Genomic DNA, 41,968 nt, shown 5'->3' on the forward strand with positions numbered 1-41,968 from the left:
AAAAAAGAAAATCTTTTATGCAAGAAAATTCCATCTCTTATCCTTGTGGGAATAAAGTGTTTATATTTAAAGATGTGGGAGATAAATTTGAATTAGAGATAAAAGATTAAAACCTTAAAGGTTTTAATCAAGCTTTGCTAAATCGATTAAATCACTCACTTTTTGACAATTTTTCAAATCTTCGGCTGTGATTTTTAAAGCAAAAAGATTTTTATAAAGCACCATTACAGATACAAAAGCCAAACTATCCCACTCATCTATATCATCAAGTAGCATATCCTCGTTTAAGTCTTCATCTCTATGCATAGCTTCTTTAAGCTCTTCTAAAAATTCAGTTTTTGTCATTATTTCTCCTTTGTGTAAATTAAAATATCTTTTGTGTATAAATCCTTGAAATTTAGCACCGCACTTCCCCAGCTAAGCCCTGCACCAAAAGCACTTAAACTCGCTTTAAATTCTTTTGGAGTATCTAGTTCGCAAAGTAGGGCAGGTAGTGAACAAGCGCTTAAATTAGCGTATTTTTCCATGATGAAATTAGGAACTTTATCATCATTAAGTTTTAATTCTTCTTTGATGCAATCAACCAAATACGCATTAGATTGATGAAAAAGATGAAAAGCAATGTCTTTTTCTTCTACCTTGGAAAATTTTAAAATTTCTTTAAAGCTTTTAGGTTCGCATTCTAAAGCCATATTAAAAATATTTGCTCCGTCCATGTAAAGATTTTCTAATTGTCTAAACTCCTCAGTTTGCATGAGCGAATCGTCGTTAAAAATATCTACTTTAGGTATTCTCATCGCACCTTTTGGAATGATGAGTTTATCAAAATGTCTTCCATCGCTTCCAAGTTCAAAAAAGGCTTCATTAAAATCCGTTTTTTCAATCAAAGTTGCGCTTACTCCATCGCCAAAAATAGGGGCTAAATTCATATTTTTAGGATGGATGAATTTGCTTAAAGTATCCCCACAAATGAGTAAAATTTTACCTAAGCCACTTTGTATTAAAGAATGAGCGACAAATAAGCCGTATAAATACCCTGCACAAGCTTGTCCTAAATCAAAAGCTATGGTTTTAGAGCTTAAATTTAAAAGTTGGTGTAAATAACAAGCCGTAGAAGGCATGAAAAAATCAGGACTTTGAGTTACTACGATGAGTGCATCAAGGCTATTTTTATCTATATTTAAACCTTGTAAAAGTGTATTGGCTGCGTGTTTTCCAAGATCGCTTACACAAGTGTTTTCATCGCAAATATAACGCGTGTTTAAACCTATGACTTTTTTCATTCTTTTAAGGATTTTAATATCATTTGAAAAAACGCTTTCTAACTCATCATCAATGCAAATTTTATGTTCAGGTACGCTTACGCAAATGCCTGAAATTTTGGCTTTATCAAATCTAGTTTTCATGGATTATAAGTCCTTTAAAATTTAAATTTTGAAATGAAACAAGGGCTGAGTTTTTTTCAATTTCTTTAGAAATTTGTTCTAAAAAGCTTAAAAATGGCATATTTCTTTCGCCTTTTTGATAGTAAAGCCTTGCATTATTGTTTTTAAGATTGAAGAATTTTAAAGCTAGTTCAAAGGCTTTAAAAAACATTCTAGTTTCAAGTTTTCTACCTAAAGCCCTACAAGAAATGCAAAGATCATCGATAAATAAATTTCCTTCTTTGCAAGAAAAAACAAAAATAGCGATAATCCCACTATCGCTTAATTTATCACTCATGCTCACACTTACAATGAGTTCTTTTTGCATGTGTTGTGCGACTTTTTCTTGATTTAAGCGTGTGTAATTAGCGATAAATTGATTGGTTTTACCTAAAAGTTCGCTAATGCGAGGGATATTTTGCAGATCATTTTGTCTAAAATCTAAGCTGATTTGAAGATTTTGAAAATATTCTTCATCGCTTAAACTTTTAAGCTCTTCTCTTAAAGCATTGGCTGCTATATCTTTGGCACGAATTTGATCTTCTTTGGTATTTGAAAGTTTTAAAAGATTAGGAAAAAGCTTGATTTTATAAAGTATATTTTCATCGCATAAAAGTGTTTTAACACCTGTAAATTTGGTATTTTCAAGCTCGGCAATATTATCATCTATAAAAAGCATAGCGTTAGTATTTATATTAAATTTTTTAGCAATTTTTAAGATATTTTCACCCTTTGGCTCCCAATTGATCATTCTAGCATCAAAATCATCCCATTGCAAGATGAAATCTTTTCTTGTTTCAAAAAGTTTTTTTGCGTCTTTTTCTTCATTTTTTGAAGCTAGGGCAAGTAAAAATCCTTGTTTTTTAAAAGTTTTAATTTTTTCTTGTAAGGCTTTGTGCAAAGGACTTAAATTAATATTATCTATGCCCTCTTCACCTAAAATTCCTTGATACAAGGTGTTATCAAGATCAAGCACAAGAGCTTTAAGAACAGGTTTTATGAGTGCAGGGATGAGGCTAAGTCCTAAAATTTGTGCTAAGAAAATCAAGGCTTTATTATTAAGCTTAGAGCCTGTAAGTTCTTCTTTAGCTAAGTCTAAAATATCTTCTTCATCAAAATACTCTTTTATGAGTTTTTCTATGTTAAAAATTTCGCAATTTAAAATTTTTTTATCTGTTTTAAATTCTCCTAAACTAAGGACTAAAATAGGGTTTTGTGAAATTTTTCTTAATTCTAGAAGTTTTTCTTCTAGAAAATTTTGCACATTATTTTTATAGCGGGTTAAATCCAGCCATAAAAGTTCTAAATTAGCTTCTTTAAAATTATCAAAACTCAAGCTATCATCATAAGAGCTGAAATTAAACTCAGCTCTTAAATTGGCAAAATGTAAAAAAGGAGCAATGATACTTTGCACTCCTTCAAAAGCATGATTTCTATGGATATTGATAAGAAGATCTTGACTTTTACTAAAGTCTAATTCTTTGGCAAATTTTATAAGCTCATTGCGTTTTAAATGAGGCGAGAAAAGATTCATTTTAGCTCCACAAGTTCGATTAAAAGCCTATTTGGCATCATGATAAAACAAAGTTTAGCAAAATAGCTTGCTTGCATAATAGGAACAATACAAATGCCTTCTTGTTGTTCCAAAAGAATTAAATCTTGGGCGATATTTTTACTTTCATAGGCTAAATGATACATTTTGGTATTATTTTTCAAATAGCTATCTAGTGGGCCTTTATCGTTTAAATTTTGCAAAAGTTCAAATCTATACTGTGGAAATGCTTCATTGCAAGGAATGATAAATTCGCCTCTTACTCCTTGTTTTTCATCTATAAATTCTGCTTCTTTGTAAAAACCTAGTTTAAAAAAACATTCCCTTTCTTTTTCTAAATTTTTACAAGCCACACCTATATGATGAAGGGGTAAATTGAGTGTTTTATCAAGCATTTAAAACTACTGCCATAGTGATAGCATTTTTAAATTTCAATGCTTTTTCTAAACTATAATCATTTGCCATAAAATATTCATAAGTCTTAAGCTTTAAGTCCGATTTTTCTATCAAATCTTTAACTTCATCAGGATGGGAAAATAAATAAATATGATCAATAGCAGGAGCATTGATAGGAATAGTTGTAAAAATTTCTCCTCCATCACTAAGAAGCTCTTTGGATCTTTTAAGAAATTCAAGAGGTTTTTCTACGTGTTCTAGTACTTCTCCAATTACTATCAAATCAGCTTTTTTATCAAAATCATAAGTAAAAAAATCTTGACATAAAAAATCACATTTTGAGATCAATTCTCCTACTTGTTGCTTTACCATGTTTTGAGTAAGTTCGCAACTCGTTGGAGAGATATCAAGTCCATAAAAGGCGGAAAATTTACCACTTTTAACTGCTCTTGCAAAATATTCTCCATGACCAGGGCCTATTTCAAAATAAGTTGTTTTTGGAGTGAAATTTTGCAAATATTGTGAAAAATACTTTCTTACTTTAATATGAGCTATCCAAACAAAAGAAGAAAGAGCTAAACCTATCATGTATTGTTTCATATAGCTTTCATTAAAATAAACCTTATCCTTAACTTCATCAAAACTAGAATAACGATAAGTCCCATTTTCTATGAAAAATTTTGTTTCTTCTAAAGTATCGTTAAGGATCAATAAATAACAATCGCATTGTTCTTCTATACTGATGCCATCTTGAATATAATAAGAAATTAATTTATCAAATTCTTCTTCGTCTTCTTGTGAAAATTCAATTTTTTTAAGATATTTAGAATGGATAGGATTTTTTTGAGCGATGGCTTGAAATAATTTTTCAATATTTTCTTTCATTTTTCAGCCTTTAGGGTTTGAATTTTTTCTAGCAAAGCGTTTTGGGATTTTAAGAGACTTAAATCTTCTTTGTTGAATTTGATTTCAAATTCTTCTTCTAAACTCATGATGATATCAATATGGGCTAAAGAAGTCCAGTTCTTGCAATTTTCCATGCTTAAATTTGTATTTTCATCTACTTTGATTTCAAGGATATTTTCTAAAATTTCATAAAATTGTTTTTCCATTGTATAGCACTTTCTTAAGAATGTTGAAAATTAATATATTGTATCATAATTTTCTATTAGAATTGTTTGGTTTATATCTAATTTTTCCCATAAAATTTCTATATATTCTTTAGCGTTGTAAATGTTTATATGATCTCCTGCAAAATTATTTTTTTTAAAATTTTTAGTACTATTAACAATATTAATAATGTTAATTAAATTGGGCTCAGAAGATATGTCAAGTTTTCTAACATAATAACTAATGGTTTTATTGTATGATATATTGTTTTCATCAATTAAAATTCCAGAGAAAATTTTATGATATCTGTAAAATACATCAAATTGTTCTTCTGCATAATGTGTTAGTGTATGTCCTTGGCCTCCAAATGTCATATATTTTCCATTCTCTTTAGTTAGAATCTCATAAACACAATTTTCCCCAAAACAACTTGTTGTATCTTTTAAAAATAATTCTTCTTTTGCTCCTTTTATAGCAAAAGAAAATATAGGATCATTTGTGCGTTTTACTCCTGTTTGTTTGCGAAAATATTCATTTAATGTTCCTATTTTTGTTTTGGAATTTATTTTGTCATAAACTTCATTTTTGCAAAAACTATAAGTAAAGGTTGGCATGATCAAAGTGCCTTCTTTGCCTATAACTTCAAAAAAGCAATTGAGTATAGTCTGTAAAAATTCATTTCTAGAAAGCAAAGGCATGCCAAAGTTAAAAAGTTCTGTATGTACACATAAAATATCGCCTCTTTTTATACCTAGTTGATAAAAAGCATCTATTAAATCTTTATCGGAGTATTTTTTGCCATTGTGTTCTAAAAAATATTTCATTTTACTAGTCCATAAAATTTTATTTTTTCCAAAAGTTCTTTAAATTCATAAGCTTGCATATTTAAGATATTAGCTATATCGATGATATCATTTTCTCCATCGCAGTAAGCTAGAAAATTACAAGCCAAAGGAATGTCATTGGCAGTGCTAAGGGTATGATATAATCCTCTTTTGCCAAGATTGGGTTCGCATACTATGGTGTTTTCATATACAGCGTTGATTTCTAGATTTAAAATCATTTCTTGTATGCTTTTAAGTCCACCCATTAAACCTTTTTCAGAGATAAAATTGAGATCATCTTTGCTGGTGTGGTATTGTTCGTATTCTAGGTATCTTGTGCGACATACTCCTACAATGCCAAGATTTACAAGCGGAGCATTGTATTGTCTTTCATCGCTTCCACGATCTAAAAAACTAAAAGCTTTGAAATTTTTTTTATTTTTAAGCGTATGCAAGGCAACTTTATCACTTAGAGTGTTTTTTTTGGGTGTGTGTATGAGTGAGTAAGCATGATCATCGCCTAAGCAAGAAAGCACAAAGCCTGCTTTAACATGTTTTTTTAAATGCTCTAAATGTTTGCTAAGATAGACTATAGAGCCTATGGTTTCAGGAATGATGACAAAGCGGTAATTATACTTTCTTTCTTTTAAACTCAAAAGCCATTTTGCTAGGAAAATAGCCACCACAGGACCACTAAGCTCATTATTTGCCATGGAAGGATGACAAAGATAGGTTGAAATTAAAATTTCATCTTTTGAATTTTGCGTACTAGGTAGGATAAAATCAGCATAATCCAAAACCCCATTTTCATCATGTTTTGCATCGATATAAACTTTGTATTTGCCTTTTTTGAGTTTTTTTCTTTCGTTGTGTGTAAGGCAAAATCCCCAACGTCTTTTGTAATAACTCGTTACATAAGGAATAGCATCAGGCATTTCTTCTATGGAGTAAAGATGATCTTGAAGTTCTTCTAGTTCGATTTCTTTGTCGATAGCCTCGCTATAGTTTAGAAGGTGTAAATTATGCTTTTTAAAATCACAAATTTTTTCTCCTTCTGGAGTGATGATATAGGCTTCTTTAACATTCCATTCATCAGGGACTATCCAGTCAAAAACCTTTGCACCACTTTTTATAGAGTGAAATTTGAGTATACCCCCCCCCCAGAGTTTTATTTAAAATTTCTAAGCTAGCTCTAAAACTTTGCCCTGTGATACTCCTAGGGATAGGAAAAAGTTTACAAGCTAGTTCATACATAGCCTTTCCAGTTTGGCTAAAATCTTGACTTCTAAAGTCTAGCTTATCCACAATATCCTCCTTTAACTTTTTCAAGAATGCTAAATAAAGTATCTTTTACAAATTTTGCATCTTTTAAACTCATTTCTTGATGACAAGGTATGCTAAGCTCGGCTTTGTAAAAATTATCCGCATTTTGGAGTCTGATTTCTCCTAAGAGTTTTTTATAAAAACTAAACTCATAAGTTGGTTTATAATGCACCTGTACGCCAATTCCTGCATGAAGTAAGCTTTCAAAAAGTTCTTCTTTTTGACAATAAAATTCAGGAAAAAGCAAAATAGGATATAAATGTCTCGAGCTTTTTTTATAGCCTTTGATTTTTATCGTGGAGAAATACGGATTTTTTTCAAATTCCTTATCGTAAAAACTTGCGATTTCTTCTCTTTTTTCAAGATTGCGATCGAGTTTTTTAAGCTGGTTTATCCCTAAAGCACAAGCAACGTCACTTAAGCGGTAATTATAGCCAAGTTCTACCATATCACTATCCCAAAGCCTTTTTTTAATTATACCATGGCTTCTTAAAAGCTTGATTTTGGTGATAAGCTCTTCATTATCACTCACCACGGCTCCACCTTCAAAAGTGGTAATAGGCTTAACAGGGTGAAAAGAAAAGATAGAAAGATTGGCTTTTTTCCCTACTTTTTCACTTTTATACAAAGCACCTAAGGCATGGCTTGCATCATCGATTAAAGAAATATTATATTTTTTAGCAAGGCTTGAAATTTCATCCATTTCAACGCTATTGCCCGCAAAATCCACTACGCTAATAGCTCCTATATTTTCGCTATCTTTTAAAAGTCTTGCTTCTAGTTTTTTTTCATCGATATTGCCATCGTTTTTAATGTCGATAAACTCTACCTTAGCTCCAGCCATTAAGGCCGCATTAGTCGTAGCAGCGAAGGTTAAAGGGGTGGTTAAAACGATTTTTTCTTTGACGTCTAGTGCTGTGTAGGCAAGATGAAGGGCTGAAGTAGCTGAATTTAATACACAAGCATGTTTTACGCCCACATATTCGCAAAGGGCTTCTTCAAATTCATCTACCTTTTTACCCCCTGTTAAAATTTCATCTTTTAAAGCTTTTGTAAGCGTATCTATATCGCTTTGATCGATGTTTTGATGAGAATAAGTAAGCATTTTAAAAACCTTCAGTGTGATTGATGATTTCTAAAAGTTCTTTTTCGCTTGCCCATAAAGGATTATTATCCGAACTATAAGAAAAACCATCTTTTACTTTTTGCCCTTTTTCACCTAGGGCATTGATACTAAAGTCATTATCTTTATCCACAAGTTTAATACTCGGACTTATAGCATAGTAGTTTTTAAATTCGTAGGTTAAATGACTATCATCGCTTGAAATCATGATTTCATGTAGTTTTTCTCCTGCTCTTATACCTATGATTTTATGGCTTAAATTAGGAGCTAAAGCATGAGCTAGATCGGTGATTTTCATTGAAGGAATTTTAGGGATGAAAATTTCTCCTCCGTGCATTCTTTCAAAATTACTCAGTACAAATTTTACTCCATCTTCAAGGCTGATCCAAAAACGAGTCATTCTTATATCAGTGATAGGAAGTTCTTTAGCTCCTTCACTGATGAGTTTTTTAAAAAAAGGCACCACTGATCCTCTTGAACCTACAACATTGCCATATCTTGTAACGCTAAAGCGTGTTTGTTTATTGCCTGCTATGTTGTTTGCAGCGACAAAAAGCTTGTCGCTTGCAAGTTTGGTTGCACCGTATAAATTTACAGGATTGCAAGCCTTATCTGTGCTAAGAGCGATACATTTTTTAACCCCATTTTCAAAACAAGCATCGATGACATTTTGCGCACCGTGTATGTTTGTTTTTATACATTCCATAGGGTTATATTCAGCAATAGGCACATGCTTCATTGCAGCAGCATGTATAACAAAATCCACATCACGCATAGCAGCACTTAAACGCTCTTTATCTTTTACATCTCCTATAAAATAACGCATACAAGTAGCATTAAAAACGCTTGCCATTTCAAATTGTTTGAGCTCATCACGAGAATAAATGATGATTTTATTAGGTTTATAATTTTCTAGTAAAACCTTAGTATAGGTTTTTCCAAAAGAGCCTGTTCCGCCTGTGATTAAGATATTTTTTTTGTTAAACATTTTGCCTTCCTTTGCTTAAGTTTTTTAAAATTAAAGCAACAAGTGTTCCTATTTTAAAATTCTTGGCAAGGTTATGCCAGTTTGGGCTTGATACTTGCCTTTTTTGTCTTTGTAAGTGGTGTCACATTGTTCATCACCTTGTAAAAACAACACTTGTGCTATGCCTTCATTGGCATAAATTTTTGCAGGCAAAGGCGTAGTGTTTGAAATTTCTATAGTGATATGTCCCTCAAAACCTGGTTCAAAAGGAGTAACATTGACGATGATACCACATCTTGCATAGGTGCTTTTGCCAAGACAAATAGCTAAAACATCATCAGGCATTTTAAAATACTCTATGGTTCTAGCTAGAGCAAAAGAATTTGCAGGAACTATACATACATTGCCTTCAAAATCTACCACATTTTCTTCTACGAAATTTTTTGGATCTATTACGGTTGAATTGACATTGGTAAAAATTTTAAACTCACGCCCTACGCGTATATCATAGCCATAACTTGAAAGTCCATAGCTTACCACACCTTTTCCTATATTTGCTTCGCAAAATGGTTCGATCATCTTGTGTTCTAATGCCATTTTTCTTATCCAGTTATCTGCTTTTAAGCCCATTTTTAACCTTTTAATATTTGTAATTTTTTATAAGGATTATAACCTAAAAAATCTATATTTTTTATGATTTTTTTCTTTTTTAAAGTTAAATTTTTAAGTTTTTTTATATAATACAAGATTAAGTTCTTAAATTTTAGGAGAATTTTATGACAAAAGAAGAAATTAAAGAGTTAGTAAACCTTTTTGCTGAAGCAAATATTAGTAAAATTAAGATCAAAGAACAAGATGGTTTTGAAATAGAACTTGAAAGAGATATGTGCTGCGATGTTCCAGCCCCTGTTTGTCCTCCAGTTCCAGCTCCACAACCTATCAATGTAAGCGTTGTAAACGAAGCTCAACCTAGTCAAAGTGCAAAATCAAACAAACCAAGTATAAACAGCCCTATGGTAGGAACTTTCTATCAGGCTCCAAGTCCAGGTGCAGCACCTTTTGTAAAAGTAGGCAGTACGGTTAAAAAAGGCGATACTATAGCTATTATCGAAGCGATGAAAATCATGAATGAAATTGAAGCGGAATTTGATTGTAGGATCGCTGAAATTTTAGTTGCTGATGGTCAGCCTGTAGAATTTGGAATGCCTTTATTTGCGGTGGAGAAATTATAAAATGGAAATTAAAAGCATATTAATTGCTAATCGTGGAGAAATAGCACTGCGTGCTTTAAGAACAATTAAAGAAATGGGTAAAAAAGCAATTTGTGTGTATTCTGAAGCAGATAAAGATGCTTTGTATTTAAAATACGCTGATGCAAGCATTTGTATAGGAAAAGCAAGAAGTTCTGAAAGTTATTTAAATATCCCAGCTATTATCACAGCAGCTGAAATTGCTGAAGCAGATGCGATTTTTCCAGGATATGGATTTTTAAGTGAAAATCAAAATTTTGTTGAAATTTGTGCTAAACATAACATCAAATTTATAGGTCCTTCTGTAGAAGCTATGAATTTAATGAGTAATAAATCAAAAGCTAAACAAGTAATGCAAAGAGCAGGCGTGCCTGTAATCCCAGGAAGCGATGGGGCTTTAGCAGGAGCTGAAGCAGCTAAAAAACTTGCTAAAGAAATAGGCTATCCTGTGATTTTAAAAGCAGCTGCTGGCGGTGGCGGCCGTGGCATGCGTGTGGTGGAAAATGAAAAAGATCTTGAAAAAGCGTATTGGTCAGCTGAAAGCGAGGCTATGACAGCTTTTGGTGATGGAACTATGTATATGGAAAAATACATTCAAAATCCACGCCATATAGAAGTGCAGGTTATAGGAGATAGTTTTGGTAATGTGATTCATGTGGGTGAAAGAGATTGTTCTATGCAAAGACGCCATCAAAAACTTATCGAAGAATCTCCCGCGATTTTGCTTGATGAAAAAACACGTACTAGGCTTCATGAAACTGCTATTAGGGCAGCCAAAGCTATAGGATATGAAGGTGCGGGAACTTTTGAGTTTTTAGTTGATAAAAATTTAGACTTTTATTTTATAGAAATGAATACACGTTTGCAAGTTGAACACTGTGTAAGTGAAATGGTAAGTGGGATTGATATCATAGAACAAATGATTAAGGTAGCAGAAGGTTATGCCTTACCATCTCAAAAAAGTATTAAATTAAATGGGCATTCTATAGAATGTAGAATCACGGCAGAAGATTCTAAAACTTTCTTGCCAAGTCCAGGCAAGATTACCAAATACATTCCACCCGCAGGACGCAATGTTAGAATGGAAAGTCATTGTTATCAAGACTATAGCGTGCCTCCTTATTATGATTCTATGATAGGTAAGCTTGTAGTTTGGGCAGAAGATCGTAATAAAGCTATTGCAAAAATGAAAGTAGCTTTAGATGAGTTACTTATAAGTGGGATAAAAACAACCAAAGATTTTCATCTTTCTATGATGGAAAATCCTGATTTTATTAACAATAACTACGATACAAATTATCTTGCAAGACATTAAAATTTCCCTATTAAAGGGAAATTTTAATTGTAATTTTTATCTTAAATATTCTATATTGATTTTAGAGCGGAGTTTATCAAAATAATCCTGTATGAAATTTTGTCTTTGTTCGCTTACATAAGCGTTTAAAACTTCATTTTTAACTTGCTCATATTCAGGAGTTTGTGCTCCATCTTTGCTTTTAACTTCATAAAGTTCATAGCCATTTTTTCCATTTAAAACAGGGGAAAAGCCTCCAACAGGAATTTGCGATAAAAGCCCTAAAAGTCTTGGATCGGCATTGCTTGTGTTTAAAGATGCATTTTGTGGTTTAAGGATTGTTTTTTTTGTATTTTTGATATTTTCTAAAGTTTGAGGATTGTTTGATAAATAAATATTTGCATTAATTTGTGTATAAAAAGTGAATTTATCTTTATTTTGTTCGAAAAATTTTTTTGCTCCATCATCACTAAAATCAGTTTTTGCCATACTTGCGATTTTTTCATAAAGCTTTCTTTTTTCTAAATCTTTTTTAAAATTTGCACGAAATTGTTCATAGCTTTGATTTTTGGAATTTAAATTTGCTTTGAAAGCATTTAAAGTAGTTTTGTTTTGAGCAAGCATTTTATTTATAGCATCATCAAGCTCTAGATCATTGACTACAATACCCAGTTGTTTCATTTGTGAAATTTCCATTTTTTCATTGATGAGTACGCCTAAAGCTTTATTTCTATCAATTTTAAGTGCTTTCATAGTTTGATCTATATCATAAGTCGTGATAGGCTCTTTGTCTACAACTACAGCTATAGCATTAATGGTATTTGCACTAGCTAAACTTGCAAAAAATGCAAAACTTAATAAAATTTTTTTCATTTCAAACCTTTATTTAAGTATAAATATCGCATTATATCAATAAAAATTTAAGAAAAGGCAAAAAATGCACGAAAAACTTACAACGCGTTTTGCTCCAAGCCCAACAGGGTATTTGCACATAGGTGGACTTAGAACAGCTCTTTATAATTATTTATACGCTAGAAAAAATGGTGGAAATTTTTTACTTCGTATTGAAGATACGGATTTAAAAAGAAATTCCAAAGAAGCTACTAAAGCAATTATCGAAGCTTTTAAATGGTGCGGTTTAGAACATGATGGAGAAGTAACTTACCAATCAGAGCGTTTTGATCTTTATAAAGAATATGTCAAAAAGCTTTTAGATGAAGGCAAGGCGTATTATTGTTATATGAGCAAAGAAGAATTAGAAGAATTGCGCGCCAAGCAAGAAGCCGCCAAAGAACGCCCAAGATATGATGGAAGATATAGAGAATTTACAGGCACGCCACCTCAGGGTATAGAACCTGTTGTGCGTATTAAAGCACCTCAAAGCGGTGAGATTGTTTTTGAAGATGGGGTTAAAGGCGAGGTAAGATTTAAAGCAGAGGATATAATGGATGATTTTATCATTGCAAGAAGTGATGGAACCCCAACTTATAATTTTACTGTTGTTATTGATGATGCTTTAATGGGGGTAAGCGATGTGATTCGCGGAGATGATCATCTTTCAAACACTCCTAAACAAATTGTACTTTATGAAGCATTAGGTTTTAAAATTCCTAAATTTTTTCATGTGGCTATGATACATGGAGAAGATGGTAAAAAGCTTTCAAAAAGACATGGGGCAACTGATGTTATGGAATACAAAGAAATGGGAATTTTACCTCAAGCTTTGCTTAATTTTCTTGTGCGTTTAGGTTGGAGTCACGGTGATGATGAGGTTTTTTCACTAGAAGATTTGAAAAAACTTTTTGATCCTTATCATATCAATAAAAGCGCATCTTGTTATAATGCTAAAAAGCTTGAATGGCTTAATACTCATTATATTAAAACTTTACCTTTTGAAGAGATTAACCGTCAGCTTAAAGATCTTGGCTTTGATTTATCTGTTTATGAAAAGGCAGGATTTTTACTTGATTTATTAAGAGAGCGTGCAAAAACCTTGCATGATATTATCAATGGTGCAAAAAGCATAGTTAATACGCCGCAAAATTATGATGAAAATGCAGTGCAAAAATTTGTTAACGAAAATAATTTAGAATTGCTCCAAGTATTTGCTAATACGCTTAAAGATCAAAAAACAGGTAAAGATTTTGAAGATTTTACAAATGATTTTTTAGAAAAAAAAGAAGCAAAGTTAAAAGATTTGGCTCAGCCTATACGCATAGCTTTAACAGGGAGTGCGGTAAGTCCTAGTATTTTTGAAGTATTAGAATTTTTAGGGGTTGATGAGTGTAAAAAAAGAATAGAAAATTTTTTAAAAGTTAGAGGAAAATAAAATGAATTTAAAAGAAGAAGCTTTAAAATACCATTTAGGTGGGAAAATTGATATTGTGCCAAGTAAGCCAATGGCTACAAGTTATGATCTATCTTTGGCGTATAGCCCAGGAGTTGCAGAACCTTGCCTTGAAATCGCTAAAGATAATGAGCTTGCTTATACTTATACAAACAAGGCTAATTTGGTAGCTATAGTTAGCGATGGTTCTGCTGTTTTAGGACTTGGAAACATAGGAGCACAGGCTTCAAAACCTGTTATGGAAGGTAAGGCTTGTTTGTTTAAAAAATTTGCAAATGTAAATGCTTATGATATAGAAATTAATGTTCATAGTGTGGAAGAGATTGTAAATTTTTGCAAGGCTTTGGCTCCGACTGTGGGTGGGATAAATTTAGAAGATATAGCTGCTCCAAAATGTTTTGAAATTGAAGCGGCTTTGCAAGATTTAGGAATTCCTGTAATGCATGATGATCAGCATGGAACGGCTATTATTTCAACTGCGGGACTTATGAATGCTATGGAGATAAGCGGTAAAAAATTTAAAGACATTAAGGTGGTTGTAAGTGGCGCAGGTGCCGCAGGTATAGCAAGTGCTAAGATGTATAGAAATTTAGGGGTTGAAAATATTATTTTAGTAGATAGCAAAGGTGTTGTTTCTAAGGATAGAAATGATTTAACTCCTCAAAAGCTTGAATTTGCTGTTGATTCTAAGGAAAAGACTTTAAAAGAAGTTTTAAAAGGAGCTGATGTTTTCCTAGGACTTAGTGCGCCAAAAATTCTTGATGATGAAATGGTTTTAAGTATGGCAAAAGATCCTGTAATTTTTGCTTTGGCAAATCCTATCCCTGAAGTGATGCCTGAAGATGTGGCTAGACTTAGAAAAGATGCGATTGTAGGAACAGGAAGAAGTGATTATCCAAATCAAATCAATAATGTTTTAGGTTTTCCTTTTATTTTTCGCGGGGCTTTAGATGTGCGTGCAAGTAAAATCACTGAAAATATGAAAGTAGCTGCTGCTAAAGCATTAGCAGATCTTGCAAAACTTCCTGTAAGTGATGCGGTTAAAAAGGCTTACAATCTAAGTACTTTAGAATTTGGAAGAGATTATGTCATACCAAAACCTTTTGATGAAAGAGTAAAAGCTGCAGTAAGTACAGCTGTAGCAGCAGCTGCGGTAAAAGATGGTGTGGCTAAGGTAAAAAATTTTAACGAGAAAGCTTATTTTGAAAGCTTAAAATGAAAAATATTCATTGTATCAATCATCCATTGATCGAACATAAATTAGGAATTTTAAGGGCTAAAGAGACAAAGCCCTTTCAATTTCGCATGTTAATCGATGAAATTTCATCTTTTTTACTTTTTGAAGCGAGTAAAGATTTTTCTTTAAAAGAAATTGAAATTTCAACACCTATACAAAAAACTACAGTAAAAAAACTTGATGAAAAAATTATGATTTGCCCTATTTTAAGAGCTGCATTAGGAATGCTTGAAAGTGTTTTTAAGATGATTCCTGATGCAAGTGTTGGATTTTTGGGATTTGTAAGAAATGAAGAAACTTTAAAGGCGGATTTTTATTTTCAAAAACTTCCCAAAGATGCAAAAAAACGCACCGCTATTGTCATAGATCCTATGTTTGCTACAGGTGGAACTGCTATAGAGGCTTGTAATTTTTTAAAAAGCCAAGGAGTTAAAAAAATAAAATTTATATCCATACTTACTGCTTTGCAAGGTTTGCAAAAATTTAGCCAAGTGCATGGTGATGTGGAAGTTTTTGTGGCTTGTATTGATGAAGGTTTAAATGAAAAAGGTTATATTATCCCAGGGCTTGGAGATGCAGGAGATAGAGTGTTTAACACTCTTTAAAAGAGATGATTTTTGGAAAAATTGATTATATTAATCTTTTACCTTTACATATATATCTTAAGAAATATCCCCTACCTAATGGTTATAAAGCAAGTATGGAGTATAAAAAAGGAGTTCCAAGTAAGCTAAATAAAGATTTATTTTATAGAAGAATTGATGCAGCTATCATTTCAAGCATAGAAAGTGCTAGAAAAAAATATAAAAATTTAGATTTGGGTATTTGTGCTAATAAAAGAGTTTTAAGTGTATTAGTAGAAAAAAATACATCAAATGCCAAAGATCCAAGTTCAGCAACTTCAAATGCTTTAGCTAAAGTATTAAAACAAGATGGAAAAGTAATTATAGGTGATAAGGCTTTAAAGCTTTATCTAAAAGATCCTTCTAAATATATCGATTTATGTGCAAAATGGCACGAAAAAACAGGATTGCCTTTTGTTTTTGCTAGATTTTCTTGTGTGCAAAAAAAAGCTTTATATAAACAAATTTTGAAAAAATTTCCAAAAACAAAGATTAAAATTCCTTATTATATACTGCAAAATTATGCCAAAACAAGGGATTTAGATATAAAAGATGTTAGATATTATTTAGATGAAGTTATATATCATAAAATTTCTACCAAAGAAAAAACAGCCTTAAAGCGTTTTGTAAAGGCTTGCAAGGCTTTAAATCTTGTTTAGTGTTCAAATTCTCTAAGTTCTTTAACTGTTCCAAGGAGTATTACAACATCTCCACTATAAACTGTCGTGGTTTCTAAATCAGGCAATATTTCCCAGTCGCTATTTAATTTTTTATAAGAAATCACTTTCATATTTTGTGCTATATGTTTTAAAGAATTTCCTGCTAATTTTTCATCTATATTGATCTTAATAGCTCGTATAGTATTTGCTGAAAGATCAAAAACTTCATAATCAGCATCTTTAGTTAAAAATTCTTTTACTAGTCTTTTAGCACTTTCTTTTTCAGGATAAATAACCTTTGTTGCACCTAACTTAGAAAGAATTTGACCATGGATATTAGAGGTTGCTTTAGCAATGATATTTTTAACACCTATATCTTTAAGCGCCATAAGAGTAAGGATTGATTTTTCAACATTTTCTCCTATGCTAACAATAACAACTTCAACATCATGAAAGCCTGCTTCTTTTAGGGCTGAAATATTTGTAGAATCTAAAATATAAGCATAGCTTGGAGGATTTTGTATACTTTTTAAAGCTTCCTCATCTTTATCCGCAACGATAACAGTATGACCTCCAGCAATGAGTTCATCTGCTACAACTGATCCAAATTTTCCAAGTCCTATGATTCCATAATTAAGATTTTTCACGATTTTACCTTTATAAATTAACCTTTCCTTCAGGGAATTTTAAATGAATAGCTTTGTCTTGTTTGAATACCGAGAGTAAAAAAGCAAAAACACCTATCCTGCCACTTAGCATCATAATGATGATAATCACCTTGCTAGGATCGCTAAACAAAGCGCATAAAGATAAAGTTCCACCATTTCCTACCGAAATTCCTACCGTTGCAAAAGCTGAAGAAGTTTCAAAAAGTAAGGCTATAAAATCAAAATTTGACTCTAGCAAGGAAAGCAAAATAACAGCTATTACTATATAAACAGCTGAACCTACAGCTATAATAAAAGCTTTAGATATAGTTTCTCTTGGAATTTCATGTCCAAAAATTCTAACTCTTCCATCTCGGATACTCCAATAAGCATAGAGCAATAAAACCATTACAGTTGTTACTTTCATACCCCCAGCTGTTCCTCCTGGTGCACCACCAATAACCATAAACAATGATCCAAAAAATAAGCTCGCATCATGCAAATGTCCCATATCTAAGGTGTTAAATCCTGCTGTGCGGTAATTAATAGCGATAAAATATGAGCTTAAAATTTTATCAAAAAATGAAAAATGTCCTATAGTTTGAGGATTTGAGTATTCAAAAGCAAAAATAATAAGCGTTGAAGAGAAAATAAGAAAAATACTTGCAACAACAACCATTTTTGTATGTAGGCTTAAATTTTGCAATTTTTTTCTTTGAAAAAAGTATAATTCAACCAAAACAAAATATCCAAGCCCTCCAATAATAATCAAAGAAGTGATAATAAGATTAATTGCTATATCATGTTTGTAAGCTATAAGTCCATGTTCAAATATGGTAAACCCAGAATTATTAAAAGCGCTAATAGAATGAAAAATTCCAAACCATAAAGCTTTCTTAAAATTCATTTCAAGGGCAAAACGCATGGTAAGAAGTATAGCACCTATCAATTCTATAGTAAAAATGAACAGTAAAACCTTTTTAAAAAATTTAAATAAACCATCCATTGATGGATAAAATAAAGACTCTTTTAGTAAATTTCTTGCACTAAATCCCACTTTTTTGCGTATGAGTATATAAACAAACAAACCTATACCCATATATCCCAAGCCTCCAATTTGTACCAAAGCTAAGATAATAATTTGTCCTGCTAAGGTAAAATCAACCGCAGTGTTCTTAACTGCCAATCCTGTCATACTAACAGCAGATGTGCTTGTAAAAAAGGCATCTAAAAAATCAATAGGAGTTGTATGTGCCCAGCTTGAATGTAGCAATAAAGCCCCAAACAATGCAATAATAATATAACCAGCTAGTAAAATTTTAAAAGTTCGTCTATCTAATCCAAATTGTTTCAAAAAATTTCCATTTGATAATGATCTAAAGCGGGTATTCTATCTTATTAAAACTTTAAGGGAAATAAAATTTTATTTTTGTATTTAAACTTAAATTAAAGAAAAAAAGATACAATTACATTTTTACTTTATCAAACTAAGTGGTTGGATAGCTCAGTCGGTAGAGCAGCAGACTGAAAATCTGCGTGTCGGCAGTTCGATTCTGCCTCTAACCACCACTTTATCTTTCAAAAAATCACATCACATATTTTTTTACACAAGACCGAAATATTTAAAGGACTAAAAATTATTATTTTAAAGAGAGAGAGTCTATAACTTATAATAGAATGGTGGATTTAGCAGAATATTAAAAAAAGTATCTAAATACCTATAAAATAGATATTTTATATTTTATAGTAACCCATTAAATAACCCAGTTTTCTAATATGATTTTTTAATATTAAAATCCGATTAAAAATGATATGTGCTTTTATTAAAATCCGATTAAAAACAATACGATAATCTTTGCCAGTGCTTTTTAATATAATAGTGTTTGTATAAAAATATAAAAAATGGTTTTTGTTTTTTTGCTTTCTTAGTAAAGAGCAATAAGTATTCCATAATTGCTAATTTAATCTTTGATTAATAGTTTTATTATTTTTTATATATTATAATTTTTAAATAAAAATATCATTCCTTAAAGCTTCGTTTGTTAATTACTTAAAGACTTCTTATGTTTAATAAAAAAGATATTATTGTTAATGCAGTTCCCGTTAAGCTTTTTGCAAGTAATTTAGGTTTGTATGATAATTTTTATAGAAATGTAAATGAGTTTAAAAGTGGTTTTAAAATCAAACAAGTAGGAAATAATTTTTTTGTTTTGCTTCCTGATTGGTTTATAAAATTGCTAGAGATAGGATATGATTGTTATGTGATTAAGCCTTATGATGATTTTAAATATGAATTTAAAGTTGAACTTTCTAAAAAAACTGAAATAGGATTTTACAAAAATGACAATTTATAAACTTTGCAAGTGTGGTAAGAAAATACAAACTCATTTAAGAACTTGTGAAGAATGTGATAAAACTTTTAAGAAAATAGCAAACAAAAGATATGATTGTTTTAAAAGGGATAAGCAAAGTTCAGATTTTTATAATAGTGTAGCTTGGAGAAAATTAAGAAATGCTTTTATAAATAAAAATCCATTTTGTATAAGGTGTGGAAAGTTTGCAAAAATTGTAGATCACATTATACCTATTAAGCAAGGTGGCAAGAAATTAAGTGAAGAAAATTTGCAAAGTTTATGCTTGGCTTGCCATAATGAAAAGACTAAAAACGAGCTTAAGGGGTAGGGTATGTAATCTCTATGAAAGCCAATCCTATACACCGAAAAGGATAATACTAAACAAATGCGAGCCAGTTTTTTACATAATGTTATACTTAACCTACTAACTAACCAACCAAAACACAAGCAAAGCAAGGTAAAATCTTTATTTGAAATTTTTATTTTTATCAAAAGCGTTCTAAAAAAGCCAAATTTTGCTTTAAATTAACTAACACGCATTTTAACGCCTTAAAATATCATTAAAATACAAATAAAAAAAGGCGTTTAATGCAAAAAGAATTTTTAAACATTGATGAGGTTTTGCAAATTTTAAACATTAATTCTAAAATCTATTTGAGTAGATATTTAAAGAAAAATGGTATAAAAGTATTAAAAGGAAAAGCTAAACCCTATCCAAAAGATGAAATTTTAAGACTTGCTAAAAAAAGACAAGATGAAAATCATTACAATTCTAAACAAAACGAAGTTATTTTGTATATTGATGAAAATTCGATAAAAGAAAAGCCAAAGGCAAATAAAACAGAACAAATACAAACGCAAGATGATTTTAAGCCTTTAAATTTAGAAACCATAGAGCAAGAACTCACACAAAAAACTATCAAAGATTTAGAAAATTTAGGCATCTATAATCCTTTAGAAAATGATATTATTAAAACTTATGTTAAAAATCTCATTTTTTTAGAATGCACAAGCAAGGAAATGGAGAAAAAAGGTTTTACAACAAGCACAGATAAAGGAACGCCTATTGTAACGCCTGAACTTATAGCTTTTAATTCTTTGACTAAAAATGTTATAGGCTTAGCAAAAGTTTTAGGCATAGGCTCTCCAAATCGTGCAAGGCTAAATTTAAAAGATAAAAAAGAAAAATCAGCTTTTGATGTGCTTTTAGAAGATGAAAGTTAAATTATGGATAAATTAAGAGCAAGAGAAGATATATTAAATTACGCTTTAGCTTATATTAAACAAAAAAACAAAGAATTTGAAAACTCGCCCTTTTATATTGATGAGAAAATAGCTAAAAAAGCGGTTTTGTTTATCTCTCTTTTAAAGCACACCGATGGCGAATTAGCCGGTAAGCCCTTTCAGCTTTTAAATTTTCAAATCGAGTTTATCATCGATATCATCGCCACTTATTCTAAGGAAAAAAACGCCAGAAGATACTCTTACGCTTTGCTTTTTATCCCAAGAAAAAATGGTAAAACCGAGTTAATCGGAGCTATTTTGCTTTATTTTTTATTTATTGATAAAGAAAAGGGTAAAAAAATATATTGTGCCGCAAATGAAACCGAACAAGCAAAATTAGTTTTTAATGCTGCTTCATCTATGGTAAGCCAAGAAGAAGAATTAAATAAAATGTGTTATCAATATAAAACCTATAGAGAAATACGCAAAAAAAACGCTAAATTTGAAGATTTTATAAAGGTTCTAACAGCTACAAGCGAGACAAAAGACGGCTTAAGACCTTATGTTTTTATTTACGATGAGCTTCACGCTGCTAAAAATGGGGATTTATATAAGGTTTTAGAAGAAGGAACGGCAAGTCGTGTAAATTCTTTATGTATAGTCATTTCAACAGCAGGATATAATCATTTTGGAGAGATGAAAAAGCAATATGATTATTGCAAACAAGTTAAAAATGGCATTATAAACGACCCATCAACTTATGCAAAGATTTATGAGCCTGATGCTGATGATGATTGGAACGATGAAAAAACTTGGATCAAAGTTAATCCTGCTTTGGGTTATGGCGTAAAGCTTGAAAAATTAAGAGAATATTATCAAAAAGCTTTAGCAAACGCAAATGATGAGGTGAGTTTTAAAACAAAACATTTAAATATATGGACTTCAAATGCTACTTCTTTTATAAAAGATGATGATTTTTTAAAATGCAGTTTTAAAGAACTTGATTTAAAAGGCGATGTTTATGTTGGACTTGATCTATCTGCTACTACTGATTTAACTGCTTTAGCTTTAATTTGCGAAGTGGATAAAATCTTACATGTGGATTTTAAATTTTATGCACCAGAACTTAGTGCAAGAGAGAGAAGTAAAAGAGATAAAGTGCCTTATTTAGAATGGGCAAAACTTGGCTTTTTAACTCTAACGCCAGGTAATAGTGTTGATTATGACTATTTAATTAACGATATCTTAGCTCTAAATAAAAAATTAAATATCAAAATGATAGGTTATGATCCATGGAATAGTTTAGAAGTAGCCAAAAAGTTAAGTGATGAAAATATAGAGTGCGTTCAGATTAGACAAGGTTTTGCAAGTATTAGCGAACCTTTAAAAGAATACCAAATCAGAGTTTTAAAACAAACTTTAAATCACAATAACAATCCTATTTTTAGATGGTGTAATTCAAATTTAGTTATTGATCAAGATGCAAGAGAAAACATAAAGCCTGATAAGAAAAAATCAAGTGAAAGGATAGATGCAATTTCGGCTTTAGTCACTGCAATCGCCACTAAAAACAGCATAGAAAAACCAAAAATCAATGTTTATGAAAAAAGAGGTATAAGGTTTTTATAGCTTTTAAGATATAATATTGTTTAAAATTTAAAAAGGTGTTTTATGATGAAGTTTTTATATTTAGATGATAGTGGAAATTCGGGCTTAAATTTAGATGATGCAGAACAACCACTATTTATTTTAGGTGGCGTTGTAATTGATACAGAAGAATGGCAAAAAATTAATGAAGAAATTGAAAACATTAAGGCAAAATACAAGATACAAGATGAAATACATGCAATTGAGATTACCAATTCTAAAGGAATATTTAAAGAATGGAGTTTAGAAAAGAAAAATAACTTAATCAAAGAGCTTTTAAATATTATAGTAGAATATAAGCTTAAAATTATATTCTTTAAGGTTATCAAGAAAAATTATAAAGCATACTTTGAAACACATTTTACACAAGCTCAAAACAAAATGCTTAAAATTCCACCTTATATTTTGGCATATTCTTATGTTTTACAAATTTACGAACAAAGTCTTAATGATGATGAAAGCAATGGAATTGTAATTTCAGATGAGCAAGATAGTGATATTTTAGCTGATAACACTCTTAAAATTCTAAGGGTCATTGATGAGCCTGATATAAAAATTAAAAAAATCATAGAAAAGAATTTTTTCATAAATTCTAAAGAAAGTAATCTTATACAGCTTGCGGATATTTGTGTTTATCATATTAAAAGATATTACGAAATGGAAGTTAAAGAAAATATTAGCGCTAAGAGCAAAGAAAACAGAGAAATGTTTTTTAAGATTATTGAGAATAATGTTTACAATCTTAAACTAGATCCAACACAGCATAAAATTTTAGGATTTTTAATGAATGATTTTTAGTAAACTTGACGAGCCAAAGCTAAAAGCTTTTGTGCTATACAATGACAACACATTTAGCCCGTCACTAAAATTATAACAAATTAAAATTAAAAAATTATAACACGCACTTTAACGCCTCAAACTTTTTCTAAAATAAGTAAAAAATAAAGGTTTTGTATGTTCAATAAAATAAGATCATTATTTACAAAAAAAGCACGAAATAATGAATTTGTTAATAGCTTAGAAATTTTATTAGAAGATAAAATAAAAGCTGAGGAGCTTTCAGCAGTAATTGCCGCAATCTCAAATATTAGCGAGACCATAGCATCTTTGCCATTAAATTTATATCAAAGAACAACTGATGGATCAAAACTAGCCTCTAATCACCCCTTATATGAACTCATCAAAATCGCACCAAATGAAACAATGACACCTTTTACACTCTTTGAGGCTTTTATGGTACAAATGCTAATTTATGGCAATGGTTTTTTATATCCTGTTAAAAAAAGAAACGGGGTGATTAATTCTATAGAACTCATAGAAAATAAAGACATTAATATCTTTAAAATGAATGGAAAGTATTTTTATCAAGCTTACTCAAAAAATGGCAGTATTGTTTTAAATTATGATGAGGTTTTAAATGTGCCTTATCATACTAAAGATGGAGTAAAAGGTATCGCACCGCTTAGAAAAAGCAAAAATACCACAGAACTTGCAACAGCTATAGAACAGCACGGACTTAGCTTTTTTAAAAATGGAAGTTTTACAAGTGGCGTTATATCTGTACCAAATGAATTAAGCGAAGAGGCATATTCGAGATTAAAACAATCCTTTAAAGAAAATTATAGCCAAAAAAAAGCTTATAATATTTCTATTTTAGAGGGTGGAGCAAGTTATGCACAAACTACAAGTGCGAATAAAAATAGCCAGTTTTTAGAAAGCAAACAATTTCAAGTGATAGAAATCGCAAGACTTTTTAATATCCCACCGCACAAACTTGGAGATTTAAGTCGTGCGACTTTTTCAAATATCGAACAACAAGAGACAAATTATATGGTGCAAACCATAACACCTCTAACAACTAAAATCGAACAAGCCCTAAATCGCTTTTTATTAAACCAAAATGAAAGAAAAGAATTTTATTTTAAATTCAATATCAACGCTATTTTAAGAGCTGATAGTTCTTCAAGGTGGGAAAGCTATGTAAAAGCTTTAAGTAATGGCGTGATGAGTATAAACGAAGTAAGAGCCTTGGAAGAAATGAACCCAATTGATAATGGAAACGATCATTTAATACCGCTTAATCTTGCCAAAATAGATGAAAAAGACACACAAAAAGGCAATCAATGATAGAAGTAAAAGGCTTGAACGAATTAATGAAAGATTTGCAAAGCATAAGTAAAAAAGCTTTGCCAAATGCGGCTAAAAAAGGAGCTTTAGAAGTAGCAAAAGAAATCACAAATGATTATAAAAAGAATATTCCTAAACAAAGCGGACTTTTAAAGCAAAGTGTTAAGGCAGTTTCTAGTTATACTTTAGAAAAAGGTGTTTATCGTGCTGCTTCGGTTGTTTTTAGAATGAAAAAAGTAGGTATAAAAAGATTTGAAAAATTAAAAAATGCTAAAAAATGGACACAAGCAAAGAAAAATGAGAGAAAACAAAGAATGGATTATTTTGCGAGTGCGTATTATGCTCATTTTATAGAGTATGGATTTTTTCATAAAGGCGGAGTGAAAAAAAGTGCAAAAGGAAAACCAAATATAAGCGGAAAAAACACTTTTGTAAAAGGCACTTATACCATGCAAAAAGCAAAAGAGAAAATAGACCCAAAAATGCAAAGCTTGGTTACAACAAAACTAAATGCTGAGTTAGACAAATTAGGATTTTAAATGAAGGAATTTTTAAGCGATTTTTTAATGGGACTAAGCAAGGAATTAAATATAGAAATTTACCCACTTTCAAGGCAAAAAACAAAGCTAGAAAAAGCATTTTTAATTTATGAAATCACAAGCGAAGAATTAAATTTAAGTATAGATGATAAAATCTTAAGCAAAGAATTAGAAATTAATTTGAGCCTTTATACTCCAAAATACAAAGATTTAAGAGAGTTAAAAAGCAAAATTGAAAGTTTTATTTTAAAATTTTATAAAAAACCTATTGAAATTTTAATACATGGAGAAGATAAAGATGAAGAGAGTGGATTTTTTACGAGTGAGATTTTTATCACTTATCGTTTATAAATTTCTTTTCTATGTCCTACTTCAAGACAAAGAATAGTTAATTTTTCATCATTATTTAAACAGATTAAGCGATAATCATTTATCCTATAACGCCACAAGCCTTTTAAATTTCCTTTTAATGCTTTGCCTTTTTGATTTGGACTTTCTAGGCTTTGTATTTCTTCTTTCCATTTTTTGATTTGTTTTTGAACTTCTTTATCTAGTTTTTTAATTTGCTTTACTGCTTTTTGGCTAAAATCAATTTGTATCATAAACCAAGCTCTTTAAAAAGCTCATCAGCACTAATGCTTTTTTTACCGCTTGCTAAATATTCTTTATAAGCAACTTCTCCTATTTTTGCATCTTCTAAGTCTTCTAAAAATTCCATAATTAAAGCTTGAATAATTTCTTCTTTGCTTGTATTTCTTTCTTTGGCTATGTTTAAAAAAGCTTGTTCTTTTTCGCTTGATAATTCTATATTTAGACTAAGCATTAAAATTCCTTTTTTTGAAAATTATAACAAAAAATTAGAAAATAAAATACAAAAATATAGTTTTATGAAAAATATCTCTTAATACGCATTTTAACGCCTTAAACTTTTTATAAAATCTCCTTACATTACTTATATAAGGAGAAAAGATGTCAAAAGACAAAATAATTACAGATGCCCCTGATGTGCAAGGGCTTAGAGTTTTAGTTTTATCTCGTGCTATGGAAAGTTTAGGAAAAGAAGCTATTCAAGCAGGATTTTTAACAAGTATTTCAGGTCTTAAAGGTGGAACTAGAGAAAGTCAAAAACTAAGCCCAATCAACGATAGAGATTATGAAGAAATCAACGCAGTAGGCAAAAAAACTTCAGCTACTGTAAATATGAATTTACTTTATAAATTTGTTAAAGATGGTAATTTAGAAAGCTATGAGGGGGTAAATTATCTAGAAAAAGCTTTTGAAGAAAATGAAGAAGTTTTTATCATTGTAGAAATTAATGATGAGAGAAAAACCACGCTTAAAATCAAAATGAAATTAACAGGCTTTGAGCTTCAAAGCGAAGCAAATAATAAATTCAGTGCAAATATCACAGCAGAAAAAATAGGCGAAGCTAAAGACATCACACCTTTTAGATTTGAAGAAAGTCAAAATATAGAACACACTACAAAAGCTTTAAATGTGGGCGATGTGATGAGTGATAAAAAAGGTAAAATTATTTATTTTTACCCAAAAGAAAGCACACTTGAAAAACCAGAATTAAACGATGAAAGAATGGTTTATGTTTTTGATGAGGTGCGAGGTGTTGTACCAAATCCTAGTACACAAACTTTTAACGAAAACAATGAATTTATAACCACAAAAGAAGCTGATAAAGTTTGGGAAAAAGAAAATGATGAAAATATTATCCATGAAAGCACAACCGAACCAGAACAAGGGCAGACTTATGAGGAATTAAAAGGAAAAACATTATATTTTTATCCAAATGCCTTAACACTTCTTTATCCTGCAAATGAAGATATTCGCAAAAAATACACCATAGATCAAAGCTCAGGCATAGCGAGTGAAGCCACAATGCAAACTTTTTTAAATGGAAAATTTAGCGATGCTTTAAGAAAAGGAGGTAAAAAATGAAATTCAATGACTTTTTAAAACAACATTCTTTAAGAGAAAAAGAAATTTTAATCGAAGGTATTGATGAAAAATTCACAATTCGCCAACTTTCTATGCTCGAACAATTAGAGATTATGGAAAAAAATGGCATAGAAATACAAGAAAATAAAGATGATAAAATCAGCATCGATTTTATTAAGAAGAATTCAAATTTTAGAAAAGAAATCATCTTAAAGTGTTTAGTAGCTCCAAAAATCGATGAAAAAACCTTTGATAATCTCAATCAAGAGGGTTTAAACATTATCGCAAAAGTCGCAGACGAAATTTTAAAATTCACAAATGAAGTCCCAAAGCAAGAGAGCAAGGGCGATTAATTTATCGCCTTGCCCTTGCATTAGGAAAAACCATAGGCGAGTTAGAACAAAGTATAACACAAAGTGAGTTTAACGAGTGGATGTATTTCTTAAGCACCGAGCCTTTAGCAAGTGATAGAAACGAAATGCAAATGAGTATTTTACTTAATATGTTAGCTTCTTTTATGGGTGTAAAATCGACTAATGAAGACTTTTTATTATGCTCTCATTTAAAACATACTAAGCAAAATACTAACGAAAATCAAAAAATCGATATTAAAAAATTACAAGATGACTTTTTAAGTCTTTTAGGATAGATGATGATTTATTTCTATATTGAATTCTTTTTCGTTTGGATAATTTTGCAAAATTTGCTTAAATTCTTTTGTATAATCATCGCCAAAAGCATTATTTTTGATAGCAAATTCCAAAGCAAAAGCACTTATAAGCACACTTTTACCTTGCTTTGTTTTTATGAAATTTTCATGAGCTTCTTTAAAGGCGATAAGCTCTTTTTCGCAACTTTTATAATCATTAAGAAATTTTTCATTTTTAAATATTTTTTGGCTTTTGCTCCACATCAGAAAAAAGACAAAACAAATAAAAACAAAAGCAAAAAAATTAAGCTCTATATATGGAAAAAACATAATTTAAAAACTCCATTTTTTATCTTAAATTCTACTCAAAAAAACTAAAAGGAACATAAATGGCTAAAAATGTTAAAATCGGCGTTAGCGTAGATACAAATAGCGGTGTGGCGAGTATTGGAGGTTTAAATAAAAGTTTTAATCAATTAGGAAATGCTACACAAGCGACAAATAAATACATAAAAGATATAGAAAAGAGCTTTTTAGGACTTTCAAAAAGCGTAATTGACATGAACGCCCATTTAACACAAGCTTATCAGGGTTATAAAACTTTAGCACTTGATGTTTATAATTTTTCAAATTCTTTCATAGAATTAAACGCACAATATGAAAAAACAAAGAAAAATATTGCTTCTTTGATCGCGGTAAATTCATCAAATATAAACTCTATGGGTAAAAGTTTAAAAATACAAGAAAAATATCAATTATCTTTAAAACAAAGCGAAAAAACTTTAAAACAATTTAGTATTTTATCACAAAAATCAGGCTATGCAGTTTCCGATCTTGCTGATATTTTTCAAAGTTTTTATTCGGGCGTTTCTAAAAATATGAATTTTGATGAAAGTATAAAAAGCTTTGAAAATTTAATGCAAACTTTAAAAATATCAGGTTTGGGCGTAGAGCAACTTAAAATGACAATAGATGGTTTAGGAAGTGGTGCTGTGCTTTCTAGTTCAGATTTGGGAAGATTTTTAAAACAAATAGGACTTACAAATGAAGCGATTAAGGAAGCAAATGCAAATGGTAGTCTATATGAGCTTATTATGAAAAAAACAAGCGAAAATGTAAAAGTTGCAGAACTTGCTTTAGGCTCTTATGAAGATAATATCAAACTTTTAAAGTCTAATGTAGATAAATTTAAAAGAGAGTTAAGCGAACCTTTGTTTGAAGCAATTAATAAAAATTTATCCGAATTTAATACTTTTGTAGCACAAAATGAAAAAGAAATTCAAAATTTCATCAAAACAATACAAAGCATAACTCCTTTAATTATAAATATAGGTTTGGCTTACGCAGGATTAAAGGTTTATTCAAAAGTTTCAGGTATTTTAACAAAGGGTTTTTTAAATTTTAAAAACTCAATCATAGAAAGCACAAATGTACTTTATAGGCAAAGAGTACAAATGCTTTCTAATACTCAAAGTATAAGTACAATCAATAAAAAAACTTTACTTTTGGGGCAAGGTTTTAAATCTTTAGCCAACTTAGCAAAACGAGCTATACCTTTAATTTTAATAGAAAGACTTTTAAGTGTAGAAAGTTCATTAGAAAAAATATATGAAAAGACCGACAAACTTAATTCCGCTTTTAAAAGAAAAGTGGAAATTATGGATATTGATGAGCTAAAAAAATATAAAAAAGATTTAGAAAAAGAAATTGAAACTATTCAAAAAGTAGGACAAAATGTTAATTTAGTGGGAAATGTCTTAAGTGAATATACCTTCGATTTTATAGGTGAAGGCTATAAAAATCTTAGGTTAAAAATGGAAGAAACGTATAAAGAAATAGGTTTACAAAGAGAAAAGAGTTTAAAAGATATCGCATCAGAAGCAAATGCACTTGAGAAATTAGCTTTAATTAATGAAAAAATTAAAAATACAGAAAAAAGCGAAGTAAAACTACAAAGCATAGAAAAATTCAACAAAGAAACAAGTGATGCTTTATCTTTGGTTTCAAAACTCAAAATTCCTGAGCTTGAAAACGAAAAAATAGAAAAAACAAGCAAAGCTATAGAACAACTTAATCAAAAATTATTAGAGCTTGTTGGTATGGATGGTTGGGAAAATAATAACGCTTTAGTTTCGCAAATAAATATCATATCAGATGCTTTGGCAAACGCAAATGCTTACGAAGAAGCAAATAAAAGAATAAAGATAGAGAAAAAAGCACAAGAGGCAAAAAAACAATACATAGAAAGGCTTAAAGAACAAAATGAAGCCTTAAAAGAAATTTCACAAATAGGCATGAGTGAATACGATAAAAAATTAAGCCAAATTAATGAAAAATTAAAAGCATGGAAAAAGTTAGGCATTGATAAAAACAAATTAAAACAAGCAGAAGAAAGCCTTAAAATTAATCTTGATCTAGAAAGTGCAAATAAAGACTTTGAAGATACTAAAAATTTAATGATTGAATTTTACGAGAGTATTGAAAATAAGCAGGAAGCTTGGGCATTAAAAGAAATTGAGCTAAGAGACAAATACAGCAAATTATTAAGTGAAAATCTCATCAAAGAAGAAGATTTTAAAAAGATGATAAAAGCCAATAAAGACGCTTATTTTCAAATGGGCAAAGACAGTAAAAAAGCCATGAGCGAAGTAGAAAAAAACTATAATCAAATGATAGCAAATATGCAAAAAACGATAGAAAGTAGCTTTTTTGATGTTATAAATGGGAAAATAAAAACCTTAAAAGATTTGTTTAAAGATTTAGGAAAAACCATTTTACAAGATTTTTTAAGTCCTTATATTTCATCACTTAGTGGCTTTTTATCTAAGGCAGGAGCTGGAGTATTGAGCGGTTTAATGCCTAATTTTGCTTTTGGTAATGTGAATTCACACTCGCAAACGAATGCTTTTAGCTCAGTTGTTGAATTTGCTAAAAATCAAGGTTTAAGCTTAAATAGTGATGGCAAATATCAAGGTGTGGTTAATGGTGTTGAGGTAGTCATGGATAAAACAGGCACCATAGAAAAAGGAAATAATGCTTTTAATAATGTGAGTAATATTATAGAGGGTGCAAGTAAATTAGATGGCATTATGAGTGGTGAATGGATAGATAAAGCGGGCGCCACTTATGATAAAGTTATGGATTGGTTTGGCAGTAGTCAAAATGCAGGAAGTGAAATAAGTTTTAGTGATGCTTTAAATGCGGATGGTTTTAGTGATTTTTTAAGTTCAAGTTCTGATATTAGCACTACTATTGAAAATTCAAGCACAAATATTATAGATAGTATAGGCAATGGCTTTAATTCTTTATTTGATAATTTACAAGGTTATATCAATTCAATAGGCACTTTTGGCAGTAATCTTTTAGCTAATGGTTCAGCTTATTTGGCAAATTTTTTAGGACTTGGTGCAAGCTTTACAAACGGTGCTTCTTTGGCGGGTATGGGATTAAGTGGTGCAAGTAATGCTTTATCTCTTGGTTTTGGTGGGGGCTTGGGCTATATAGGTGGCACTTTAGCTAATGCAGCAATGGGCGGACTTCTAGGTTATGGCATAGGAAGCTTAGGAGATTGGCTTTTTAAGGCTGATACTCACGCAGGAACAGGTGGTGCGATAGGTGGTGCATTAGGTAGTATTATAATGCCTGGCATTGGAACTATAGTAGGTGGGCTTTTAGGATCAGTCATTGGCGGTATTTTTGGAAAAACCAAAGTAACAGGAAGCGGCTTACAACTTTGGGAAAATATAAATTTTAGTGATTTTTTTACAAATTCTAATTTGCAAGGTTATGTAGACTATCAAAAGAAAGGATGGTTTAGTAAAAAAAGCTGGACAGAATATAATAATTTAAGTGATAAAAAAATTAAAGAAATCAATCGTGTTTTAGAAAATCAATACGCAACACTTGTAAAATTAAATGCCAATTTAGATAAGTTTGAATTAGTAGCTGGAAAATACGCTAATAATTCTTTATTTGATACGGCTTTGCCTACTGCACTTTTAAAAAGCTTTTTAAATATCGATGATAAAAGCGAAATCGATGCACAAATTGTAGCAATACAAGAAAAGGCAAAAGCAAATAATATAAGCTATGCCCAGCAGCTTTCTAATCAATTTGGTACTTTTATGCAAATGCAAACTAGCATTTTAAATCAAATTTATAAAAATGATCCAACAAAACAAGCAAAACTAGCTTATGATGATACCATGTATGCTTTAAAAACTGCGATGAGAAATGCCACAGGTGGATTTAGTCTTTTTGGATTAAGTGAAGAAAGCTTTAAAGATTTAGGACAACTTAGTGCCGAAGCACTTAATAAAGCTTTCAATGAGAGCTTAAGACAAGATTTTAGCCCTGAGAATTTAGAAATTTGGCAACAATTAACACAAGCTTATACGCAAGCACAAGAACAAGTTAAAAATCTTTTAAATTCTATCATACAAAAAACACAAGAACTTATGCAAATCAATCAAAGCTTTTTAAGTGCTAATGGTATTTCAAGTAGTATTTTTGAAGTTAATCATCTAATGAATTCTTACGCAACCTTAATGAGCGGTTTAAAAGATGATTTAAATGATAGCGAAAAAGAAATGCTAAAGGATATTTTTAGTGCTAATGATAAGCTTTTAAGTTTAGGTTATGAGGGTTTAAATGAATTTTTAAGCACGGGTAATACTGAACTTAGAAAACAGCTTGTAGATATCATTACACAATTTAAACAAATAAGCGACAAACAAGGCGGTTTAATCTTTTCAAGCGAACATTTAAACAAACTCGCTGAGGTAGAAAAGCTTATTAATGCGTATGAGAACAAAGATGAAAGTAAAGAAGCAGATCAAGTAAGGTTAAATGAAAATAATAAACTTTTAAGTAAATTAAATAGCGAACTTGGTATTTTAAGTTCTTTGGGTTCTTTTAGCACTAATTTAATCAATCAAAGCATAGCTACAAGCGAGAGCGTGGCGCTAAACTACGATAAAATTTTAAAACAAGCTAAAAATGATTTTAAAAATGGCAATCTTACAAGTTCAAGCTTTAGTGCCTTGCAAAACGCTGCAACGCAAAAAGCAAACGAGATCAAAAATCAAGCTTCAAGCTTTGCAGAGTATCAACTACAAATGCTTAAAATGGCAAATGAAATGAAAGATTTAGGTGGTGAGGCAGATTTAAATTCAATACAAGATAAAATAGAAGCCATTACAGAAGAAAATAAAAAATTACAAGAAAAGTTAGATCAAACTTTAAAAGACACTTCTAATATGACTTTAGAAGAGTTAAAAGAGTATAAAAAAACTCTCATTGCGCAAAGTGAAGCAGAAATTGCAAAAATGATCGAGTATTTAGGCGAAGAAAGCCCTATGGCTAAATATTTACAAGAAACGATTAAATCTATAAAAGATGGCGCCTCTCTTACAGAAACAACGCTTAAAAATTTAGAATATGCACTTTTGCAATATCAAAATAATCAGGCAAATATAGATAAAGATTTAAATAATGAGATTAAAAATCCTTACAAAAAAATGAAAGCTTTTGCAGATGGCGGGATAGTTACACGCCCTACAAATGCTTTAATTGGAGAGAATGGTTATCCTGAGGCTGTAATTCCTTTAAAAAATGGCAAAGGTTTAAAAATCGATGCAAGTGGAGTTTTTGAAAAAATAGGCATCGCTTTTGAAAAAGCTATTAATAAAGGTTTTAATTCTTTTGAAGAAAAACTAGACTTAATCGCTTCAAAAATTGACAATGTAGATAAAAGTGTAAAAAGAGCAAATATGGATTTAAGCATTTTAACTAAACAAACTAGAGAAATTGCAGAAAATATTTAATAAGGAAAGAAGATGACTATAATTAAACCTTTAGAATTTGAAGTTTTACAAAATTTAGCTAAAAAAGATGAAACGCCTTTATGGGATAAGGAAGTAAGTTATAAAAATAATGAAAAAGTGCAATTTAAAGGTTTTGTTTGGGTAAGCGCAAGTGATGAAGATACGCATGAAGAACCTGATGTGTATTTTGATAAATGGGTTAAATTTGCACCCATCAATGAAAATGCTTTTTTTGATGATGAATTAAATACTCAAACAAAATGTGATAAAGCTTGGAGTGTAAAATTGAAAGTAGATGGGGTATTTGATACTTTAGCATTTTTAAATTTAGATGTTTCAAAAATAAAGATAGAAACATTAGATGGCAAAATCATTTATGAAAAATCAATGTATTATAAAAAATCTCGCACTTGGTGGGAATATTTTTTTAGCAAATTTAAAGTCAATAAAGAAGATTTTGTGTTTTTACCTTATCCTATTAACTCAGAAATTTTAATAAGTTTTGAGCCTGCTAAAATAGGGTGTAATGTAGGACATATTTTAATAGGAAAAAAAGAATTTGCAGGTGTTACAATCTATCCTGCAAATAGCACTTATATAAATTACTCAAAAACTTCAACAAATGAATGGGGAGTAACAAATGTAGTAACTGGTAAGAAAGCAAAATACTTAGAATTTATAGTTGCTGTAGAAAAAAAAGACTTTGATTATTATGATGATTTAATAGCAGGACTTTATAATACTAAAGCCTTATTTATAGGAGATGAAAGCGAATTGGGCTTTAAAAAATTAACTACTTTTGGAATTTTAAAAGATTATTCTGCACCTTTAGAGGATCAAGATTATATGCAATATAAACTAAATATTCAAGGTTTGATTTAAAAAATAAAAAATATCTTCTAACACGCACTTTAACGCCTTAAAAATTTTCTAAAATCCTTATAAAACTTCAAAAAAGGATTTTAAAATGAGTTTTAAAAACATAAGAGCAGATACCGCAAGACTTAGAAGCGTTAGCGAAGAAAATATGTCTTTAAGCTTTGTCATGGTTTCAAATTCTAATGCTTGTTTGCGTTTTGATTGGGAGCTTGGAGACTATATAGAAGAGCTTGATGTAAAAGGTGCGAGATTTGAAAATCTTAAAACTCTTTTTAAAGATCATAAACCAAGCGTAGATAATGCTATCGCAAGAATTGAAAATATAAGAATTGAAAATAATGAGTTAGTTTGTGATTGTATCTTTGCCAAAGACGAAAAAAGCTTAGATATCTTTAAAAAATATCAAGATGGAATTTTAAGCGATGTGTCAATTGGTTATAGAGTTTTAAAGCAAGTTGTAGATAAAAAAAGTTCGCCTAAAAGGGTTCTAGTTACAGAGTTTGAAATTTTTGAACTCAGCGCTGTTTGGAAAGGTGCGGATAAAAACGCTAAAAAACGCTTTGAAGAAGATGAAGAAAAAAAGAAAATCAAAGCCTTAAGTGAAGCTAGAGAGCGAGAACTTAAACTTTTAGAAATATCAATTTAAACAAGGAGAAAAAACAATGCAAAAATTAAGACAAGAAATAGGAAATTTACACGAACAAATGGTGGCTTTATTAAATAAGGCTAAAAACGAGCAAAGAAGCTTTAGTGCTGAAGAAAACACAAAATACGAAGCTTTAATGCAAGATTTTGAAAGTAAAAGAAAAGAACTCTCAAGAGCTGAAGCAGAGCTAGAAAGAGAAAAATATTTAAATGAGGTTGTAAGCCCTGTTTTAGGACAAAATCCTAAAGGAGAGGATGAAGATTTAAATGAAGAAAATCATATGCGTTCTTTTGTGAATTATTTAAGAAATGGAAGTATTGACAATATTTTAAAAAGAAATGTTTTAAATGAAAGCACAGCAGAGCAAGGTGGGATTTTAGTCCCTACAACTTTGCAAAGTAAAATAAGAGAAAAATTAAATGATCTTAGTGTTATTAGAAAGATTGCTACAGTGCAAAAAAGCTCTAGCAATCAAATTATACCTGTTTTTGATGAGATGGGTGAATTTTCTTGGCTTGGCGAACAGGAAAGCTTTACTGAAGTTAGTGCTAAATTTAGTTCTTTAAGTATAGGTGCACATAAGCTTGGCGGTATTATTAAAATCAGCGAAGAACTCTTGAGTGACAACATTGCAAATCTTGAAAGTTTTATAGTGCGAAAAGCCGCTGAAAAGATTTCAAAAACAGAAGAATTAAGTTTTATTAATGGAGATGGAAATAAAAAACCAACAGGACTTAAAAATGCTAAAAAAGCGTTTACACTTGCTTCAAATCAAGGTATTACAAGCAATGATATCATAGATGCTTTTTTCAGTTTAGACAGTGCTTATCGTAAAAATGCCACTTGGCTTGTAGGAGATGAGTTTATGAAAGCTATTTATAAACTTACAGATAATGATAATCGCCCATTGTGGCTACCTGCTTTAAGTGCTAATGGCTATGACACAATTTTAGGTAAAAAGGTAGTTTATTGTTCTGGTGTTGATGGTTTTGGTGCAAGCAAAGTCCCTGCATTTTTTGGAGATTTTAGTTTTTATGAAATTTGGGATAGATCAAGTATGAGTTTTACAAGACTTAATGAGCTTTACTCTCAAAATGATTTAATAGGTATTAAAGTGCGTTTAAGACTTGATGCAAAGCTTATGGATAATTCGGCAGTTTGTAAAATTGTATGCCCTGCTTAAAGGATGGAAGATGAAAAAAGTAGTTTTCAAGTGTTGTTTAAGCGGTAATATTTTTTATAAAAAAGGCGATGAGGTTTTACTTGAAGATAGTGAAGCCTTAAGGCTCTTAGAAAAAGGCATTGTGGAAATCGTGGAACAAGAAGAACAAAAACAAAATACTGATGAAAAATCAAATACAGATAAAAAGCCACAAGAAGATCAAGAAATGCAAGAAAAGCCACAAAAACAAAACGAAAAAGAAGATAAAAAAGGTAAAAAATGAGATTAAAGGCATTAAAAGATAGCAAAAAAGAACTCATAGACATTCAAGAATTAAGAGACTTTTTAAGAATTGATAGCGATGTTTTTGATGCAAATTTAAAACAATTTTTAAAAGCTGGAATGAATGAATTTGAAACAAGAACCAATCGCATTTTAGCTTTAAATGATTATGAAGTTGAATTTTTTAATGAAAGGGTGATTTTAGCTCCTTTTAATGCTTTAAAAAATGCAAATTTTAAAGCCGAGTTTAAAACAAATGGTGGTGTGCTTTATGCAATAGGTTGTGGGAATATGATTGTAAATTTAGGTTTTGAAGAATTGCCACAAGACATAAAATTGTGGCTTAAAAATTATGTTTTAATGGCTTTTGATGGTGTGAGTATGCCTAAAATTTCAAGTGCTTTAATCACTCGCTACAAAATAGCTTATTTTTAAAAGGCAATGGCAATGAAAGCAAATGGATTTAAGCATAGAGTTAAAATTTACAAAAAAGAACAAAGCAAAAATGAGTTTTTAGAAAGCGATTTTACGCAAGATTTACTTTTTAAAGAAGTTTATGCAAGTTGTAAAAATCTAAGTGCGGATGTTAAAGAGTTAAATAGTGGCTTATCTTTAGTCGCTACGCATGAATTTGAGCTTAGATTTTTAGAGCTTGATTTTTCTTATTTTCTAGTTTTTAGAGATGAAAAATATGAGATTGTAAGCTTGGAAGATGAAAGCCAAAACAAGAAATTTTTAAAAATAAAAGCAAGGAAATTTCAATGAATAAAATATCTTTCATTAATACTTTACCTAAAGCACCTGATATGGCTAATCCTGTTGATTTTGATAAGGATGCTAATAACTTTGTTAATGCGCTTGTTCCTTTTTCAAAAGAGATTAATGATTTTATTAAAGATATAAATATATTAAGTGCTTCCTTGATAGAGCTAAACTCTAATATGATCTCTTATACTAATTTGGCTTTAGAGCAAATTGACAGTAAAACAAATATAAATATCTTAAAAATAGAAAATTTTTGCAAAGATTTTCAAAATGTTTTAGAGCAAAAAGCTAAAGAAAGATTAAAAGAATTTACCGATGAATGCCTAACCATAGTTGAAAACAAAGGCTATGAGATGATAGAAAGATTAAATGATAATGGCGTTGGAGCTGATTATATCGCTATTTCTCAATCTCTGGCTCATAGCTTAAGCTTAGAACGCTTTATTATGGAAAGAGGTTTTATTAAACTAAGAAAAGAAGAAGCCCTAAATTTAGATGATGTGAATTTGAGTTTAGAAGAACAAAGAAGAGATATAAACCTTGCTCAAAAAGCTTTAGAAAATATCACAAACATACTCTCTTCACAAAACGAAATTAATTTAACTTTAAAAGGAGAAAACAATGCTTGATAACTCAAAAATAAGAAGCACAGAGCTTTATGCTACGCTAAGTCAAGCTACTAAGGATGTTACAGCCATAAGAGAGTGGCTTTATGCTTCAAAAGATAGGATTGATGAGCACATTTTAGAAAATTTAAATGCTTTTGATGAAAAAGTAAAAGAAGCTTTACAAAACTATGAAAACTTAAGCGATGAAAAACTTAATATGCTAAAAGAACTTTATAAAAAAGTGGTTTATCCTTTTGATTATGTAAGTGATGAAGAACCTACAATGCCCAATGTGAATGAAACTTGGTTTAAAACTGATGAGGCTAAAATCTTTAAATTTATTAAAAATCCACAAATCACTTTCTTACAAAAAGAAAGACCTAAAGAAAGAAAAATTAATGATATTTGGTTTAAGCCTATGGATGATGTTAATTTACAAGTAGGCGAATTTTATCTTTGTGAAAAAGTGTTGAAGAATGAAGCTTGGATAAATCCATCCTTGCCTGAGAATTTAGAACCTGCATTTAATCAAGAAGAAGCTCCACAAAATGCAACGCTTGGCGATATTTGGAAAAAAGGGGATGAATATTTTGTTTATATTAAAACCACAAGTGGCAATTCTTGGACTAGCCCTGAAAACCCAAGCGAATATACACCTACTTATGAAAGCGAAGAAGAACCAAGTGAGGCAAAACTTGGCGAAATTTGGAAAAAAGGAAATGAGTATTTAATCTATGCAAGAGTGACTAACGATACAGCTTGGATTTTAAAGTCTGATCTAGGGCTTGATGCTTTTATTTGGTTTAATGATATGAATAATATTTCTTATAAATTAGATTTCATAATGGAATTAATTGATTATACCATTTCTCAAAATAATCAAAGAAAAGAAAGTATTATAAATGCTACTAAAGAAATTGATAAACTTAATGCTGATATTAAAGATTTAAAAGAACAAATTTCACAAAAGCAAGAACAAGAAGAAGACGCAACGCAATTAGAAGAGCTAAAAGAACAAAAACAAAACGAACTTGTGCAAAAACAAAACGAACTTGAAAATTTGACAAAAAACCATCTTTTAGTCAATCGTGGTTTTTTAGATAATATAGTTAAACAATTAGATGTTAGAGATGAAATTAAAAATTACCTTTTAAAAAATGATTTTAATACAGAAATTGCCAAATATGTTACTTTAGCTACTAATCAAACCATTACAGGAGCTAAAGACTTTACCAAACTACCTACAAGCTCGACAAAAGCTACAAAAGATAATGAACTTGTAAATTTAGCGACTTTAAAAGAACAAGTGTCTTTGCTCGATGGTAGTGGGCTTTCTTTGAAAAATGCAGAACTTTTAGCATTGATAGGGTTTAATACTTATCTTGATGGAACTTCTTTATATAAAATTCACTCTATTGCAAGTGGTGTTATATATACAAATACAAACGGAACTAAAACGCCAATTGAAATAGAATTCTCATTGCTTAAAAACGAATTTACATTATTAAATACAATAGAAATTTATATCAACAATTCTTTAATTAAAAGAATAGATAAAAATACAATAACTGGATTATATATCCCTGCATTTACAGCGATATTAAACCCCAAAGACACCTATCATCTAGCTTTTAACAAAGATACAGAAAATAAAACACAAATGACAGCGAAAATTTTAAATATTAAATAGGAGAAAAAATGAAATATTTTATAGACAAAAACAATAATAATCAAATTTATGCTTATGAGGATGAAGTGAGCAATGAGCAAATTAAAACAGGCTTAACACCTATTAGCGAAGAAGAGTTTAACTCTTTAATAAATCCTCCTAAAAGCGAAGAAGAGCTTTTAAACGAGGCAAAAGAGTTAAAAATCAACGAGATTAATACAAAAAAAGAAAATATTCTAAATGGTGGATTTTCTTTTAAAGGTAAAATCTATCAAAGTTCTAATGAAGATCAGTTAAGAATTAATGGAGCAGTAACCAATGCTCTTGTTAATCCTAGTTTAATTCCTTATATTGATTGGATTGCGCTTGATAATTCAACTACAAGATTTAGCGTAGATGAGTTTAAACTCTTTGCAAGTAGCATGGCTTATTTCGTGCAAAAAACTATCTTTAAGGCAAGTGCTTTAAAAGAAAAAGCTAGAAATGCACAAAGCAAAGAAGAACTTGATTTAATTGTTTGGGAGAGTAAAGAATGAATAACTTAGAAAACAACACTAATGTTATTTTATTTGCAGGCAGTGCTATATTAGCTTTTTTTTATCAATTTTTAGCGTATTTTAAAATAGAAACAGCTCAAGTTATTGTTTTGCTCATTGTTTTTAGCTTTTCAGGTATAGCCTCTATGATTAAAACTTTAGCTCTAAGAAAAAATTTTAGAAATTTTTTAATCACAGATATTTTAAGTAAAACTTTAATGTTTTTTGTGCCTTTTATCTTAGCTATTATGGCTAAGCAAATCAGTGTTTTTTACTATCTTGTGGATTATTCTTTTAGCTTTTTAACCATAGGTGAGTTTTTAGCATTTTTAATCAGTGTCCAAAGCATTAGGAAAAAAGAAGATATTAAAGAAATGGACTTTTATAATCTTTTTATAGAAAAATTTAAAAATATAGCAAACAAATATTTAAAATTAGAAGGCGATAAAAATGAAAAATGAATTAAAAAGGGTTTGTGTAAAACCTTATGATAAAGATAGATTTGAAGTGATACAAGATTATGAGTTTATTTTACCAAATTACAAAGGCATTGTACCACAAGGTTTTAAAACTGATGGAGCGAGTATTCCACGCCTTTTTTGGTCTTTGTTTCCACCTTTTAAAAGTGAGTATTTTAGCGCTTGTGTTGTCCATGACTATTTGTGTATAAATGCAAAATCAAGAGATGATTATAGGCTAGCTGATCTTGTTTTAAAAGAAGCAATGCAAGCTTTAGAAATAAATAAATTTAAGATTTTTGTTTTTTATTGCTCTTGTAATTTATTTCATCAGATCAAATGTTTAATAAAGGGGATAAGATGAGCGTGGATTTAAGAGAAATTGCCATAAAAACAGAAGAAATCAATAAAGATTTTAGTGAAGCTTTAGAAATTTTAAAAGAACTTTTTAAAAATGGAGTAAAACCAAGCGATGAAAGTATTAAAAATGCTATAAATGAAGTTTTAACAAGTTTTAACTTTATAAAACAAAGTGAATTAAAAGAAAAACTAGAAGCCTTGCTAGAAGAGCTTGACATCAATGCAAATATCAATGAAGAGAGTTTAAAAGAAGTTGTATTAAAAGTTGTTTTAGAAAATCAAGAAAGTTTAAAAGGTGATAAAGGAGATCCTTTTACTTATGAAGATTTTACAGAAGAACAGCTTGAAAATTTAAAAGGGCAAGATGGAGCTAAAGGAGCTGATGGTAAAAGTGCTTATGAACTTTGGCTTGAAAATGAAGAAAACACGGGAAAAAGTCAAGATGAATTTTTAGAAAGTTTAAAGGCTCAAACACCAACAAAAGAAGAAATTAAACCTATTATAGAAGAGATGCTCGAAGATATGAAATTAAATTTAGGCATTAATGGAATAAAAGTATCTAATTCTATTCCCACTCCAAAAACAAAAGCTAATGTTAATGATTTAATTATAACTTATAATGAAAATGTAAAACAACTTTGGCTTTGTGTGGCAAGTGATGATAAATACACAAGTTGGATTAATTTGCTTGGAAATGAAAATATTACAGCACAAGAGTTGATTATTATTAGTTTTGATACAAATTTAAATAGTGGTCAATATGGCGGATGTTTAAGTGATTTGCGTTTTGGTTTTGAAAATTCTTTAGCAAGCACTACGCAAATTATAAAAGGACTTAATGAAGGCAGTTTTTTAATCACTAAAGATGGAATGGGTTTAAAATCTAAAAATTATACTGAAGTTAGCGTTCTTTCAAAACCAAGTAAAAATCAAATAGAAGGAAATATCAAAACGAGCGGAATTTATAATGATCCTGCTTGGCATAATATTACCAATGCTTTAAAAAAATATGATGGCAATGCAAATGAATGCTGTCTTTGGGCTTCTAATATAAAAAATAGTGTAAGTATAGAGCTTTTTACAAATGAAATTCCTATGAGTCTTTTTTATAGGCAAGCTGGATATTATGGAAATGTCAATCTTTCAAATATAAAAATGCAAAAAGCCCTTAGAGTTCAAAATGAAATTATAGTCGAGAGAAGCTTTATAGGAATAAAAAAAGAAATTGATAAAACTACCTATGGTGATAATGCTTTTTTATTTGAATTTGAAGAAGAAAAATGAGTTTAAATCTAAAAATAAAATACAAAAAATAAAAAGAAAGGAATTATAATGAAAATAACAATTAATAGAAGATATACTGGTAAAACTTGCGTTATTGGCAAATTTAAGGTTTTAGATGATGAAGAAAAAATTCTTTTTGAATGCTTTTCTTTGGAAGAAGATAAAGAGGGTTTAGAAAGTGGTAAAGATTTAAGAATACCTGAAGGAAATTATAATTTAAAAAGACAT

General features: G+C 30.1%; 48 protein-coding genes, 1 tRNA gene and 1 pseudogene. 33 read left to right on the forward strand and 17 right to left on the reverse strand.

Translation table 11 applies throughout. From position 1 onward, the window contains the following. On the forward strand, window positions 1–110 hold a 110-nt coding region (locus AJ936_RS10660), incomplete at its 5' end, for a DUF2920 family protein (RefSeq protein WP_148564213.1). A gap of 13 nt (window positions 111–123) precedes the next feature. Here AJ936_RS10660 and AJ936_RS09505 read toward each other — a convergent pair. From AJ936_RS09505 to dcd, 11 genes and pseudogenes are all read right to left on the reverse strand, one after another. Beyond that, a complete protein-coding gene (locus AJ936_RS09505) occupies window positions 124–345 on the reverse strand; it encodes an acyl carrier protein (RefSeq protein WP_002786077.1) in 222 nt (73 codons plus the stop codon). After that, on the reverse strand, window positions 345–1,406 hold the full coding sequence (locus AJ936_RS09510) for a beta-ketoacyl-ACP synthase III (protein ID WP_070274484.1): 1,062 nt from the start codon (window positions 1,404–1,406) through the stop codon (window positions 345–347). Before AJ936_RS09510 ends, AJ936_RS09505 begins: the two co-directional genes overlap by 1 nt. Next, window positions 1,396–2,958, reverse strand: a complete 1,563-nt coding sequence (locus tag AJ936_RS09515; RefSeq protein ID WP_070274485.1) for an HAD family hydrolase — start codon at window positions 2,956–2,958, stop codon at window positions 1,396–1,398. The genes AJ936_RS09510 and AJ936_RS09515 overlap by 11 nt, the downstream gene beginning before the upstream one ends. Continuing rightward, a complete protein-coding gene (locus tag AJ936_RS09520; RefSeq protein ID WP_044780600.1) occupies window positions 2,955–3,371 on the reverse strand; it encodes a VOC family protein in 417 nt (138 codons plus the stop codon). Before AJ936_RS09520 ends, AJ936_RS09515 begins: the two co-directional genes overlap by 4 nt. After that, window positions 3,364–4,257 carry a class I SAM-dependent methyltransferase gene (locus AJ936_RS09525; RefSeq protein WP_070274487.1) on the reverse strand — a complete coding sequence of 298 codons (894 nt, stop codon included), beginning with the start codon at window positions 4,255–4,257 and terminating at the stop codon, window positions 3,364–3,366. Before AJ936_RS09525 ends, AJ936_RS09520 begins: the two co-directional genes overlap by 8 nt. Continuing rightward, entirely contained in the window at window positions 4,254–4,484 is a 231-nt protein-coding gene (locus AJ936_RS09530; protein ID WP_044780596.1) for an acyl carrier protein, read from the reverse strand. Before AJ936_RS09530 ends, AJ936_RS09525 begins: the two co-directional genes overlap by 4 nt. 30 nt (window positions 4,485–4,514) lie before the next feature. Continuing rightward, a complete protein-coding gene (gene legH, locus AJ936_RS09535) occupies window positions 4,515–5,306 on the reverse strand; it encodes an N-acetyltransferase LegH (protein ID WP_070274489.1) in 792 nt (263 codons plus the stop codon). Continuing rightward, a pseudogene (locus tag AJ936_RS09540) lies at window positions 5,303–6,611 on the reverse strand (DUF4910 domain-containing protein). The gene legH and the pseudogene AJ936_RS09540 overlap by 4 nt, the downstream one beginning before the upstream one ends. Then, window positions 6,604–7,734: a UDP-4-amino-4,6-dideoxy-N-acetyl-beta-L-altrosamine transaminase gene (gene pseC, locus AJ936_RS09545; RefSeq protein ID WP_070274491.1), complete on the reverse strand. Its 1,131-nt coding sequence runs from the start codon at window positions 7,732–7,734 to the stop codon at window positions 6,604–6,606. The pseudogene AJ936_RS09540 and the gene pseC overlap by 8 nt, the downstream one beginning before the upstream one ends. A 1-nt stretch (window position 7,735) precedes the next feature. Beyond that, window positions 7,736–8,740, reverse strand: a complete 1,005-nt coding sequence (gene pseB / locus AJ936_RS09550) for a UDP-N-acetylglucosamine 4,6-dehydratase (inverting) (protein WP_070274493.1) — start codon at window positions 8,738–8,740, stop codon at window positions 7,736–7,738. A 48-nt stretch (window positions 8,741–8,788) separates the two neighbouring features. Then, window positions 8,789–9,349 carry a dCTP deaminase gene (gene dcd, locus AJ936_RS09555; RefSeq protein WP_053872724.1) on the reverse strand — a complete coding sequence of 187 codons (561 nt, stop codon included), beginning with the start codon at window positions 9,347–9,349 and terminating at the stop codon, window positions 8,789–8,791. A gap of 146 nt (window positions 9,350–9,495) precedes the next feature. On the opposite strand from dcd, the gene accB reads away from it, so the two are divergent. Together accB and AJ936_RS09565 are read left to right on the forward strand one after the other, a co-directional pair. Then, a complete protein-coding gene (gene accB, locus AJ936_RS09560; RefSeq protein WP_002866271.1) occupies window positions 9,496–9,951 on the forward strand; it encodes an acetyl-CoA carboxylase biotin carboxyl carrier protein in 456 nt (151 codons plus the stop codon). A 1-nt stretch (window position 9,952) separates the two neighbouring features. Next, window positions 9,953–11,284 (forward strand): acetyl-CoA carboxylase biotin carboxylase subunit, encoded by a 1,332-nt coding sequence (locus tag AJ936_RS09565; protein WP_070274495.1) that lies wholly within the window; start codon window positions 9,953–9,955, stop codon window positions 11,282–11,284. A 36-nt stretch (window positions 11,285–11,320) separates the two neighbouring features. Here the strand turns inward: AJ936_RS09565 and salC are convergent, their stop codons facing one another. Then, window positions 11,321–12,136 carry a peptidylprolyl isomerase SalC gene (salC, locus tag AJ936_RS09570; protein WP_070274497.1) on the reverse strand — a complete coding sequence of 272 codons (816 nt, stop codon included), beginning with the start codon at window positions 12,134–12,136 and terminating at the stop codon, window positions 11,321–11,323. A gap of 64 nt (window positions 12,137–12,200) precedes the next feature. Between salC and gltX the strand changes: the two genes are divergently transcribed. Genes gltX through AJ936_RS09590 form a run of 4 tightly spaced genes read left to right on the forward strand, consistent with a single transcriptional unit; the run spans window position 12,201 to window position 16,129 of the window. Further along, window positions 12,201–13,592, forward strand: coding sequence for a glutamate--tRNA ligase (gene gltX, locus AJ936_RS09575; protein ID WP_070274499.1), 1,392 nt, complete (start codon window positions 12,201–12,203; stop codon window positions 13,590–13,592). A 1-nt stretch (window position 13,593) separates the two neighbouring features. Further along, the gene (locus AJ936_RS09580) at window positions 13,594–14,829 is read left to right on the forward strand and encodes a malic enzyme-like NAD(P)-binding protein (RefSeq protein WP_070210006.1); all 1,236 of its coding nucleotides are present in this window, start codon (window positions 13,594–13,596) and stop codon (window positions 14,827–14,829) included. Continuing rightward, complete coding sequence (gene upp, locus AJ936_RS09585) at window positions 14,826–15,452, forward strand: uracil phosphoribosyltransferase (RefSeq protein ID WP_070210007.1); 627 nt, start codon at window positions 14,826–14,828, stop codon at window positions 15,450–15,452. The genes AJ936_RS09580 and upp overlap by 4 nt, the downstream gene beginning before the upstream one ends. Before the next feature lie 5 nt (window positions 15,453–15,457). Further along, window positions 15,458–16,129: a menaquinone biosynthetic enzyme MqnA/MqnD family protein gene (locus AJ936_RS09590; protein ID WP_070210008.1), complete on the forward strand. Its 672-nt coding sequence runs from the start codon at window positions 15,458–15,460 to the stop codon at window positions 16,127–16,129. On the opposite strand, the gene AJ936_RS09595 is transcribed toward AJ936_RS09590, so the two are convergent. Together AJ936_RS09595 and AJ936_RS09600 are read right to left on the reverse strand one after the other, a co-directional pair. Continuing rightward, window positions 16,126–16,776 (reverse strand): TrkA family potassium uptake protein, encoded by a 651-nt coding sequence (locus AJ936_RS09595; protein WP_070210009.1) that lies wholly within the window; start codon window positions 16,774–16,776, stop codon window positions 16,126–16,128. The two genes, AJ936_RS09590 and AJ936_RS09595, sit on opposite strands and share 4 nt — an antisense overlap. Before the next feature lie 10 nt (window positions 16,777–16,786). Next, window positions 16,787–18,130, reverse strand: a complete 1,344-nt coding sequence (locus tag AJ936_RS09600) for a TrkH family potassium uptake protein (protein ID WP_044778992.1) — start codon at window positions 18,128–18,130, stop codon at window positions 16,787–16,789. 139 nt (window positions 18,131–18,269) lie between these two features. Between AJ936_RS09600 and AJ936_RS09605 the strand changes: the two genes are divergently transcribed. The 9 genes from AJ936_RS09605 (at window position 18,270) to AJ936_RS09645 (ending at window position 25,018) form a co-directional block, all read left to right on the forward strand. After that, window positions 18,270–18,345: transfer RNA gene (locus AJ936_RS09605), tRNA-Phe, on the forward strand. A 494-nt stretch (window positions 18,346–18,839) separates the two neighbouring features. Further along, a complete protein-coding gene (locus AJ936_RS09610; protein ID WP_052799491.1) occupies window positions 18,840–19,130 on the forward strand; it encodes a hypothetical protein in 291 nt (96 codons plus the stop codon). Then, window positions 19,117–19,458: an HNH endonuclease gene (locus tag AJ936_RS09615; protein WP_002788260.1), complete on the forward strand. Its 342-nt coding sequence runs from the start codon at window positions 19,117–19,119 to the stop codon at window positions 19,456–19,458. The genes AJ936_RS09610 and AJ936_RS09615 overlap by 14 nt, the downstream gene beginning before the upstream one ends. Before the next feature lie 260 nt (window positions 19,459–19,718). After that, complete coding sequence (locus AJ936_RS09620) at window positions 19,719–20,354, forward strand: P27 family phage terminase small subunit (RefSeq protein WP_052805372.1); 636 nt, start codon at window positions 19,719–19,721, stop codon at window positions 20,352–20,354. Between the two features lie 3 nt (window positions 20,355–20,357). After that, complete coding sequence (locus AJ936_RS09625) at window positions 20,358–21,983, forward strand: terminase large subunit (RefSeq protein WP_011049938.1); 1,626 nt, start codon at window positions 20,358–20,360, stop codon at window positions 21,981–21,983. Window positions 21,984–22,025: 42 nt separating this feature from the next. Then, window positions 22,026–22,799 carry a DUF3800 domain-containing protein gene (locus AJ936_RS09630; RefSeq protein ID WP_052949205.1) on the forward strand — a complete coding sequence of 258 codons (774 nt, stop codon included), beginning with the start codon at window positions 22,026–22,028 and terminating at the stop codon, window positions 22,797–22,799. Window positions 22,800–22,955: 156 nt separating this feature from the next. Then, the gene (locus AJ936_RS09635; RefSeq protein WP_002788272.1) at window positions 22,956–24,128 is read left to right on the forward strand and encodes a phage portal protein; all 1,173 of its coding nucleotides are present in this window, start codon (window positions 22,956–22,958) and stop codon (window positions 24,126–24,128) included. Then, window positions 24,125–24,667: an HK97 gp10 family phage protein gene (locus AJ936_RS09640; protein WP_002800770.1), complete on the forward strand. Its 543-nt coding sequence runs from the start codon at window positions 24,125–24,127 to the stop codon at window positions 24,665–24,667. Before AJ936_RS09635 ends, AJ936_RS09640 begins: the two co-directional genes overlap by 4 nt. Further along, entirely contained in the window at window positions 24,668–25,018 is a 351-nt protein-coding gene (locus tag AJ936_RS09645) for a hypothetical protein (protein ID WP_002788276.1), read from the forward strand. Here the strand turns inward: AJ936_RS09645 and AJ936_RS09650 are convergent. Both AJ936_RS09650 and AJ936_RS09655 read right to left on the reverse strand, forming a co-directional pair. After that, window positions 25,006–25,269, reverse strand: coding sequence for a type II toxin-antitoxin system RelE/ParE family toxin (locus tag AJ936_RS09650; RefSeq protein WP_002869971.1), 264 nt, complete (start codon window positions 25,267–25,269; stop codon window positions 25,006–25,008). The two genes, AJ936_RS09645 and AJ936_RS09650, sit on opposite strands and share 13 nt — an antisense overlap. Then, window positions 25,266–25,490, reverse strand: a complete 225-nt coding sequence (locus AJ936_RS09655) for a DUF6290 family protein (protein WP_002869970.1) — start codon at window positions 25,488–25,490, stop codon at window positions 25,266–25,268. The genes AJ936_RS09650 and AJ936_RS09655 overlap by 4 nt, the downstream gene beginning before the upstream one ends. Before the next feature lie 146 nt (window positions 25,491–25,636). Between AJ936_RS09655 and AJ936_RS09660 the strand changes: the two genes are divergently transcribed. The 3 genes from AJ936_RS09660 (at window position 25,637) to AJ936_RS09670 (ending at window position 27,266) form a co-directional block, all read left to right on the forward strand. Next, on the forward strand, window positions 25,637–26,617 hold the full coding sequence (locus AJ936_RS09660; RefSeq protein WP_070274501.1) for a hypothetical protein: 981 nt from the start codon (window positions 25,637–25,639) through the stop codon (window positions 26,615–26,617). Next, window positions 26,614–26,970 (forward strand): hypothetical protein, encoded by a 357-nt coding sequence (locus tag AJ936_RS09665; protein WP_002788281.1) that lies wholly within the window; start codon window positions 26,614–26,616, stop codon window positions 26,968–26,970. Before AJ936_RS09660 ends, AJ936_RS09665 begins: the two co-directional genes overlap by 4 nt. A gap of 80 nt (window positions 26,971–27,050) precedes the next feature. Continuing rightward, window positions 27,051–27,266: a hypothetical protein gene (locus tag AJ936_RS09670; RefSeq protein ID WP_002788282.1), complete on the forward strand. Its 216-nt coding sequence runs from the start codon at window positions 27,051–27,053 to the stop codon at window positions 27,264–27,266. Here the strand turns inward: AJ936_RS09670 and AJ936_RS09675 are convergent. Then, the gene (locus AJ936_RS09675) at window positions 27,258–27,596 is read right to left on the reverse strand and encodes a hypothetical protein (protein WP_070274503.1); all 339 of its coding nucleotides are present in this window, start codon (window positions 27,594–27,596) and stop codon (window positions 27,258–27,260) included. The genes AJ936_RS09670 and AJ936_RS09675 overlap by 9 nt on opposite strands. Before the next feature lie 59 nt (window positions 27,597–27,655). Here AJ936_RS09675 and AJ936_RS09680 point away from each other — a divergent pair, with 59 nt between their 5' ends. The 14 genes from AJ936_RS09680 to AJ936_RS09745 form a co-directional block, all read left to right on the forward strand. Beyond that, on the forward strand, window positions 27,656–33,091 hold the full coding sequence (locus tag AJ936_RS09680; RefSeq protein ID WP_070274505.1) for a hypothetical protein: 5,436 nt from the start codon (window positions 27,656–27,658) through the stop codon (window positions 33,089–33,091). A gap of 12 nt (window positions 33,092–33,103) precedes the next feature. Then, on the forward strand, window positions 33,104–33,973 hold the full coding sequence (locus AJ936_RS09685) for a hypothetical protein (protein WP_002788286.1): 870 nt from the start codon (window positions 33,104–33,106) through the stop codon (window positions 33,971–33,973). Between the two features lie 85 nt (window positions 33,974–34,058). Further along, on the forward strand, window positions 34,059–34,616 hold the full coding sequence (locus tag AJ936_RS09690) for an HK97 family phage prohead protease (RefSeq protein ID WP_002788287.1): 558 nt from the start codon (window positions 34,059–34,061) through the stop codon (window positions 34,614–34,616). Window positions 34,617–34,632: 16 nt separating this feature from the next. Then, window positions 34,633–35,799: a phage major capsid protein gene (locus AJ936_RS09695; RefSeq protein WP_070274508.1), complete on the forward strand. Its 1,167-nt coding sequence runs from the start codon at window positions 34,633–34,635 to the stop codon at window positions 35,797–35,799. Between the two features lie 10 nt (window positions 35,800–35,809). Beyond that, window positions 35,810–36,061: a hypothetical protein gene (locus tag AJ936_RS09700; protein ID WP_002788291.1), complete on the forward strand. Its 252-nt coding sequence runs from the start codon at window positions 35,810–35,812 to the stop codon at window positions 36,059–36,061. Continuing rightward, complete coding sequence (locus tag AJ936_RS09705) at window positions 36,058–36,495, forward strand: phage gp6-like head-tail connector protein (RefSeq protein ID WP_002788293.1); 438 nt, start codon at window positions 36,058–36,060, stop codon at window positions 36,493–36,495. Before AJ936_RS09700 ends, AJ936_RS09705 begins: the two co-directional genes overlap by 4 nt. Window positions 36,496–36,507: 12 nt before the next feature. After that, window positions 36,508–36,825, forward strand: a complete 318-nt coding sequence (locus AJ936_RS09710) for a head-tail adaptor protein (protein WP_002788295.1) — start codon at window positions 36,508–36,510, stop codon at window positions 36,823–36,825. Then, the gene (locus tag AJ936_RS09715; RefSeq protein ID WP_052775429.1) at window positions 36,822–37,454 is read left to right on the forward strand and encodes a hypothetical protein; all 633 of its coding nucleotides are present in this window, start codon (window positions 36,822–36,824) and stop codon (window positions 37,452–37,454) included. Before AJ936_RS09710 ends, AJ936_RS09715 begins: the two co-directional genes overlap by 4 nt. After that, entirely contained in the window at window positions 37,447–39,123 is a 1,677-nt protein-coding gene (locus AJ936_RS10665; protein ID WP_250540939.1) for a hypothetical protein, read from the forward strand. The genes AJ936_RS09715 and AJ936_RS10665 overlap by 8 nt, the downstream gene beginning before the upstream one ends. 8 nt (window positions 39,124–39,131) lie before the next feature. After that, the gene (locus AJ936_RS09725) at window positions 39,132–39,638 is read left to right on the forward strand and encodes a DUF4376 domain-containing protein (protein WP_070274510.1); all 507 of its coding nucleotides are present in this window, start codon (window positions 39,132–39,134) and stop codon (window positions 39,636–39,638) included. Then, on the forward strand, window positions 39,635–40,099 hold the full coding sequence (locus AJ936_RS09730) for a hypothetical protein (RefSeq protein ID WP_002801917.1): 465 nt from the start codon (window positions 39,635–39,637) through the stop codon (window positions 40,097–40,099). Before AJ936_RS09725 ends, AJ936_RS09730 begins: the two co-directional genes overlap by 4 nt. Continuing rightward, a complete protein-coding gene (locus AJ936_RS09735) occupies window positions 40,089–40,460 on the forward strand; it encodes a DUF1353 domain-containing protein (protein ID WP_052774271.1) in 372 nt (123 codons plus the stop codon). The genes AJ936_RS09730 and AJ936_RS09735 overlap by 11 nt, the downstream gene beginning before the upstream one ends. Further along, window positions 40,457–41,740, forward strand: a complete 1,284-nt coding sequence (locus AJ936_RS09740; RefSeq protein WP_057981351.1) for a hypothetical protein — start codon at window positions 40,457–40,459, stop codon at window positions 41,738–41,740. Before AJ936_RS09735 ends, AJ936_RS09740 begins: the two co-directional genes overlap by 4 nt. A gap of 48 nt (window positions 41,741–41,788) precedes the next feature. Next, a partial coding sequence (locus AJ936_RS09745) for a DUF5675 family protein (RefSeq protein WP_222555544.1) occupies window positions 41,789–41,968 on the forward strand: 180 nt, incomplete at its 3' end.

It is taken from the genome of Campylobacter sp. BCW_6877 (genome assembly GCF_001762445.1).
Taxonomy (GTDB): domain Bacteria; phylum Campylobacterota; class Campylobacteria; order Campylobacterales; family Campylobacteraceae; genus Campylobacter_D; species Campylobacter_D jejuni.

Bases quoted from the DNA above. Each gene is read 5' to 3' on its own strand.
- AJ936_RS09505 (WP_002786077.1), bottom strand. From the start codon at position 345: ATGACAAAAACTGAATTTTTAGAAGAGCTTAAAGAAGCTATGCATAGA.
- AJ936_RS09510 (WP_070274484.1), bottom strand. From the start codon at position 1,406: ATGAAAACTAGATTTGATAAAGCCAAAATTTCAGGCATTTGCGTAAGC.
- AJ936_RS09515 (WP_070274485.1), bottom strand. From the start codon at position 2,958: ATGAATCTTTTCTCGCCTCATTTAAAACGCAATGAGCTTATAAAATTT.
- AJ936_RS09520 (WP_044780600.1), bottom strand. From the start codon at position 3,371: ATGCTTGATAAAACACTCAATTTACCCCTTCATCATATAGGTGTGGCT.
- AJ936_RS09525 (WP_070274487.1), bottom strand. From the start codon at position 4,257: ATGAAAGAAAATATTGAAAAATTATTTCAAGCCATCGCTCAAAAAAAT.
- AJ936_RS09530 (WP_044780596.1), bottom strand. From the start codon at position 4,484: ATGGAAAAACAATTTTATGAAATTTTAGAAAATATCCTTGAAATCAAA.
- legH (WP_070274489.1), bottom strand. From the start codon at position 5,306: ATGAAATATTTTTTAGAACACAATGGCAAAAAATACTCCGATAAAGAT.
- pseC (WP_070274491.1), bottom strand. From the start codon at position 7,734: ATGCTTACTTATTCTCATCAAAACATCGATCAAAGCGATATAGATACG.
- pseB (WP_070274493.1), bottom strand. From the start codon at position 8,740: ATGTTTAACAAAAAAAATATCTTAATCACAGGCGGAACAGGCTCTTTT.
- dcd (WP_053872724.1), bottom strand. From the start codon at position 9,349: ATGGGCTTAAAAGCAGATAACTGGATAAGAAAAATGGCATTAGAACAC.
- accB (WP_002866271.1), top strand. From the start codon at position 9,496: ATGACAAAAGAAGAAATTAAAGAGTTAGTAAACCTTTTTGCTGAAGCA.
- AJ936_RS09565 (WP_070274495.1), top strand. From the start codon at position 9,953: ATGGAAATTAAAAGCATATTAATTGCTAATCGTGGAGAAATAGCACTG.
- salC (WP_070274497.1), bottom strand. From the start codon at position 12,136: ATGAAAAAAATTTTATTAAGTTTTGCATTTTTTGCAAGTTTAGCTAGT.
- gltX (WP_070274499.1), top strand. From the start codon at position 12,201: ATGCACGAAAAACTTACAACGCGTTTTGCTCCAAGCCCAACAGGGTAT.
- AJ936_RS09580 (WP_070210006.1), top strand. From the start codon at position 13,594: ATGAATTTAAAAGAAGAAGCTTTAAAATACCATTTAGGTGGGAAAATT.
- upp (WP_070210007.1), top strand. From the start codon at position 14,826: ATGAAAAATATTCATTGTATCAATCATCCATTGATCGAACATAAATTA.
- AJ936_RS09590 (WP_070210008.1), top strand. From the start codon at position 15,458: ATGATTTTTGGAAAAATTGATTATATTAATCTTTTACCTTTACATATA.
- AJ936_RS09610 (WP_052799491.1), top strand. From the start codon at position 18,840: ATGTTTAATAAAAAAGATATTATTGTTAATGCAGTTCCCGTTAAGCTT.
- AJ936_RS09615 (WP_002788260.1), top strand. From the start codon at position 19,117: ATGACAATTTATAAACTTTGCAAGTGTGGTAAGAAAATACAAACTCAT.
- AJ936_RS09620 (WP_052805372.1), top strand. From the start codon at position 19,719: ATGCAAAAAGAATTTTTAAACATTGATGAGGTTTTGCAAATTTTAAAC.
- AJ936_RS09625 (WP_011049938.1), top strand. From the start codon at position 20,358: ATGGATAAATTAAGAGCAAGAGAAGATATATTAAATTACGCTTTAGCT.
- AJ936_RS09630 (WP_052949205.1), top strand. From the start codon at position 22,026: ATGATGAAGTTTTTATATTTAGATGATAGTGGAAATTCGGGCTTAAAT.
- AJ936_RS09635 (WP_002788272.1), top strand. From the start codon at position 22,956: ATGTTCAATAAAATAAGATCATTATTTACAAAAAAAGCACGAAATAAT.
- AJ936_RS09640 (WP_002800770.1), top strand. From the start codon at position 24,125: ATGATAGAAGTAAAAGGCTTGAACGAATTAATGAAAGATTTGCAAAGC.
- AJ936_RS09645 (WP_002788276.1), top strand. From the start codon at position 24,668: ATGAAGGAATTTTTAAGCGATTTTTTAATGGGACTAAGCAAGGAATTA.
- AJ936_RS09650 (WP_002869971.1), bottom strand. From the start codon at position 25,269: ATGATACAAATTGATTTTAGCCAAAAAGCAGTAAAGCAAATTAAAAAA.
- AJ936_RS09655 (WP_002869970.1), bottom strand. From the start codon at position 25,490: ATGCTTAGTCTAAATATAGAATTATCAAGCGAAAAAGAACAAGCTTTT.
- AJ936_RS09660 (WP_070274501.1), top strand. From the start codon at position 25,637: ATGTCAAAAGACAAAATAATTACAGATGCCCCTGATGTGCAAGGGCTT.
- AJ936_RS09665 (WP_002788281.1), top strand. From the start codon at position 26,614: ATGAAATTCAATGACTTTTTAAAACAACATTCTTTAAGAGAAAAAGAA.
- AJ936_RS09670 (WP_002788282.1), top strand. From the start codon at position 27,051: ATGTATTTCTTAAGCACCGAGCCTTTAGCAAGTGATAGAAACGAAATG.
- AJ936_RS09675 (WP_070274503.1), bottom strand. From the start codon at position 27,596: ATGTTTTTTCCATATATAGAGCTTAATTTTTTTGCTTTTGTTTTTATT.
- AJ936_RS09680 (WP_070274505.1), top strand. From the start codon at position 27,656: ATGGCTAAAAATGTTAAAATCGGCGTTAGCGTAGATACAAATAGCGGT.
- AJ936_RS09685 (WP_002788286.1), top strand. From the start codon at position 33,104: ATGACTATAATTAAACCTTTAGAATTTGAAGTTTTACAAAATTTAGCT.
- AJ936_RS09690 (WP_002788287.1), top strand. From the start codon at position 34,059: ATGAGTTTTAAAAACATAAGAGCAGATACCGCAAGACTTAGAAGCGTT.
- AJ936_RS09695 (WP_070274508.1), top strand. From the start codon at position 34,633: ATGCAAAAATTAAGACAAGAAATAGGAAATTTACACGAACAAATGGTG.
- AJ936_RS09700 (WP_002788291.1), top strand. From the start codon at position 35,810: ATGAAAAAAGTAGTTTTCAAGTGTTGTTTAAGCGGTAATATTTTTTAT.
- AJ936_RS09705 (WP_002788293.1), top strand. From the start codon at position 36,058: ATGAGATTAAAGGCATTAAAAGATAGCAAAAAAGAACTCATAGACATT.
- AJ936_RS09710 (WP_002788295.1), top strand. From the start codon at position 36,508: ATGAAAGCAAATGGATTTAAGCATAGAGTTAAAATTTACAAAAAAGAA.
- AJ936_RS09715 (WP_052775429.1), top strand. From the start codon at position 36,822: ATGAATAAAATATCTTTCATTAATACTTTACCTAAAGCACCTGATATG.
- AJ936_RS10665 (WP_250540939.1), top strand. From the start codon at position 37,447: ATGCTTGATAACTCAAAAATAAGAAGCACAGAGCTTTATGCTACGCTA.
- AJ936_RS09725 (WP_070274510.1), top strand. From the start codon at position 39,132: ATGAAATATTTTATAGACAAAAACAATAATAATCAAATTTATGCTTAT.
- AJ936_RS09730 (WP_002801917.1), top strand. From the start codon at position 39,635: ATGAATAACTTAGAAAACAACACTAATGTTATTTTATTTGCAGGCAGT.
- AJ936_RS09735 (WP_052774271.1), top strand. From the start codon at position 40,089: ATGAAAAATGAATTAAAAAGGGTTTGTGTAAAACCTTATGATAAAGAT.
- AJ936_RS09740 (WP_057981351.1), top strand. From the start codon at position 40,457: ATGAGCGTGGATTTAAGAGAAATTGCCATAAAAACAGAAGAAATCAAT.